The organism is Sphingomonas sp. PP-CE-1G-424 (genome assembly GCF_004341085.1).
In the GTDB taxonomy this organism is placed as follows: Bacteria; Pseudomonadota; Alphaproteobacteria; order Sphingomonadales; family Sphingomonadaceae; genus Sphingomonas.
This window is the reverse complement of record NZ_SLXW01000003.1, coordinates 1-57,671: the sequence shown is the minus strand read 5'-3', so window position 1 is coordinate 57,671 and position 57,671 is coordinate 1. Positions and strand designations below refer to the sequence as shown.

At 61.7% G+C, this 57,671-nt stretch carries 46 protein-coding genes and 1 pseudogene (1 of these 47 running past the window's edge); 27 read left to right on the top strand and 20 right to left on the bottom strand.

Going from position 1 to position 57,671, the window contains the following annotated elements:
* Positions 1 to 1,229, bottom strand: the 5' portion of a protein-coding gene (locus tag C8J43_RS10570) for a TonB-dependent receptor (RefSeq protein ID WP_197983157.1). Its footprint begins 1,951 nt before the window's first position; only the first 1,229 of its 3,180 coding nucleotides appear in the window; its start codon is at positions 1,227 to 1,229; its stop codon lies beyond the left edge, outside the window.
* 259 nt (positions 1,230 to 1,488) lie between these two features.
* Between C8J43_RS10570 and C8J43_RS10565 the strand changes: the two genes are divergently transcribed.
* Positions 1,489 to 2,439: an ROK family protein gene (locus C8J43_RS10565; RefSeq protein WP_197983156.1), complete on the top strand. Its 951-nt coding sequence runs from the start codon at positions 1,489 to 1,491 to the stop codon at positions 2,437 to 2,439.
* Between the two features lie 91 nt (positions 2,440 to 2,530).
* Positions 2,531 to 6,007 carry a LamG-like jellyroll fold domain-containing protein gene (locus C8J43_RS10560; protein ID WP_243645513.1) on the top strand — a complete coding sequence of 1,159 codons (3,477 nt, stop codon included), beginning with the start codon at positions 2,531 to 2,533 and terminating at the stop codon, positions 6,005 to 6,007.
* A gap of 78 nt (positions 6,008 to 6,085) precedes the next feature.
* Here the strand turns inward: C8J43_RS10560 and C8J43_RS10555 are convergent, their stop codons facing one another.
* Positions 6,086 to 7,123 (bottom strand): cupin-like domain-containing protein, encoded by a 1,038-nt coding sequence (locus tag C8J43_RS10555; protein WP_165899604.1) that lies wholly within the window; start codon positions 7,121 to 7,123, stop codon positions 6,086 to 6,088.
* Between the two features lie 118 nt (positions 7,124 to 7,241).
* On the opposite strand from C8J43_RS10555, the gene C8J43_RS10550 reads away from it, so the two are divergent.
* Together C8J43_RS10550 and C8J43_RS10545 are read left to right on the top strand one after the other, a co-directional pair.
* Positions 7,242 to 8,870, top strand: a complete 1,629-nt coding sequence (locus C8J43_RS10550; RefSeq protein WP_207893372.1) for a sialate O-acetylesterase — start codon at positions 7,242 to 7,244, stop codon at positions 8,868 to 8,870.
* A 693-nt stretch (positions 8,871 to 9,563) separates the two neighbouring features.
* Positions 9,564 to 10,766, top strand: a complete 1,203-nt coding sequence (locus tag C8J43_RS10545; protein ID WP_133030876.1) for an SEC-C metal-binding domain-containing protein — start codon at positions 9,564 to 9,566, stop codon at positions 10,764 to 10,766.
* A 166-nt stretch (positions 10,767 to 10,932) separates the two neighbouring features.
* Here the strand turns inward: C8J43_RS10545 and C8J43_RS10540 are convergent, their stop codons facing one another.
* On the bottom strand, positions 10,933 to 12,042 hold the full coding sequence (locus C8J43_RS10540) for a hypothetical protein (protein ID WP_133030875.1): 1,110 nt from the start codon (positions 12,040 to 12,042) through the stop codon (positions 10,933 to 10,935).
* A 430-nt stretch (positions 12,043 to 12,472) separates the two neighbouring features.
* Here C8J43_RS10540 and C8J43_RS10535 point away from each other — a divergent pair, with 430 nt between their 5' ends.
* Both C8J43_RS10535 and C8J43_RS10530 read left to right on the top strand, forming a co-directional pair.
* Positions 12,473 to 12,679, top strand: coding sequence for a TOBE domain-containing protein (locus C8J43_RS10535; protein ID WP_133030874.1), 207 nt, complete (start codon positions 12,473 to 12,475; stop codon positions 12,677 to 12,679).
* Positions 12,680 to 12,754: 75 nt separating this feature from the next.
* Positions 12,755 to 13,099 carry a LysR family transcriptional regulator gene (locus tag C8J43_RS10530; protein WP_243645512.1) on the top strand — a complete coding sequence of 115 codons (345 nt, stop codon included), beginning with the start codon at positions 12,755 to 12,757 and terminating at the stop codon, positions 13,097 to 13,099.
* A gap of 606 nt (positions 13,100 to 13,705) precedes the next feature.
* Here C8J43_RS10530 and C8J43_RS10525 read toward each other — a convergent pair.
* On the bottom strand, positions 13,706 to 14,230 hold the full coding sequence (locus C8J43_RS10525) for a homogentisate 1,2-dioxygenase (RefSeq protein WP_243645511.1): 525 nt from the start codon (positions 14,228 to 14,230) through the stop codon (positions 13,706 to 13,708).
* Positions 14,231 to 14,324: 94 nt separating this feature from the next.
* On the opposite strand from C8J43_RS10525, the gene C8J43_RS10520 reads away from it, so the two are divergent.
* Positions 14,325 to 16,727 carry a TonB-dependent receptor gene (locus C8J43_RS10520; RefSeq protein ID WP_133030873.1) on the top strand — a complete coding sequence of 801 codons (2,403 nt, stop codon included), beginning with the start codon at positions 14,325 to 14,327 and terminating at the stop codon, positions 16,725 to 16,727.
* A 508-nt stretch (positions 16,728 to 17,235) separates the two neighbouring features.
* Here C8J43_RS10520 and C8J43_RS10515 read toward each other — a convergent pair.
* Positions 17,236 to 17,451, bottom strand: a complete 216-nt coding sequence (locus tag C8J43_RS10515) for a hypothetical protein (protein WP_243645510.1) — start codon at positions 17,449 to 17,451, stop codon at positions 17,236 to 17,238.
* 360 nt (positions 17,452 to 17,811) lie between these two features.
* Between C8J43_RS10515 and C8J43_RS10510 the strand changes: the two genes are divergently transcribed.
* The 5 genes from C8J43_RS10510 to C8J43_RS10490 all read left to right on the top strand — a co-directional run bounded on the left by C8J43_RS10510 (position 17,812) and on the right by C8J43_RS10490 (position 20,669).
* Complete coding sequence (locus C8J43_RS10510) at positions 17,812 to 18,078, top strand: hypothetical protein (protein WP_133030871.1); 267 nt, start codon at positions 17,812 to 17,814, stop codon at positions 18,076 to 18,078.
* Positions 18,079 to 18,443: 365 nt separating this feature from the next.
* Complete coding sequence (locus C8J43_RS10505) at positions 18,444 to 19,049, top strand: hypothetical protein (protein WP_133030870.1); 606 nt, start codon at positions 18,444 to 18,446, stop codon at positions 19,047 to 19,049.
* A complete protein-coding gene (locus C8J43_RS10500) occupies positions 19,049 to 19,270 on the top strand; it encodes a helix-turn-helix transcriptional regulator (protein WP_133031398.1) in 222 nt (73 codons plus the stop codon). The genes C8J43_RS10505 and C8J43_RS10500 overlap by 1 nt, the downstream gene beginning before the upstream one ends.
* A gap of 48 nt (positions 19,271 to 19,318) precedes the next feature.
* Positions 19,319 to 20,209, top strand: a complete 891-nt coding sequence (locus tag C8J43_RS10495; RefSeq protein ID WP_165899603.1) for an aspartyl protease family protein — start codon at positions 19,319 to 19,321, stop codon at positions 20,207 to 20,209.
* Between the two features lie 217 nt (positions 20,210 to 20,426).
* Positions 20,427 to 20,669: a DUF3253 domain-containing protein gene (locus C8J43_RS10490; protein WP_133030868.1), complete on the top strand. Its 243-nt coding sequence runs from the start codon at positions 20,427 to 20,429 to the stop codon at positions 20,667 to 20,669.
* A 292-nt stretch (positions 20,670 to 20,961) separates the two neighbouring features.
* Here C8J43_RS10490 and C8J43_RS10485 read toward each other — a convergent pair whose 3' ends face one another.
* Entirely contained in the window at positions 20,962 to 21,576 is a 615-nt protein-coding gene (locus C8J43_RS10485; protein WP_133030867.1) for a TetR/AcrR family transcriptional regulator, read from the bottom strand.
* Between the two features lie 49 nt (positions 21,577 to 21,625).
* Here C8J43_RS10485 and C8J43_RS10480 point away from each other — a divergent pair, with 49 nt between their 5' ends.
* Complete coding sequence (locus C8J43_RS10480; protein WP_133030866.1) at positions 21,626 to 22,471, top strand: oxidoreductase; 846 nt, start codon at positions 21,626 to 21,628, stop codon at positions 22,469 to 22,471.
* A 68-nt stretch (positions 22,472 to 22,539) separates the two neighbouring features.
* Here C8J43_RS10480 and C8J43_RS10475 read toward each other — a convergent pair whose 3' ends face one another.
* Positions 22,540 to 23,466 (bottom strand): LysR family transcriptional regulator, encoded by a 927-nt coding sequence (locus C8J43_RS10475; RefSeq protein WP_243645509.1) that lies wholly within the window; start codon positions 23,464 to 23,466, stop codon positions 22,540 to 22,542.
* Between the two features lie 116 nt (positions 23,467 to 23,582).
* On the opposite strand from C8J43_RS10475, the gene C8J43_RS10470 reads away from it, so the two are divergent.
* Together C8J43_RS10470 and C8J43_RS10465 are read left to right on the top strand one after the other, a co-directional pair.
* Positions 23,583 to 24,290, top strand: coding sequence for an SDR family oxidoreductase (locus C8J43_RS10470; RefSeq protein WP_133030865.1), 708 nt, complete (start codon positions 23,583 to 23,585; stop codon positions 24,288 to 24,290).
* The gene (locus C8J43_RS10465) at positions 24,284 to 25,294 is read left to right on the top strand and encodes an amidohydrolase family protein (RefSeq protein ID WP_133030864.1); all 1,011 of its coding nucleotides are present in this window, start codon (positions 24,284 to 24,286) and stop codon (positions 25,292 to 25,294) included. Before C8J43_RS10470 ends, C8J43_RS10465 begins: the two co-directional genes overlap by 7 nt.
* Positions 25,295 to 25,695: 401 nt before the next feature.
* Here the strand turns inward: C8J43_RS10465 and C8J43_RS10460 are convergent, their stop codons facing one another.
* Positions 25,696 to 26,397 carry a hypothetical protein gene (locus C8J43_RS10460; protein WP_133030863.1) on the bottom strand — a complete coding sequence of 234 codons (702 nt, stop codon included), beginning with the start codon at positions 26,395 to 26,397 and terminating at the stop codon, positions 25,696 to 25,698.
* 111 nt (positions 26,398 to 26,508) lie between these two features.
* Positions 26,509 to 26,892 carry a hypothetical protein gene (locus tag C8J43_RS10455; RefSeq protein WP_133030862.1) on the bottom strand — a complete coding sequence of 128 codons (384 nt, stop codon included), beginning with the start codon at positions 26,890 to 26,892 and terminating at the stop codon, positions 26,509 to 26,511.
* Positions 26,893 to 27,396: 504 nt separating this feature from the next.
* Here C8J43_RS10455 and C8J43_RS10450 point away from each other — a divergent pair.
* Positions 27,397 to 28,206: a helix-turn-helix transcriptional regulator gene (locus C8J43_RS10450; RefSeq protein WP_165899602.1), complete on the top strand. Its 810-nt coding sequence runs from the start codon at positions 27,397 to 27,399 to the stop codon at positions 28,204 to 28,206.
* Between the two features lie 147 nt (positions 28,207 to 28,353).
* Positions 28,354 to 28,980, top strand: a complete 627-nt coding sequence (locus C8J43_RS10445; protein WP_133030860.1) for a cupin domain-containing protein — start codon at positions 28,354 to 28,356, stop codon at positions 28,978 to 28,980.
* 175 nt (positions 28,981 to 29,155) lie between these two features.
* Here the strand turns inward: C8J43_RS10445 and C8J43_RS10440 are convergent.
* The 4 genes and pseudogenes from C8J43_RS10440 to C8J43_RS10425 all read right to left on the bottom strand — a co-directional run.
* Positions 29,156 to 29,337, bottom strand: a pseudogene (locus C8J43_RS10440) (cysteine--tRNA ligase); the annotation flags it as partial.
* A gap of 142 nt (positions 29,338 to 29,479) precedes the next feature.
* Positions 29,480 to 30,466 (bottom strand): hypothetical protein, encoded by a 987-nt coding sequence (locus C8J43_RS10435; RefSeq protein WP_133030859.1) that lies wholly within the window; start codon positions 30,464 to 30,466, stop codon positions 29,480 to 29,482.
* A 793-nt stretch (positions 30,467 to 31,259) separates the two neighbouring features.
* Positions 31,260 to 34,682 carry a hypothetical protein gene (locus C8J43_RS10430; protein ID WP_133030858.1) on the bottom strand — a complete coding sequence of 1,141 codons (3,423 nt, stop codon included), beginning with the start codon at positions 34,680 to 34,682 and terminating at the stop codon, positions 31,260 to 31,262.
* Positions 34,682 to 38,266, bottom strand: coding sequence for a hypothetical protein (locus C8J43_RS10425; RefSeq protein ID WP_133030857.1), 3,585 nt, complete (start codon positions 38,264 to 38,266; stop codon positions 34,682 to 34,684). Before C8J43_RS10425 ends, C8J43_RS10430 begins: the two co-directional genes overlap by 1 nt.
* A gap of 295 nt (positions 38,267 to 38,561) precedes the next feature.
* Here C8J43_RS10425 and C8J43_RS10420 point away from each other — a divergent pair, with 295 nt between their 5' ends.
* A complete protein-coding gene (locus C8J43_RS10420; protein ID WP_133030856.1) occupies positions 38,562 to 39,152 on the top strand; it encodes a hypothetical protein in 591 nt (196 codons plus the stop codon).
* Positions 39,153 to 39,846: 694 nt separating this feature from the next.
* Here C8J43_RS10420 and C8J43_RS10415 read toward each other — a convergent pair.
* Positions 39,847 to 40,935: a hypothetical protein gene (locus C8J43_RS10415; RefSeq protein WP_133030855.1), complete on the bottom strand. Its 1,089-nt coding sequence runs from the start codon at positions 40,933 to 40,935 to the stop codon at positions 39,847 to 39,849.
* Between the two features lie 376 nt (positions 40,936 to 41,311).
* On the opposite strand from C8J43_RS10415, the gene C8J43_RS22315 reads away from it, so the two are divergent.
* Positions 41,312 to 41,710, top strand: coding sequence for a hypothetical protein (locus tag C8J43_RS22315; RefSeq protein WP_243645508.1), 399 nt, complete (start codon positions 41,312 to 41,314; stop codon positions 41,708 to 41,710).
* A gap of 290 nt (positions 41,711 to 42,000) precedes the next feature.
* Positions 42,001 to 45,450 carry a type ISP restriction/modification enzyme gene (locus C8J43_RS10405; RefSeq protein WP_165899600.1) on the top strand — a complete coding sequence of 1,150 codons (3,450 nt, stop codon included), beginning with the start codon at positions 42,001 to 42,003 and terminating at the stop codon, positions 45,448 to 45,450.
* A gap of 72 nt (positions 45,451 to 45,522) precedes the next feature.
* On the opposite strand, the gene C8J43_RS10400 is transcribed toward C8J43_RS10405, so the two are convergent.
* The gene (locus C8J43_RS10400; protein WP_133030853.1) at positions 45,523 to 47,340 is read right to left on the bottom strand and encodes an SIR2 family protein; all 1,818 of its coding nucleotides are present in this window, start codon (positions 47,338 to 47,340) and stop codon (positions 45,523 to 45,525) included.
* 579 nt (positions 47,341 to 47,919) lie between these two features.
* Here C8J43_RS10400 and yhhA point away from each other — a divergent pair.
* The 4 genes from yhhA to C8J43_RS10385 are packed head-to-tail and all read left to right on the top strand — an operon-like array spanning position 47,920 to position 50,511.
* Positions 47,920 to 48,090, top strand: a complete 171-nt coding sequence (gene yhhA, locus C8J43_RS21900; protein WP_165899599.1) for a YhhA family cyclophane-containing RiPP — start codon at positions 47,920 to 47,922, stop codon at positions 48,088 to 48,090.
* Between the two features lie 17 nt (positions 48,091 to 48,107).
* A complete protein-coding gene (yhhB, locus tag C8J43_RS10395) occupies positions 48,108 to 49,232 on the top strand; it encodes a cyclophane-forming radical SAM/SPASM peptide maturase YhhB (protein ID WP_133030852.1) in 1,125 nt (374 codons plus the stop codon).
* Positions 49,229 to 49,810 carry a cyclophane-containing peptide 2OG-Fe(II) oxygenase YhhC gene (gene yhhC / locus C8J43_RS10390; protein WP_133030851.1) on the top strand — a complete coding sequence of 194 codons (582 nt, stop codon included), beginning with the start codon at positions 49,229 to 49,231 and terminating at the stop codon, positions 49,808 to 49,810. Before yhhB ends, yhhC begins: the two co-directional genes overlap by 4 nt.
* Positions 49,811 to 49,851: 41 nt before the next feature.
* The gene (locus C8J43_RS10385; protein WP_133030850.1) at positions 49,852 to 50,511 is read left to right on the top strand and encodes an HEXXH motif-containing putative peptide modification protein; all 660 of its coding nucleotides are present in this window, start codon (positions 49,852 to 49,854) and stop codon (positions 50,509 to 50,511) included.
* Here C8J43_RS10385 and C8J43_RS10380 read toward each other — a convergent pair.
* From C8J43_RS10380 to C8J43_RS10370, 3 genes are read right to left on the bottom strand one after another with little or no spacing between them, the layout of a single operon-like run.
* On the bottom strand, positions 50,479 to 50,853 hold the full coding sequence (locus tag C8J43_RS10380; protein ID WP_207893371.1) for a hypothetical protein: 375 nt from the start codon (positions 50,851 to 50,853) through the stop codon (positions 50,479 to 50,481). The genes C8J43_RS10385 and C8J43_RS10380 overlap by 33 nt on opposite strands.
* 10 nt (positions 50,854 to 50,863) lie before the next feature.
* Positions 50,864 to 51,247 carry a hypothetical protein gene (locus C8J43_RS10375; RefSeq protein WP_133030849.1) on the bottom strand — a complete coding sequence of 128 codons (384 nt, stop codon included), beginning with the start codon at positions 51,245 to 51,247 and terminating at the stop codon, positions 50,864 to 50,866.
* A complete protein-coding gene (locus C8J43_RS10370) occupies positions 51,240 to 51,920 on the bottom strand; it encodes a hypothetical protein (RefSeq protein ID WP_133030848.1) in 681 nt (226 codons plus the stop codon). Before C8J43_RS10370 ends, C8J43_RS10375 begins: the two co-directional genes overlap by 8 nt.
* Before the next feature lie 327 nt (positions 51,921 to 52,247).
* On the opposite strand from C8J43_RS10370, the gene C8J43_RS10365 reads away from it, so the two are divergent.
* From C8J43_RS10365 to C8J43_RS10355, 3 genes are all read left to right on the top strand, one after another.
* Positions 52,248 to 53,426, top strand: a complete 1,179-nt coding sequence (locus C8J43_RS10365; protein WP_133030847.1) for a dsDNA nuclease domain-containing protein — start codon at positions 52,248 to 52,250, stop codon at positions 53,424 to 53,426.
* 137 nt (positions 53,427 to 53,563) lie between these two features.
* Entirely contained in the window at positions 53,564 to 53,983 is a 420-nt protein-coding gene (locus C8J43_RS10360; protein ID WP_207893370.1) for a hypothetical protein, read from the top strand.
* The gene (locus tag C8J43_RS10355) at positions 53,983 to 55,896 is read left to right on the top strand and encodes a hypothetical protein (RefSeq protein WP_133030845.1); all 1,914 of its coding nucleotides are present in this window, start codon (positions 53,983 to 53,985) and stop codon (positions 55,894 to 55,896) included. The genes C8J43_RS10360 and C8J43_RS10355 overlap by 1 nt, the downstream gene beginning before the upstream one ends.
* Positions 55,897 to 56,504: 608 nt before the next feature.
* Here the strand turns inward: C8J43_RS10355 and C8J43_RS22170 are convergent.
* Both C8J43_RS22170 and C8J43_RS22165 read right to left on the bottom strand, forming a co-directional pair.
* Complete coding sequence (locus tag C8J43_RS22170) at positions 56,505 to 56,846, bottom strand: hypothetical protein (RefSeq protein ID WP_207893369.1); 342 nt, start codon at positions 56,844 to 56,846, stop codon at positions 56,505 to 56,507.
* Between the two features lie 86 nt (positions 56,847 to 56,932).
* Complete coding sequence (locus tag C8J43_RS22165; RefSeq protein WP_207893368.1) at positions 56,933 to 57,502, bottom strand: hypothetical protein; 570 nt, start codon at positions 57,500 to 57,502, stop codon at positions 56,933 to 56,935.
* Between the last annotated feature and the right edge of the window lie 169 nt (positions 57,503 to 57,671).

Sequence of the window (57,671 nt, the reverse complement as noted above, 5' to 3'; positions counted from 1 at the left end):
GTATTCAGATCATAATCGCGCGTCACGCCGCCATTGCTAAGCGACACGGTCGAGCCGGTGTTGCGCGATTGGCCCGGCACGAATTCGCCAGCCTGCCAGTTGACGTTCTGCATCTGGATGCCGGCTGTGCGATCATTCTCGTTCTGGCGCGTGAAGAATGCATCGGCATTCAGCGTCAGGGCGTCGCTGATCTCCCACTGCGCCGAGGCATTGATGCCGATCCGCTCGCGCTGGTTGACCTTGTCCCAGGCGGTGAAGCCCTGAGGAACGATGAAAGCATCGTTGGCATCGCCGTCACCATTTACGTCGCGGCCCGTCCCCACGATCGTCCCCTTGGGACGATTTGCGGGTGAGAAGCCGTTGCTGAGGTTGACGTCGCCAGTCGGGTTGGCCGCGGTATTGAACTGCTCGTTGTGCAGCGCGGCCCCGTAGCCTTCCTGGATCCCGTTGTGGGAGTTCGAAAGATGCAGGTTCGAATAAGCGCCCGACACCAGGAACCCGAACTTCTCGCCCCGGAAGCCGAACAGCCCGTTCAGGTTCGGATCGAACTCCTTGGTCTTGTCGCCGTAGGCGCCCTCGGCAGCGGCAGCGACGGTGAAGCCCTTCTTTAGATCGAATGGGCGGCGTGTGCGCAGGTTTACGGTGCCGGTGATGCCGGCGTTGAGCAGATCGGCCGTGCTCGACTTGATGACGTCCGCGCCCGCAAACAGCTGCGACGGGATATCGTTGAAGTTCGGCTGGATCGTCGTGATCGACTGAGCGCCGAGATAGGCCTCACCGTTGAGCAACGTCGTAACCTGCGGCAGGCCACGAATATTGATCGCCGCGCCCTCACCGGCATCACGGCGGATCTGCACGCCGGGGATACGCTGGAGCGAGTCCGAGATCGTCACATCGGGCAGCTTGCCGATGTCTTCGGCCGAGATGGAGTCGGTGACCGACGCGGCATCGCGCTTGAGGTTGACCGCACGCTGCTGCGATCCACGAATGCCGGTGACGACGATGTCCTGCGTTTCAGCAGCCGCGTCGCTCGCGGGCGTTGTCGGGTTCTGAGCTTCGCTCGTCTGGTCGGCAGCAGCAGCCGAGGGCGATGCGGCTTGATCGGTAGGTGCGTTCTGCAACACCCCCTGTGTTGTCGACGTTTGCTGGGCAAGTGCGGTGCCGCTGCTCACCAGCGCCGTAACTGACGCCGCGACCATCAACATATTCTTGGAACGTGCACGCAACATTTCGACCGTCTCCCTCAGCACCCGAAATCGCCAGGAATTGGCGAACGTTTTAGCATGCTAAGATCGAGCCGATCGGCGACTTACCGCCCCACCCTCTCCTGCCTGCCAGTCGCAACTTTCCGTTGTCTCGACATCGCGTGTTTAATCGTCCGGTGGATCCGGTCAATAACAAAATCAATTTGCGTTTATAACGATCGCTGGCATGCTTGGTTGACGATGGCCGAGCAGCGGTCACGCCAGTAAAGAGGGGAGCATTGCCTTGCAAAACAGTATCGCTGCTCGGGCTATCGAGCCGCAGCCAGCATCTGTACCGGCTTTAGGAATCGACTTTGGTGGCACCAAGATCGAAGCCGTCTTGCTAGGTGCAGACGGTGAGACGCTTTGGCAGCAGCGGGTTCCCAATCCCGGCACGTATGATACCGCGGTAGCCGCTATCGCCGAGTTCGTCGTGGCTGCCGACATCGCGGGGGGCACGGCATGTACCGTCGGCATCGGCGCACCCGGATCGCCGTCGCCACGTACCGGCGTGATGCGCAACAGCAACTCTCTTTACCTGAACGGTCGATCGTTCTCCGAAGACCTCACCGCTGTTCTCGGTCGACCGGTACGGCTGGTAAACGACGCGAACTGCCTCGCGCTGTCCGAGGCCACAGATGGCGCAGCGACCGGTGCGCGCAGCGTGTTTGCGCTCGTGATCGGTACGGGCGTCGGTGGAGGCATCGTACTCTCGGGTGCGTGTCTTGACGGCGCCCACGGCATTGCCGGCGAGATTGGGCACTTACCTTTACCCTGGCCGCGCAGCGACGAACTGTCTCCGCCGCCATGCTGGTGCGGCCTGACGGGGTGTATCGAAAGCTGGGTTTCGGGCACGGGTTTCGCGCGTGCCGCCAGGACAGAACATGGTCTGTCGCTCAGCGCCCCCGAGATCGTTGCAGCCGCCCGCGCCGGGAATCCCGCTGCCCGAGCTGCACTGGATGCGTATATCGACCGGCTGGGACGCGTACTGGCCATGGTTGCCAACCTGCTGGACCCCGAGGTCGTCGTATTGGGCGGAGGCATGTCGAACGTCGCCGAGATCTATGAAGAACTTCCGTCCATCGTCCGCCGCTATGCCTTCTCGGACCTATGGGAGGGTCGTATCGTGCCCGCGCGCTGGGGCGACGCGTCAGGCGTGCGCGGCGCCGCACGACTGTGGACTGGGGACGCCTGACCGACCCAAGGCCCGGCAAGACGAACATAAGAACCAACCGGCCGGTAGAATATCGAGCCGGGAACTCAGGAGAGATCTATCCATGCGATCGTTGCCAATAACAGCCGCCTTGCTGCTCGGTGCCGCATTTTCCTCCTCGCTGGCTGCACAAACCGTGGTGCCGACCATGCGGCCGGCGATCGCGAATGCCGGCCCCTACAACGTCGCCATCCTAGCAGGCGGGACCGGGGTCGAGCGTGATCTGACAGGCGCCGAGGCAGCGGTCCGTGCAGACGCTCCCTGGACTCTCTCCGCCTGGGTCCGCCCCAGCACTGCCGGCGCGGATGGTTCGCTGCTGGCCGTCGGTAATCCGCTAAAGGCCTGTCGCTGCCTCGACCTTACCAATGGGCGCGCGTCTGCCGTGGACGGAGCGACACGGGTAACCGGCGGACCGGCGTTGGCCGCCGGCAAGTGGACGCATGTCGCCGCTGTGGCGAACGGACGGACACTGACCCTCTATGTCGATGGTCGCGTCGTCGCGTCCGTCGCGAACCGCCCGAGCGAAGTCGTCGCCCGCCTCGCCGTCGCACCGGTGACGAACGGCGCTAAAGCGCCTCGCCATTTTGGCGGATCGCTGGTTGCGGCGCAACTCAACGGCGCGGCGCTGAGCGCCAGCGAGATCACGGCTGCCATCCGAGCGCGGCCGGATTTCGATCTCGTGCAATTCTGGCAGGTCGGCGTCGGCTGGCCGTTCCAGAAGCAGGCCAATATCGGCCTTACCCAGCAGCAGGATGCCTGGACCTTGCCGAAGGCGCGCGTGAGCGCGACCACGGCGCCGATCGCGCACTTGCCGCTGCCCCCGACGGGACTGGCGCGCGAAAGCGACGGTCGCTGGCTGGTCAATGGCTGGCAGCTCGCCGCAGCCCCCGAGGTCCGCGAAGATGCCGCGACCCTGTCGCGTCCGGGCCCTGCCACGGGCACGTGGCGTGCGGCGACCGTGCCGGGCACCGTCTTGACGACGCTGGTCGACCGCGGCGTCTATCCCGATCCCTATTACGGGCTCAACAACCTCAAGATTCCCGAGAGTCTGGCACGTCAGGACTATTGGTACCGCACCAGCTTTACGGTGCCGGCAGCCGCCGCGGGCAAGCGCCTGACGTTGGTCTTCGGCGGCATCAACTACGCCGCTGACGTCTGGGCAAACGGCCGCAAGCTGGGCGACACCCACGGCGCCTTTATCCGCGGCCAGTTCGATCTCGTACCTGTCGCCGGCGAGAATGTGGTCGCGGTTCGCGTTTCGCCGCCTCCCCATCCCGGCATCCCGCACGAGCAGTCGATCAGCGGCGGCGTCGGCGAGAACGGGGGCCAGCTCGCGATCGACGGCCCCACCTTCGTCGCAACCGAGGGCTGGGACTGGATACCGGGTATTCGAGACCGTAACACGGGGCTGTGGCGGCCCGTGGAACTGCTCGCGCATGGGACTGTGCGGCTGCTCGATCCCAAGATCGTCACCGATCTGCCTCTGCCGCGTACTGACAGCGCTGACGTCTATATCACCGTACCGGTCCAGAACGCTGGTGCGACAGCCGCAAGCGTGACCGTGCGTGCAGCGTTTGGCGGCGTCCGAGTGCAGAAGACGGTCATCGCGCCGCCCGGTGAGACGAAGGTAGTCTTCAACCCTAAGGAGTTCGCGCAGCTTCATGTCGCCAATCCAAAACTTTGGTGGCCGAACGGCTATGGCGAACAGGCTCTCTACCAACTGTCGCTGGAAGCGCTGGCAGACGGCCAGCTCTCGGATACGCGCACCGACAAGTTCGGTATTCGCGAAGTCAGCTATGACCTGTCGCTGTTCGATGCGGCTGGTGCGCTGCGCCGGGTCAACCTCCAGTTCACGGATGGCAGCCTGCGCGGCGAGCGCCTGATCGATGTTCGCCATCAGGCCATCAAGCAGTCCCCCAATGGCTGGGTGGAATCGCTGACACCGCAGGGCGAGCGTTCCCCGGCGGTGACACCGGTCGAGGCGACGATGCCCGAACCGCATTTGGCGATCCGCGTGAACGGCGTGCAGATTGCTGCGCGCGGGGGCAATTGGGGCATGGACGATGCGATGAAGCGCATCGGACGCGCGCGCCTAGCCCCCTATTTCCGTCTCCAGAAGGAGGCGCACATGAACGTCATCCGCAACTGGATGGGCAACAATACCGAAGAGGAGTTCTACGACCTAGCCGATGAAAACGGCATGATGATCCTCAATGACTTCTGGCAATCCACGCAGAATTTCCAGGTCGAGCCGGAAGATCCGGGGCTGTTCCTAAAGAACGCCGACGACGTGGTTCGCCGCTACCGCAACCATCCGTCGATCATCCTGTGGTTCGGCCGCAACGAAGGTGTGCCCTACCCGGCCTTGAACGAGGGCCTCGACGACCTGATCGCGCGTGAAGACGGGACGCGGTGGTTCACAGGCAGCTCCAACGTCGTCAACCTGCAGGGATCGGGACCGTATAACTATCGTCCACCGGTCGGTTATTTTACCGGCCTCGCCACCGGTTTCTCGGTCGAGACGGGAACGCCCTCACTCTCCACCCTAGAGTCCGTACGGGCGACGATGCCCGATAGCGAAACCTGGCCGCTCAGCGATACGCTGGCCTATCATGATTGGCATTTCGCGGGGAACGGCGACACCAAGACGTTCATGACCACGCTCGACACCATGTTCGGGGCGGGGACCAGCTTTGCCGATTTCGAGCGCAAGGCGCAGATGATGAACCTCGAGACGCACAAGGCGATGTACGAAGGGTTCCTGGGCCATTTGTGGACCAAGAACTCCGGTCGACTACTTTGGATGACGCATCCCTCCTGGCCGTCGAACACATGGCAGATCTACAGCTGGGACTATGACACCCAGGCCTCATATTATGGTGCGAAGAAGGCCGCGGAACCGCTTCACGTCCAGCTCAATCTGCCGGGCAATGAACTGGTCGTGCTCAACACGACCCGTGAAGCGCAGCCGGGACTGCGGGTCCGCACACGCGTCGTCGGGCTCGACAACGCCGAACTCTTCACGCGTGAAGACCGGGTCGACGCGGGCGCCAACATGGCGACGCCGCTTGCAGTGGTGCCACTCGATCGCTTGTTCGCGTCAAACCCCATGCTTCTGGTTAAGCTCGAATTGATTGATCGAGCGGGCAAGACGGTTGCCGACAACTTCTACTGGCGCGGAAAGAACGAAGCCGCTTACCGGATGCTCGACACGCTGCAGAGCGTCGCGCTAACCGGCTCCGTCTTGGCCCAGGGGGTCGACGGCGAGGACAGCGTCGTAACTGTGACGCTCGCCAATCGAACCGAAGTCCCAGCGCTGAACGCGAAGCTGACGCTGGTGGATGCACAGGGCAAACGTGTCCTGCCGGCGTTCTACAGCGACAATTACGTTGCTCTCCTACCCGGCGAGGAAAAGCGCATCGACATCCGTTACCCCAAAAGCGCGGGTCAGACGGCGACCGCGCTGACGGTACGCGGATGGAACGTCGCGCAGTCGGATCGCTTCATCACGCTCCCGCCCCAAAACGTCAGTACCGGGAAGACGCAGTAGCAACCTGTCGGCGCAACCTCGGTTGCGCCGACCTCGCCGGCTTGGTCATTCCCCCGGCGTCCTGATTGGTAGCGCGCGTTAGCGGGATTTGCGCGCTGCGGGCATTGCCGGCGGACTTAGCGCCTCGGCGATCTGCGCCGTAAAGTGAGCATTCCGCATTTCGGACGGCGGCGCGAGTACGCCCTGGACATGCGCCGGCAGGTGATTGCCGGCATCGGGAGCCGCGTCGTCGAACACATAATGTTCGAACCAGCGCCGCCATGCCATGCGCTGGGCCGGCGCGAGATCACGGATCGCGAGGACGGCGTGGCTCAGCGCGCCCATCGGCGAAAGCGCATGCGGCTCGGCCCACCAGTAATTCACCATCACATTGAACGCGGCGGTCGCCTTAACGCTGTGCCACCAGATCGGCGGAATGAAGAGCGCATCGCCGGGGTCGAGATCGGCAACGAGCCCGTGGCCCATAGCGTCTGCGAATTTGGGATAGCGTTCGAGGTCTGGGTCCTCGAGATCCACCATGCTGACCGGCGGCCCTGCGATCGTGAAGTGGAACGGGCCGACATAGAGGTTGCCGACCTGTTCGGGTGGAAACAGCGTGAAACGTCGCCGACCCGCCACGACCACCGCGACGTTGCTCGCCTCGTCGAAATGCGTCGCGACGTGCGTGCGATTGCCGACCCAGACCCGCGGCCTGGCACCCGGCAATTCGAACGGCAGGGGATTGTCTGCGATCCAGGCGGACAGGTGATCGTCCGCGGCGGCAGCGCCGGCATAGAGCGCGACCGGCTCCGCCTCTGCCCGAAGCGACAGCAGCTTGTCGAGCAGTGCGCTGAGCGAGCCGAACCGCTTCTGGAAATTGCAGGCCTGCATCGACGCATCGTAAAAGAACCGACCATCGATCTCCGGCGGACCGATCAGTACTTCGGCCGGGCGTCCACGGTCCATCGCCTTCATGTAGTCGACCAGGGTTTCGTCGGACCGGAGCCCGGCCGCTATGGCCGGCCACCGTTTCGCCTGACCGCGCAGTACGATAGGGCGGTCCCGCGTCGCGATCTCATCGGCGAACCGCGCCGCATCGACCGGGCCGGTTTCATCGACCTTGGCGTGAATCGTCATAACCGGCTCTCCTCGCCGCCTTCTAGCGCCGGTTACCTCGAAGCTGAAGACCGTCTGCGGTACCAATGCGCATGCCACGATTGCCGGAGCGCGGCGCGTTGCCATCGCATCAAGGCAGGTGCAACTTCTGGCTGCATACCAACTGGTCACGCGCTTCTTTGATGATATTCTGACGCTAAGATATCGCGACGGTCAGCGCCGCACGTCAGGGACAATGCCGATCATGAAGCTCCTGCTCTACACCGCCCTCCTCGCCGCCACCGCGACATCACCCGCGGCCGCACAGCTCAAGCTGCCGCGTCTATTCAGCGACCACACCGTGCTGCAGCGTGATCGGCCGCTGCACGTCTGGGGTTGGGCGCGTGCGGACGCGAACGTTGCCGTGTCGTTGCATGGCCAACGCGTAGTGGCAGTCGCCGACCGCCTAGGCCGATGGGAAGCGTGGTTGAAGCCTGAAGCGGCAGGCGGTCCCTATGTTCTTGTTGTCGACGGAGGTGCAGCAGAGGGTAAGGTCCAGGTACAGGATGTGATGCTCGGCGACGTTTGGTTCGCATCGGGTCAGTCGAACATGGAGTTCCCGCTCAAGGGCTTCGACGGTGCGCCGCTAAAGAATGCCGCCGCGGAGATCGCTGCCGCGACCGACCCGCACGTCCGGCTCCTCCGTATCGAACACAAGAGCAGTTCCATCCCGCTACGCGACATTGGTGCTACCTGGACCACCACCACGCCCGCGACAACCGCCGACTTCTCGGCCGTCGGCTATTTCTTTGCGCGAGAAATTGCCGCGCGCGAGCACGTGACGGTAGGCGTGATCGACTCGACCTGGGGCGGTACACCTGCGGACAGCTGGGTGTCGACCGAGGCGTTCGCGACCGACGCAACGCTGGCCCCGGCCATCGACGCGCGTGCTCGATTCCAGCAGGACCAGACCGACGCCGACCTCGCCACCATTGCCGAAGCGCGCGAGGATGCTGCCATCGTTGCGTCGGGCGGCAAGCCTCCCCCACACCCTTGGCACCCCCCCGAGGATGCGTACCGGCCGTCATCGCTGTACAACGCAATGGTTGCGCCGTTCACCGGCTACGGCATCAAGGGCGTCATCTGGTACCAGGGCGAGACGAACAGCAATGTCGCGCGGGCGCCATATTATGCCGACCTCTTCCGGGGACTGATCACCGACTGGCGACACAATTTCGCGCAAGGTGCTTTCCCATTCCTCTTTGCACAGATCTCTTCATTTAACTCACCCGAGGAAGAATGGGGTTTGGTACGCGATGCGCAACGTCGTGCGCTTGTGCTGACCGACACAGCCATGGTGGTGACGACCGACGTCGGCGATCCCGGCAACGTCCATCCGGGCGACAAGCAGACAGTCGCCGCCCGACTTGCACTCGCGGCCCGCAGCGTCGCGTATGGCGAGCGCGTCGCGTATCAAAGCCCGCTGTTCCGCCAAGTGAGTGGCGAACCGGGTGGAAAGCGCATCTGGTTCGATCATGCTGAAGGCCTGACGAGCCGGGGCGCAGCAGTCGTGGGCTTCGAAATCGCCGGGCCCGATCGAAGATTTGTTACGGCTACAGCGCGGATCGATGGCGAGAGCGTGGTCGTAACTGGTGCGGTATCGAAGCCCAGCTACGTTCGCTACAATTGGAGCAACGTTGTACCCGGCAGCCTCTACAATGCCGCAGGCTTGCCTATGTCAGCCTTCACCTCTGAAGAGCGCATCCGAGGTCATTTAACTTACCCTTAGAAGAACTCTTCGCCGCCCTGAGCTAACACAACAACGTGAAATTCCCGATGCTGCTTTTTGGCTGAACACCATACCCCGCCTACCCGTACTTTTAATCCAACAATTGTATTAAATCACCAGGAGATAAATTACCACATATCATGTTCCTCGTACCAGAAAAGGTATCGATTCCCAAAATTGCCGATCCTGTTCAAGCAGGTCCGAGCTACCAACTAGCGCGTTGGCTCACGCAATCATCAACGCCGTCTTGGCGGTGTTGCGATTGATCACACCGCGCCACGACACGATCGCGAATTTACGCGAACCACAGGACACAGACCCACAACACGACATTCAGCGGTCGTTGCGCCTTTCCCAACTTCGGACGTCCATTCATGTTCGCCCAACACCCCGACCAGCGATGACGGAAATGGCGAGAGGTGGGACTTTGCTGCCGTTCTCCGCCGTCAATGGGAGTGTCTGTTTACGCCAAAGCTAGACATTCGTGACTGTAGACAAGCGTCAAAGTAGGACCTCGCTAAATTTGGACATACGATTGAAGAACAAACAGGTATTGAGTTTTAAGAGTGTAAGTTCGGCGTCTATCGGAGCCCCTATAAACCTAACATTGTCGAGTTTTAGCAATCGATTTCAGCCGGATATGACAGGGTTCCGCTTTGACGCATTCTTCACCGCCGCGTAAAGGCGACCGCCATGAAAAGCCGAACACCGCTGTTACATTCATCGCTGACTCAGCCCCTCAATCGACTGCCCACGGTCTTCCGTCCGAAGACGATCGGGCGAAACGAACGATGCTCGTGCGGATCGGAGAAAAAGTTCAAGCTCTGCCACGACGGCCGCGAGCATATGCCGCCTTTCAATATCCATCAGGCGGCTGCCCACTACATCAAGGAGCTGCAGCGCCGTTACTGCTCCCATGCCAATGCAGCAGGCCAGCCCTGCGGCGGCCAGATTGTCAGGGCCCATACCGTCCAGAAGAGTGGCGGCCTTGAGGCGATCGCACGTGACAGCCGTGTCTATTCTCTAATAACCACCATGCCCGAGATGGAAAAGAACCAAGGCAGGCTGGTGCCGCGCCTTGTCGGGATCGGCCAGGCATCGGTCTTCCCCGGCTTCTGCGCGGAGCACGACCGCGATCTCTTCCGGCCCATCGAAGGGAAGGACTGCACCATCGGCTTGGCCGAGGCACTGCTTTTCTCCTATCGGGCAGTATGTTTCGAGGCCTATTTGAAGCGGGCGCAGCTGGCCGCGTCGGATATCCTGTTCCGGCTCGACGAAGGGGCGCCCGTTGAGCATCAAGATTTGGCGCAGAACATGGCGCGCAACGTGCAACATAGCGCCCGCCGGGCCGCAGCGGCGACGCATGCACGCAAAGAGGCCTATGGAGCGCTGCTCTCCGCGCAGAACTTCACGGGCTTTTCCTATTCGTGGACACGCTTCGACGAGTTGCTCCCCGTCGCATGCTGCGGCACCTTCCTTCCGGACAATGACCTCGCTGGCACGCTCCTCCAGCGCATCGCCCATGGGTCGCAGGCGTTCGAGCATGTGACGCTCAACATCACCTCCTTTGCCGGGCAGTCGGTCATCGTATTTGGCTGGACCGGCACCGATGACGGCCCAGCCGCACGGTTCGTCCAATCCTTCGATGCGCTGGACGACCAGCTCAAGGCGGCAGCGACCACGCGGCTCGCACTCGAATATCTCGAGAACAGCTACATCTCACCCGACTGGTGGGAGACCCTTCCCGAGTCCTACCGGCGCGGCCTCATCAGCCATGACGCGGCCCGCGGGGTCTATCAGCGGCGGCCGGCAATCTCACGCGCTCTGGGGCGGCCGATCGCTTCTCTCACCGCGTCCGTCATCGCTAAGGGTGGTCAGGCCGCAGACGCGATCTGAGGGTGCAGCCGGCATCTGTCGGCTTTCCGTCGTTCGGCCCCATCGTGACCAGCGCCCCTCCTTCCGCGCCAACTCCCTCCAGGGGCACCCGTGCGCTTGCGCTCCGGTAAGGGCCGGATCCGTTCCGCGCGGAGCGGCACCTCCGGACGCCGCTCTACCTCGCGCCTCAGTCGCTGCTCACGTCGACTGCGTCGGCGAGCGGGGCGAGCGCGGTGTGATAGACCCAGGCGCGCGAAAGCTGGTTCGATAGCGGATCGCGGAAGAAGACAAAACGCCAGCGTCCCTGGGCCTTCTCGATCACAACGGTATCACCGGCCTGCATGTGCAGTACCACCTCGCCCGCCCGCTCGGGCTTGCGGCGCAGGGTGGCGTCACGCACGATCTCGGCGCGCGGCAAGGCGTCTAGGAAATCCTCGCTCGCCTTCGCATCCGCTTCGCTAAGCCGGTCAGTCTCCTGGTGCAGCACCTCATATTTCTGGTTGAGCTCGGTGATGGCGCGCTGCTGCTCGGCCGAGGGGTTCGGGATCAACGCGACGATCGCCAGCACCAAGCCCAGAAAGCCGAATAGCCACGCAGTCCACTGCATGAGTCCCATCGTATTGAGCTCGGCGATCGTCTTGGGGCCAAGCGTCGCCACATAGGCGGTCACCTTTTCGAACAGCTCGCTGAAGAGCGCCGTGCCCTCATCCTCGGTCGCCGCCGCCGCGATCGCTTCGGTGATTCGCTGCGTTTCCAAGACCATCTCGGCAGCAAGCGCGGTGGCGGAAGCCACCACCCCTTCACTGGCGCGCAGCGTCATGACATCGACGAGGCGCATCCGCTCGGCGATGGCACTGAACCCAGACATCTTCGGGAACATGTCCTCGATCATCCGGCGATAGCTGTCGCCGGCGCGGGCGGCGGCCAGCGCGGTCGCCACAGTCGATCGGTTCGCGTCGAACGCTCGCATCGTATCGACTACAGACGACGACAGACGCCGCTGCTGCTCTACAAGGCCCGTGCTGCGCTGGGTGATGCTGCGCGCCGCCTCAGTCACTGACAGAGCCCACGCCGTGCTGGTCAGTTCCTTGTAGCGTTCGCGCTCCTTCCGGTCTCGTTCGAGCGTGTCGAGTATACCGCGATAAGGCTTGTCGAAATCCACCCCGCGAAAAAGCCTGTCGCGAAGGGTCTCTGCCCGCATCGCCTCAGCCACCGCGCCGCCGGCGAAGACATCCTTGAACATATTGGCACGTTCACGCTCCTCGCGAAGGAAGCGATCGACAGCGGTTTCAGGCAAACGGGTTGTTTCTCATAGGCAAGATCCTGTCAGATCGGTGCTGGCCGCGCGACCAACATTTGCAGCACCACCCACAACCAAGATGAGAAATGTCGACGTATCCCAACCTAACGGGCGGGACCGGGCCCTCTACCCTCTGCGCTCAATGAACCGGATGGCGGGTTTCGACACAAGCTGCCTTTGACTGCTTAGCCTGCGAAAGGCCATGTCTGGTCGAGAACGGCCGCCCTTCCATACTGCAGCGGCGACCCACGTTCGGACACTCGCGACCGGTCTCAAGCAACCTAACTTCGGTCGTTCATTCATGTCGAAGCTGGCGGTGATGCCAGCACGCATAACTTTCTCAAAAATGGATCGAAAAATGGGAATAGCCGGATTTGGGTTGTAGTCGTAATGCTACCGGCCAACCCGTCATTCTTGAGGACGCCCCATGAAAATTAGTGCCCGCAATCAGCTCGCAGGCCGCGTCGCCAGCATTCAGCCCGGCGCCGTCAATGGCTCAGTCAAGGTCGATATCGGCAACGGCATGATCATCACTGCGAATATCACCGAGGAGGCGATCTCCGACCTGGCGCTCAGCGAAGGCGATCAAGTGACGGTGCTCATCAAGGCAAGCGACGTTCTGATCGGAAAATGACGCGAGCGTCAATACTAACGCTGGTCCGTTTTTGCGCTCTGCGCGAGGGGTGCAGACTTGGCTATTGATGGACCATTGAAGGTCAATGTTCAAATCCTGAGAGGGACAGAGCCGGCGATAGGGCCGGGCAAGGCACTCGTCCTTGATGCCATCGGTCGTACCGGCTCTATCTCGGCTGCTGGGCGTGATTTGAAGATGAGCTACCGACGTATCTGGCTGCTCGTCGACAGTCTCAACCATGCCTGGACCCAGCCGGTGGTCGAAACCCGCGTCGGGGGAGGAAAGGCAGGCGGTGCGCATCTGACAGCCTTTGGTGAGCAGGTGCTTGCCAGCTACCGCGACATTGAAGCGCGCATGGTCGAGGCTGCCAAGGGAGCAGATTTCGACTGGCTAGTCGACGCGCTCAAGCCGGAAGGTTGAGCGCGCGGCGCGTCGCGGCGTGTTGTCCACCCTTGCGTTGCCCGGGCTGACCGGGACGCCACCGGCACCCATCTACAATTGGCGGGACTAAACGGCCTCGATACCTCAGTTCTCGATAGCATCATGTCGGCGGGACGTTCGCCCATATCGGCCAAGAAGCGGGCATAATCATCGGACCATGCCGGCGAAATTGCGCCGGCTTCATTCTCCATCTTCATGCGCTGCCAGGCGCGATACGTGCCGTCATGGCGGTGTTGCGCACGGTGCCCATGTTGGATGAGGCGGGCAGCGCAGATCTCGCGGTGGAGGCAACCACAGCTCGCCGTGCTTCCTGACCGGACGTTGCCTCCCGCTGCTACAAGCTCATTCCCGCAGTCGCACTGGAACAGCCAATGAGCGTGCCCGCTTCGGCTTTTGTGCGCGAAGCCGATGCCGACGAGGCGACCAAAGCGCATGCCTGTCATATCGATCCTGATTTTCATGACCATGTCCGTTCTGCAACGCTCGACTGTATTCAGACGGATATAATTATCAGCACAGGGCTAAAGTTCAATCTACGCATGATGCGGCGCGATCTGAACCGGCTGGCCACTCCCGGCACCAGCGTCAGTCGGAGGGCACCCGCACGATCATCAGCGAAAGCGTCGGAGCGGTGTTGCCGGCCAGCTGCAAAAGGTAACGGCCCGGCTTCAGATCGAAGTCGACCATCTTGCGGATACCCGTGCAGTCAGGCCCGTGGCTATGTGCAACAGATGTCGCTGGCGATTTGCCACTGAGGACGTCGATCCACGCGGAAGCTCCCAGCGCGACGCGGTAGCGCCCGTAGTCAGGCACGTTGAAAACGAACATCCCGCCGCTGTTGGCCGGCGTGCCGGGCTTACCCGGTCGGACAGCATAGGTAAGGGCCAACGTTGGCAGCAGCGTGGCAGTGACGCTCGTGCCAAGCGGAAGTGTCGTAGCCGCTTTGACCGTCGCCCCGGCGCGAGACGGCCGCTTACGTATCCAACCCTCAAGCCCCGCCGGGAGCGGCACCGCCTTCGCCGGGCAGGCAACGGGCACGTGATCCATCGCCGGCATCGCCTGCGGGCTGGCGGCAAGAAAGAGCAGCGGGATCAGGATTATAGCCGGCAAGGTCTTCTCCTATCGAGATAGGCCTGTATATGGCCGGATATAGATCCGGCATAGCCCGCAATAGCGGGGCGTTGGACGACAAGGGGAACTTCCAATGCGTCACCTGCTTTGCGCTGCCAGCCTCATTGCGCTTACCACTTCTGCCTATGCACAGGATCGCGCGGTCCCGCCGACAGATGCAGCTACTGCGACCAGCGCCAGTGACGATGGAGGTCAATTCGGCCTGCCCGAGATCACGGTAACGGCGCGTCGCCGTGCCGAGGATGCGCAGCGCATTCCCGGTTCGCTGTCGGTCGTTGGTGGCGAACTGCTCGACCGGTCCTACACGGTGAACACGCAGCAACTGTCGCAACTGGTGCCGTCGCTCAATTACAGCTCGGCCAACCCTCGTAACACCGCCTTCACGATCCGGGGTCTCGGCAGCAGTGTCGTCGCGGTCAGCCAAGCCAATGACGGCCTGGAGCCGGGCGTCGGTTTCTATGTCGATCAGGTCTATCACGCGCGGCCGGCAACCGCCGCGTTCGATTTCAGCGATATCGGTCAGGTGGAGATCCTGCGCGGCCCGCAGGGGACGTTGTTCGGCAAGAACAGCACGGCTGGCGCGATCAACATCACGACGCGCGCGCCGACCTTCACACCCGAGGCCACCGAGGAAATCACGATCGGCAGCTTCAATTTCATCCAGGCCAAGGCAGCAGCTTCCGGCCCGATCACCGACACGCTCGCCTTCCGAATATCCGGCGTCTCGACGCGCCGCGACGGAGTGATCGACAATGTCCGCACCGGCCGGGATCAGAACCAGATCGGCAATCAGGCGGTGCGCGGCCAGTTGCTGTTCAAGCCGTCCGAAATGTTCCAGATCAAGCTCAGCGGCGACTTCACCAATTTCCAGAGCAACTGCTGCACCCAGGTCTATTACCGCGTTGCGACGCGTGACGTACCGCGCACGGCAACGCGGCAGTTTGCCGGGCCAACCGGGCTTGCCGCTCAGTTCAACTATACGCCACCCAGCACCAACCCCTATGACCGCGTGACCGACATCGACGCGCAACTCGGGGTCGATACCAACGAGGGGGGTGTCGCTGCGATCGCCGACTGGAATCTTGGCGGCGCGACGCTGACATCCGTCAGCGCATGGCGATTCTGGAACTGGGACGCCGCCAACGATCGCGACTATACCGGCATCCCGATCCAGATCGAGCAGCACATCCCGTCACGGCAGGACCAATATAGTCAGGAGCTGCGTCTCGCCTCGAACGGCGACCATGCGCTCAGCTACGTCGGCGGACTGTATTTCTTCCGCCAGCGCGTGGAGGGGCGGCCGATCTCGATCTACGGCTCGGCAGCCGCACGCTATTTGATCGGCACAACCACCGGCGCAAATGCAACCCCGGTCCCGGCCAACCTGATCGACGGCTATGGCACGGATGGCCGCACCGACTTTCAGTCGAACAGCTATGCCGCGTTCGGCGAGGTCAACTGGCGGCCGGCCGATCGCCTGACCCTTACCGGTGGTCTGCGCTACACCTATGAGCACAAGACCGGGACCTACGACACGTTCGTGTTCGGCGGCCCGGCCACCACCAGCACTGCGCTGATCAACGCCCGGCTCGGTATCCTGCGCGGCCAGACCTACGCCGCAAAGGTCAACGACGGCGCGCTGACCGGTCGCGCCAACATCGCCTGGCAGGCCACGGATAACGTGCTCGGTTATGCAAGCTATGCCCGCGGCGAGAAATCGGGTGGTATCAACATGTCGGGGCTGCCGCTCAACGACCAGAACCTGCCGGCGGTCGGCACGGCCGTCGTGCGGCCCGAAAAGAACACGGCGTATGAGGTTGGTCTGAAGACCCGGCTGTTCGACAACCGGCTGACCTTCAACATCGATGCCTTCTACACCCGCGTCACCGACTTCCAGACGAACGTCAGCGACACCCGCGCCGCGGCGGCGTTGCGCACCTATCTCGCCAACATTCCAAAGGTGACGTCGAAGGGCGTGGAGGCCGACGCGATTGCGGCCATAACCCGCGACCTCTCGCTGCGCGCATCGGTCGCTTACGCCGACGGCAAGTATGACAGCTACCCAACTGGGCCGTGCCCGATCGAGCTGATCGGCAACACAGCAGCGTCCTGCAACCTAAGTGGGACCGGGTTGCCCGGCCTTCCGAAATGGTCCTCGACCGTGGGGAGCGACTACATTGTACCGGTTGAAACTCTGGGTGGAAGCGTGTTCGCACATGCCGATGCCAATTACCGCAGCAAGCAGTTCGGCGATCCTACGGGCTCGCGCTTCACGACGATTGGCAGCTACACGGTCGTCAACGGCAGCGTCGGCTACCGCAGCAGCAAGGGCTGGGAACTGGCCATGTTCGCTCGCAACCTGTTCGACCGCGACTATATCCAGAACGTCACAATCCAAGCCGGCAACTCGGGCCTGATCCTCGCTACGCCAAGCGACCCGCGCACGATCGGAGTGACGTTCCGCGCCCATCAGTAAGACCCATCGTCGGCCGTTCGCGCGCCCTTCCCCGCTCCCCAACTTCAGACACTCATTCATCTCCGCGCTGACCGCTTTTGATGTCTGATCTTCCGTTATGAACGTCGTGATTGGGAAGGAAAGCAGCCATTGGTTGGCAACCCCCTATCACCTACGGTCAGGCGATGACGCTCTACCGTAAAGCATGGCTGTTCACGGGGTGGACGATGCTCGTGTTCATTACTTCGCCGCTTTGGCTGTTTTGGCCGTTCATGACCTTGGGTCTCATTGGAGCCCTGCCGGGAATGGCGTTGTGGCTAGCGCACGGTGCTGCGTTCCTGTGGCTTTTCCGCTGTCCGGAGTGCGGCACATCTCCGTTCACAACGCGGCTTGGCTCCGTCGGAATCAGCCATCCATGGCCTCGCCGTTGCTGCTCGAAATGCGGCAAAAACCTTACGACGAATTAGGTCTGCTTTGGGAAGGAAACCGGAACAGCGGCTTTCGGCGGCGAACTAGAAAAAGCTGCCGTTCAATCGAGATGCGCCAACGCGGCCAACGTATCCGCCCGTGTGGGTCGCCAATCATCTTCGCCAGTGGCAAACCGCCCAGAATCGTCCTCGATAAAAAGGACCGCGTCTCTCACAGCTTCATCTGCATAATCGAAGTCGTCGTTCATGACGATGCAGTCGGCGAGGTAATTCGCTGCGTCAAAGGGCAGTCGCTCGTCGGCTACCGCCTCAAGCAAGCGCCGAGCGCCTTCCTTTGTGACCACAAAGAGCGGTCCATCAGTAACCTGAATAGACCCTCCGCAGTTGCCGATAAGGCTGCTCTAAATCGCACGACCTCCGGCCCGATCTCTGCGGCGAGGCTTTCTGGAGAGAGTGTGCCCGATAAGAATGCGACGATTGAACCATGCTGCATACCGCAAGGCTGCACCCTCCGGCCAACGTCCGCAATCGGGAACTGAACCGAGGCCCGCGCACGTTGGCTTTTGGGCGAAAGCGGAATGGCCGCTTTGGGGAGGAAAGCGGACTGTGTGCTTTCGGTTGCAAGAATACGGTAAGCAGACCTTGGCGCTCATAACTCGCGGGCGTATGTCTTTGGGATGGCCAAGACGCAGCAGACGTTCGTCAATAAGAAAGACGGACCCATTTACGTGTCGGTAGAGCCTTGGCCTGAGTGCTTTGAGTTGGAGCCGGGAGACAGGTTGACGCTCGTCTGGGACGCCGATCCCACGAGAGAGTCCGCGCAGGTGGATTTCATCAATGAACGAGAATTGATCGTCCATCCGGACGGTGCGCTCGATCAGATGCAGTTCTTCATCAACGGCGAGGCCGCTCGGGAAAAGAGCTGGAACTTTAAATATGAGTGACTGCAGCCCGGCGTCGCGCGCCTGAACGACCGCTTTCGGGACGGCAGATCGCCCGGTTCAACGTCCATGAATGGGCGTAAGCGGCCGGGGTATTGATGTCGCGGGATCGGGTACGGCATGCGCCGAAACCCGCGGAAACGTGTGGTTGCGGCGTAGAGGTTATCCGCCGGCCGGGCATGTCCGGAATGGGAAGAAAGCGGAACGTCCGCTATTGGGAAGGCAGCTGGTGTTAGCGGACGTCGGCAGACGCTGCGGCCTATCTCAAAAAGGATGTTGTTTCGAGAAAACCGTCGTTCGACCGCCATTGAAACTAATTATTGTTTTGAGATAATTTGTCCTGCACAGACTGCCTGAGCGGAGGCAGCATGATTCGGCATCAGACGAAGGCGGGCAGTGGCAAAATTCCCGCAGCGAGTGATACGCTTGCTCGCCGGGGACGGTTGTTCTTTTTTATCGCGTGCGCCGTGATGGCGCTGATGGCGGCGACCGCTTCCCTAGAAGTTCTCTTGCTGCTCTTTCGTGTCGGTGATCGCGCCGGCATGATGAACGGCGGCTTTTCCTTTATCGTCGCGCACGACGATCCGACGGAAATACCGACCGGTTTCGTAGCGATTTCACGCTATGCGATCTGGCAATCGACGCTGGCGGCCGGTCTGCTGACGTTGCGCCTGATCCCCGGTTTGGTGGTCCTGTCCAACCTGATCGGCCTTTTCCGTCTTTATGCCCGCCGCCTGATCTTCACGGCCGACAATGAAGTGCTGATACGCCGGATCGGATGGGCGCTCATCGCCTATGCCGTCGTCCCGCTTATCACCCATGCCACCCTCTATTTGGCTGGTATGAGCCCCGTCGCGGTCAAGCTGGAACTTCGCCAGCTCGATGCGGCCGTCCTTGGCATTCTTCTATTCGCATTCGTGAACGTCGTCGCTTTCGGTTCGGAGATCGAGCGCGACCGTGCCGGGTTCTTTTGATTGCGATCGTCATTCGGCTCGACGTGATGCTCGCGAGGCGAAAGATGCGATCGAAGGACTTGGCGCGCGCGATCGGCGCGACGGAGGCCAACCTATCGCTCTTCAAATCCGGCAAGGTCAAAGGACTCCGCTTCGAGACGCTGGAGGCGATATGCCGGCACCTCGACTGCCAGCCCGGCGACCTTCTCGAACACGACCCCGATACCCCGACCGGCACCTGAACTAGCGGCTGTCAGCCCGCACTCTCACCCTCAATAATGGAGAAACCCATGCGTCCGATTTCGGCGATTGCAATCTCATGCGTCCTGCTCAACGCCTATGCCGGATCATCTGTCCCGCTGACCCCGGCCGGGAACGGCCATCTAGTCGTGCCGGCTTTCGTCAACGGCAAGGGGACCGTTCCCTTCATCCTCGACACCGGGGCGGACGGATCACATGTCTATGAGTGGTTCGCCAAGCAGCAGGGTTTGAAACCGGGTGCGTCGATCAGCGTGGAGGGCATGACTGGGGCGGCGATGATGCCGACCTACCGGCTCGATAGCATCACCGTAGACGGTCGCACGATCAGCGGCGTTGCCGTCACCGGTTTGCCAGACCGCAAGGACGCAGAGATCGCTGCCGGGATTACAGGCAACGACCTGATGGACGGTGCGATAGCGATCTTCGATTTTCCATGTCGTGCGGTCACTCTGCTGCCAAGGCCTGTATCGATGCGCCGAATCCTCACGAAAGATGCGGTAATGATCCAGGGAGGGACGGTCGTTGACGGAACGCAGCTGACATTACCCGTCACCGTGAACGGCGCGGCCGGGATTGCCGTGCTCGATACCGGTTCGCGTGGGACGCAAATCAATTCTGCTTTCGCACGCGCAGCTCATCTCGATAGCTCGTCTTTCCGACGCGGAGCGACGCTCTACGGTGCGGCATCGGAAGCGATGGAAACGCAAGAGGGCGAGGTCAAGTTGGTCGCGTTTGCAGGTCGCTACGTTAACGGTCTTACCGTTCGAGTGGCCGATCTGCCGGTGTTCGAGAGCTTCGGGTTTGGCAAGGGCCCAGCGATGATCTTGGGTATCAACGCCATGATAGGACAGCGACTGGTCTACGATCATAAAGCAAAGCGATTCTGGTTCGATCGTTCTCGTTGCAAGGCAACGGCGTAAGCCGTCGCCACTGTGGTCCGCTTGGCGGACGCTTTCCCACAAACGAACCCGACCGTGCGAAAAGTCGCGTCTCCGATTCCGCCGGGCTGCAGATCGGCGTATGCTTGGGCATGGCGTATAATCCACCTGACAATCGCGTAGGATGGAGCTGCCTGAGTAAGGCACCTAATGCCAACAGCAGCTTGACCAGCCAGAGTGCACGGTCGACGCAGTCTAAATGACGGATCCGAAGACAGCCACACTTTCCCTGCTCGAACGTCGCGCACCGGGGGCGACGATATGCCCAAGCGAAGTGGCCCGTTCGATTGCACAAGATTGGCGCAGCGCAATGCCTAAAGTCCACGAAGCTATCGACGAGCTAGTCAGCGACGGGCTGGTACAGCTTAGCTGGAAGGGACGGCCGCTTGCAAAGCGATCCGGACCGTACAGGATCCGCAATCGTGGCAACGATTTAAGCTAGGGCTTAGCTAGCGTGCTTTGCCCATTCCAGTATCAGGCTGCGGCTGCGGCGACCCAGTATCGGACGTTCCCGCTGGCTCCTTCGCTTCCCAACTGCGGTCATTCGTTCATATTTATGAGACGGCTGCATTCAGCGGGTCTGCAACCATCTAACGTCGAGGTGATGCGCGGCTGACAGGCGGCTTTACTAAGGTAAGCAGCAGTTAACTGGAGCGCCCAGCCAACCGGCGAATCCCCCAGCTACGTATTTAAGGATGTTGGGCTGATAGTAAGCCGCAGAGATGTGCCAAGATCTAGACAAACATTATTGATCGTTCAGTAAAAGCCAGTAGCAGGGTGCTTGCGACGGCGCGTGCGTCGGGGCCGAGCGCCTCGTCAGACAGTTCGCCGGCGCTCCAGAACGACAGGGCACCGCGAAACCCTAGGGCGAGTTGCCTCGGCAGGCAGTCTAGCGCGTAGGTCCGGCAATTCTCCGGGATGCCCTCGCCCGCTCCCAGCGCGAGCGTCCACAATGCGGTAGAGCGCGCCCAGGCCTGACCCGCCGAACCGCCGGTCGTGCCGATCCAGCTCATCACGGCGCGGTTCACACCGGGTTCCTCCAGCATCACCGCTACCGCCGTGTCGACAGCGAGCAGCACGCGGGATGCAGCGTCAGTCGGATGCCGCGCCTCGGCGAAGCGCATTGCCATCGTGTCCGTCCGACGTTCGGATAGGGCGTGCATGATCGCCCCCTTGCTTCCGAAATGATTGAACGGCGTGGCGAAGCTGACGCTGGCTTCGGCGGCGAGGTCGCGCATGGAGAAGTCGGCCTTGCCACTCCGCAGCAGCCGTTCCGCCGCGTCGATTACCCGTTGGCGCACGGGCTCACCCCGGATCGCGATGTTCTCCCGTGTCTTGTCCCGTGCCATATCGCTATCTATATCATGATATACAAACCCAGTATAATGGAGTTAGCCCGTGGCAACCATCACCGCCAAGACCTTCCTCATCACCGGCGTGAGTTCCGGCCTCGGCCGCGCGTTTGCCGAGGGTGCGTTGGGCGCCGGCCACCGCGTGATCGGCACCGTGCGGAACGAGGGCGACGCCAATACGTTCGCTGCGCTCTCAGCAGGCTGTGCATATCCCCTGATCCTCGACGTGACCGACTTCGCAGCGATTCCAGCCGCCGTGGCCGAAGCGGAGCGGGACGCCGGTGCGGTCGAAGTGTTGGTGAACAATGCCGGATACGGTCACGAAGGCGTGTTGGAGGAATCGTCGATGGACGATCTTCAGCGTCAATTTGCGGCCAACGTGTATGGGCCGGTGGCGATGATGAAGGCCGTGCTTCCCGGCATGCGCACGCGTCGTAGCGGCCACATCGTCAACGTGACCTCGATGGGTGGCTTTATCACGATGCCGGGGATCAGCTTCTACTGCGGTAGCAAGTTCGCGTTGGAAGGCATCTCCGAGGCGCTTGGCAAGGAGGTGGCGGATTTCGGCATTCGGGTGACGGCCTTGGCACCCGGCCAGTTCCGGACGGATTGGGCAGGACGCTCGATGGATCGCACCCCGCGCAGTATTTCCGACTACGACGCCGTGATGGACCCGATCCGCGCAGCCCGCCAGGCCAAGAGCGGCAATCAACCCGGCGATCCGGCCAAGGCCGCACAGGCTTTGCTCGCGATAGTCGATGCCGAGACCCCACCGGTACGCCTGTTCCTGGGCGAGGACGCGCTGGGCGTGGTCCATCAGAAGCTTGATGCGATGAAAGCCGAGATCGCCGCATGGGATGCGCTCTCCCGTTCAACCAGCTTCGCATCGTGACCGCCTGAGCACCGGTGGGTTAGTCGGAGGCGCTGCTTGAGGATGGAACTTCGGCAGAGCCCTCCGCCTCAGCTGTCCGGCACCATCTTTTGGCAAATCCCGATCACGGTCTCTCGCAGCCACCGGTGAGCGGGATCGGCGTCCATCCGTGGATGCCAGATCGCCGACACGGCAATCTCGGGGGTAGGAACGGGAAGCGGGAACGTGCAAATTCCTTCCGCACCCGGTGCTTTGCGACGAAAACCCAAACCGGGCACGAGCGCGATCAGGTCCGACTGCCTGGCGATCCGCAAGGCGTCGGAGAAGCCCGGCACGACCACCATCGTGTCGCGGCTCAGCCCCAGGTCGGCCAGCGCGGCATCGACCGGGCCGGTGAACGCGCCACGGCGGGACGCGGCGACATGCCGGCAGGCTGCGTAGCGCTCGGGCGTGATCGCGCCCGAAAGCAGCGGATGCCCCGTTCTCGCCGCTCCGACAAACCGGTCGCGGAAGATGAGGCGCGTGCGCATTTCGGGCGCGGAAACGCCGAGTACTCCGATTTCTAGGTCGATCTGCCCCGCGCGTAGCGGCTCGGCGTTCTTATCGGGCTTCGGCGCGAAGCGCAGGCGGACACGAGGCGCCGCCGATGCGATGCCGGCCACCAACGGACCGCAGAACATCTCGACGAAACCTTCGCTCGCGCGGATTGTGAAGACGCGGTCGAGCTCCGCCATGTCGATCTCGCCAGTTGGCGGCTTGAGGACCGTTCGAACGTCGCGCACGAGTGCGTGAACGACATCGCGCAGCTCGATCGCCCGCGGCGTCGGCACCAGGCCACGTCCTGCTCTGACGAGGAGCGGATCGCCAGTAGCGTTGCGAAGCCGCGTCAGGGTCCGGCTCATCGCCGACGCGCTCAGTCCCAGCTTTCGCGCGGCCCCGGTCACGCTCCCCTCGGACAGAAGTGCGTCGAGTGCATCAAGCAGGTTCAAATCGAGGTCGGTCATAGCCGCGACCATGCTCGATCCAGCTGCAACACGATAGGCGCCTGGTGCAATGATACTGTGCATCCGCTGCGTCTGGCGCATTCATCGCGGCCGAGTAGATATTGCCCCGACATACTTCGGAGCATCCCATGACCCAAGACATCTCCAATCCCGGCACAATCCTGCTGATCGGCGCATCGCGCGGCCTGGGCCTCGGTTTGGCCGGTGAGTTCGCGAAGCGCGGATGGCATGTCGTCGCCACCGTGCGCGCGGGCGCCCGAACCGAACTGCACGATCTGGCCAAGGCACATCCCGATCGTATCGAGATCAAGACCGTCGATATCGCTCAACCGCAACAGATCGCCATGCTGCGCGACCGTCTCGCCAGCAGGGTGTTCGACCTGCTGTTCGTCAACGCCGGCACTGCGAACATGGAGGACGAAATCGCCGGCGAGATCGCGACCGAGGAATATGCGCGCGTGCTCGTGACGAATGCGCTCGGTCCCATGCGCGTGATCGACGCCTGCCGGAATCTGGTCGCACCCGACGGGCTGATCGGGGTCATGTCCTCGGGCCAGGGCAGCATCACCAACAACACCAACGGCCTTCACGAGGTCTATCGCAGCAGCAAGGCGGCGCTCAATCAACTCGTACGGAGCTACGCGGCGCGCCATGCAGAGGATCGCCGCGCACTGGTGCTGATGGCACCCGGCTGGATACGAACCCGGCTCGGCGGGCCAAAGGCGCCGTTCGGCGTAGACGATAGCGTGCCTCTGATCGTGGACGTGCTGCTCGGCCGCCAGGGCAAGCCGGGTCTCGCCTTCCTCGATCGCGACGGGAACACGGTCCCATGGTGACCGAGCCAGCAACGAAGCTGATCGGCATCGAGGAACACTTCCTGACGCCAGCGATCGAACACGCATGGCATGCGATCGGGCTGGAAGCGGCCGATCCGAGCGTCGGCTACCATCGAGGCGCGTTCGGACGGCGCCTTGTCGACCTCGCGGACGAAAGACTCGCGCTGATGGACGAAACCGGCCTCGACGTTCAGGTGCTGTCGCTGACCACCCCCGCGCTGCACGATCTCGGCTTGGAAAGCGTGGAGTTGGCACGGCGCACCAATGACGCCTTGGCGGAGGCGGTCGCACAGCACCCGACCAGGTTCCAAGCGATGGCGACCCTGCCGGTGTCCTTGCCTGACGAAGCCGCGATCGAGCTCGAGCGCTGCGTTTCGACGCTAGGCTTCAAGGGCACGATGCTGTGCGGCCGGGTTGGCACGCGCCACCTCGACGACCCGGCATTCGCGCCAGTTCTCGATTGTGCAGCAGCACTGGGCGTGCCCGTGCTGCTGCACCCCCGCACACCACCAGCGCCGGTACGAGACGCCTATTACGCCGGCTTCTCGCCAATCGTGGACGCCGCCTTCGCGACCGTGGGACTAGGCTGGCACTATGACGCCGGCATCCAGTTCCTACGCCTCGTTCTGGCAGGCACGTTCGATCGCTTGCCGAACCTCCAGGTGATCCTCGGCCATTGGGGCGAACTAGTTCTCTTCTACGCGGAACGCCTGGCGGTCATGGACCGCGTCGCGGACCTGTCCAACCCGATCGCGCACTATCTGCGACACAACCTGTACGTGACCGCCAGTGGCATGTTCCTGCCCCACTATCTGGAGCGAGCGATGGCGGTCGTCGGCCCGAACCGGCTGCTGTTCTCGACGGACTATCCCTACCAATACCGGGAGGGCGGCGACGCGCGTCGATTCTTGGAAGGCTGCGGTCTGAGCGAAGCTGACAAGGCGGCGTTCGCGCATGGCAACTGGCTCCGGTTGACCGGCGCTGCAGCCGCATCGCGTTTCTGAGGCCAGTCAGTCCCCAAGACTGTCTATGCGCAGTAGGCGGAAGCCATACCAGCTGCGCCAGCCGTGAGCTGCATTACCAGATACGATGCGTGTTGCATGGCCAATACACCATGCGTAACGCGCGGTGACCTGCCATGGATCGGCGGAGCGATAGACTAAGCCTGCCCGATCTAAGGGTGTCTGACCCACAAACGGACGCTCAAGTCCCTTTCCTGGCTCCCAACTTCGGCCCTTCGTTCATGTCGAGGCGGGGCTCATGCTGGAAAGCATTGCAGCCAGCAAGGCGTTCGAGACGTCAGTTGACGATAGTCTGTGACTGCTCAGATTACGGCGGGACCGATAAGCCAACTATTCGCGACCTTGTTTCATCTCTGCAGGCCGATTTGTTGAGCACGTTGCGTTCAGGCGAGCGGAGGCCAGGGAGGGTAGGAGAGAGGCGCGATCATAGCACCTGACGATCCCGCAGTGACCTGACGATATAGAGTCAGACCGGCTGTACTGTTTGAAAGAGCCTCGGTGACTAGGGTCGTTGCTACAAGTGCGGCGATGCCCCACCACCATGCCGGATGCACCCGGCGTCGCGTACGGAAGTCCGCTATCGCGCCAGCCGCAGGGAAGACCATCATCGCTACGAACGTCGCCTCGTACGCATAGGGTATCAGCAGCGGCAGAGGCATGAGCCGTCCAAGCGCTGGGCCCAGCAGGTTCGCCATTGCGCAATAGTGTAGCCGGGCGTGCCATTCGGTGTGGCGGCGCAACCGTATCGCGGCTGCGGTGAGGCCGGCGAAAGCGATTAGCGAGATCGGATTGAATATAAGAAACTTCAGCGGCGCGAAGAAGAACGGAGCATGCCCTGCGCGGACCATTCGCACCGTGACGATCGTCCCGAGCACGACCATGGCCACGACCCAGACTACTCCAATCCAGCCGAGCTGCCTGTGAAGGCTGCGCGCCTGGCGCGCGACGAATACGTTCTGGGCTACGTACAGGACCACCCAGCCCATAAAGACGATCGCGTGCGCGTGCACGATCGGTGGCGATCCGAAGCTCGAGCGCCCCATCCCCAACTGCAGCGAAAATCCCGCCACGATCGTCGCCGCCATCACTAGCGAACTGTATAGGAAAAAGCCGCTGTTCTTCGGTGAGGTAGCATTATCTGCAGCAAGACTGGCCATCATGTGCCCCCCTCGATCCTATGACGATCGTACTGATCGCTAGCGGGCGCGCTTCTGTACGGAGATGGATACGGTCTTTCCTTCTGAGTCCACCTGCGGCCACACCTCTCCAAGTTTTTTACCCTGGATCAGGTTGCGCTCGCACCGGTAGCCCATCTTGCCATCCGCTGCAGGCGTCGCGATCATGCAGAAGAAGTTCGCGTCCGCGACCCATCTCTGTTTGGCGGTTCCTCCATCGGGAAAGGTCATTGCGACCATGCCGTCGGGATCGAAAGCGGCCGTCACCTTACCCTCGCTGCCGTAGTCGCCAATAAGGAGGTTGCCGATGGCGATCCCCAGTGGATTTCCAGTCGTTGCGGCGAACGACGCACTTGGAACGGCAGCGGAAAGCAGGCAGCAAAGTAGGACAATGCGAGATTTCATGACGGTTATCTCCTGACGGAACGTCGGTTGATGACCTCAACCGACCTCGCGCCATCGTGCGCATCGGCCAAGCGCAACGACACTCCCAAATGGGAGTAGCGCCGCACCCATTTCGCACTGGCCGCAGCCAATCCAATTTTGACATTCTACCCTGTTGCGAGCAGCTTTCGTCACTGCGCTACCGCGGAGGCCCATCGAATGGCGTCACCAGTCATAAAGCTCGTTGGCGATCTCTACGCGTGTCTCGTGACAGACGAGCCGGCGACTGCTGCGCTCGACGTCCTCTGCTCGGCCTTGGGTGCCGCGCATGCCATCGTGATGCGAACGGGACCCGATTTCGGGGAGATGTTCGCCACATCGCATCACCTCGCTTCAGTCTCCGCGGCGCAGTTCGGTGGACTGGACCGGTCGGACGAATATCGACATTTGGTCGCAAGCGTCCCGACCGGGTCCACCTTTCGTATGACAGACATGATGCCGCGGCACGAGATCGTCCGTACCACTATGTACCAGGCCACGTTGCGCCCGCTCGACGGGGGGCTTGCCGTCTACGGACTGCAGCGCGACGCATCGGACATGGTGGTGACGGCGGTCTGCAGATCTGCCGCGGCAGATCCTGACTTCGAGGACGATGCTGTCGCCCTTCTGGCAGCGGCGCTGCCGCACCTGGTCACTATCACGGCGATAGCTGGCCGATTGGCGCAGGACAGGCTTGCGGGGCAGCGAATACGCGATGCGCTCGACATGGTGCCGGACGGCGTGATCGTGCTCGATCCAGATGGCCGCATTCGGCACGTCAACGCCGCGGCGGACGCCTCGCTGACCCGAGGCGACCGTATCCGCCGATCGCGGACCGGGATAGTTGCTGCCAACCGCGCAGACGACCTTCGGCTCCAGCGTGCGATAGGCGCGGTACGAAGTTTTCAGGGTGGCTTCGACGATTGCGAAAGGGCTGCGGCGGCAACGGCACCATTCCAGGTGATGCTTGGTCGCGGCTTCCCCGGCTGGCCACTGGTTGCGAACGTGATGCCTGGCGATCGATTGTCCGGCTCGTCGTTCGGCGGTGGAATCGTGGTTCAGTTGCGCGACCCTGGAACGGTCGCCTGCCTCTCCCCGTCGTCGCTAGTCAGCGAACTGGGACTGACGCATCGCGAGGCGCAACTGGTTCAAGAACTGGCACGAGGTGCGACCCTGACGCGATCGGCGGCAAACATGGACATCTCGACGGGAACTGCTCGTCAGTACCTCAAGACGATTTTTCTCAAGGCTGGCGTCGATGGCCAGACCGACCTGCTGCGCTTGGTCAGCCGCTGACGAACGATACGGTACCGGCGTTGTTGGCCGTCCGTTCATCATCACTTTGGGGGACGTAGCAGCCGTTCATCTCCCTACCCGGTGTCAGCTGCTTATTTGAGGGTTGCATGATATGCGTCAGGACGTTCCTGAAAATGGGAGGCATAGATGCTTTTGTCGATGTTGCTGTTAGCTACGATCGTGCAATCTGACGTGCCTCCGGTCCCCGGTCTGTGCATCGCTCCGGTGCCAGCTGATCGTGAGACGCTGGGTTGCTATCAGACCAGCGAACTCGATCTCGTCGGCGCGCCGGCAAAGCTCTACTGGCATATTCTTGAGTATCCGACCTTGGAGACTGCTAATGCGGAAGCGTCCAGGCACAGACGGGCTGCCGTCGCGGCGGCCCATTCGCGATATTGGTTATATATACTGGGCAGGGCCGCTGAGCCGGCGGAAGGCGGCATTGAAAGAGCCGTCATAGGCCCGTTAAGGTTGCCGATCGGTCACGTGATCGCTCATTTTTCCGAAGCGATCTTTCCGCCAGGAATGAGAACACGTGTCCACTCGCATCCGGGACCCGAAGCGTTCTATATCGTGGAGGGAGAGCAGTGCATGGAAACGCCCTCCGACAAGCGTAAGATCGGCGCCGGTGGCACATACATCGTGCCAAGTGGCGTTCATTTGCAGGCTGCGCCTCGAGGCCGCAGGAACTTGGTTTTAATCATCGCGCCGAAAGGGGTGCCGTTCGTGATTCCTGGCGGCGGACAGTGGACGCCAACGGGCTTTTGCCGCTGAGCGGCATTACATTTGGCCTGATCACATACTGACCCATAATCGGACGCTCACGCCCCTTGCCCCACTTCCCAACTTCGGACGCTGGTTAATCTTCGCGACGAACCGACTGTGAAGGCGGCAATCCGGTCGCGAATGTCGTGATGGGAGAGGAAAGCGGTCCGGCTGCTTTCGAGGATTTCCACGTCAGCACGCGCCACAGCGTGGCGTGAAGACGTAGGCGCGCAAATTGCCGATATGCGCGTGATTGTAGACCGTCGGCCCAAGGAAATAGATGCCAACATTGCCCGGATCGATCGGCACGAAGCGCTCTCTTTGGCGGGAGAGGCTGTTGTAGAGCGTAAGGGGAGCACGGGTCATGCCGCGAGCCTTACCCGGGTGCGGGGCAAAGGGGCGAGAGAGCGCTACTCACGCGAACCGACGCGGCATATCGTTCCGGCGCCGGACCGTGCGAGAGGCGAAGCCGCCGCGCACGATCCCGCAACCGTGCTGCCGTGTCAGTCTAGCTTCTTTTACCCAAGCCTACGCCGGTGATGTGCGCCGTGCCGTCGTCGACCGCTAGGGTGAAGCCATATTCTCTGCCACCCGGACCGAAAAACCCGCCGCTTAGCTTGCCGGTCGCCCCGCTTGCGGTCGTCACGACGCCCTGGAACCGCGTCGTTCCGGGTATCAGCGTGGCCGTGAAATTCACGGTATAGGTCTTATCGCCCACCCCGGTCAGGGTCCCCTTCAGCACGCCGCTCGCGAGGTCGAAGGTGACGGTGGTGATGGTCCGGGCGTCGGTCGAGTCTTCCGGATTGTCGGAGCCGGTCGTTAGAATGCTGAGCGAAACCAATGAGCCGTAGCTGCCCGACGACAGCTCACTCAACGATATCGTCGGTGTACCGCCGACCAGGATCAGACCGGACGTATCCGCAGCAGGCGGTACCGGGTCCAGATTGACCGCGTACACCGCGGTCACCGTATAGGCGAGGGCGAGACTGGACGGAATGCAGCCAAATCCGAAAAGATTGGCGCCTGCGCTATAGGCGATACCTTCGTCACCGGGTTCCGGGATATTGCGCTGCGCCCCTGTGAATGAGGCGATTGTCGCGCCGTTGCGTACCAAACTCACGTTGCGGGTCGCGGCGTCGAGCTGGAAGGACGAGTTCGTTCCTAGATCTACGAGTGCAGCCGACGCGGACGCATACCGATAGGTGCTGGGCGAGGGGAACGTGGGTTTCGCCTGCACCTCGGCGCCAAACAGCAGGTTCACCGCCTGGCTGCGCGTGAAATCGCAAGGGGAGACATAAGAAGCCGGCGTCGGCGTAGGGGTCGGCGCGGGCGTTGGAGCCGGCGTCGGTGCTGGCGTCGGCGTCGGCGTCGGCGTCGGCGTGGCACCGGGGACCGTCGTGATTGGCGGCGTCGTAGCCGAACCGTCGTCGCTACCGCAGCCGGACGTCAGGACGATCAGGCTGCACGCGGCAACCCCAGACAACAGCTTACGCATTACGCTAACCCCCGAACACCGAGACTAATTCACGATTTTTACAAAAATATTATTCGATAATTCATCGCGGCGGTCAACGTGGTCTTTCAAGATACATCGAAATGCGATCAATATTATTCACTGCAATCAGGACGATGCGCGCCACCATCGCCAATAACGTTCGGGACTGGCCGCGTGCCAGCCCCGAAAGAAAAAGGGTAGCAGAACGCGCCCTGCCCTACGGCTTCCGGCCAGACCCACAAGTGGACGTTCACGCCGCGATTGGCGCCGCTTGAAACCGGACGCTCGTTAATGTTTAGATATTGCTTGGATTGGCTGATTCTATACCGGAGCAGATAGCCGATCAGGCAACACGAGCTTCCGCTCGGCGGTTGACCCGATGAAGGCCTCCGCTTCTGTCGCGAATCTCCTGATCTCCGCACGTCTCGTATATTACGCGTTTTGCGACAGCGGAATGACGGCATGTGGGACTTGTCTGCCTTTCGTAGCTAGCTTCGCGAACGCTACTCTTGATAGGAGCGGACGTAGCGCTTTTGCCGGTTGGACGATCGTACATTGGAAACGTTAACGTGAGCAATCCGTAAGCTTTTAGGCAGGGAGCATGGAGAGATGCGGACGTAAGCCGGTTAGCCTTGAAGACAAACCAAGCCGAATATCTGCTATCAAGTTCACCGCGCAACCTGCAGTCTGAAATAATTGACGGGCGAAACGCCGGTACCCTCAGTATCAAAAAATTCGCAAGCCTCACCACTTGGTTTAATTTTGGACAGTTTGGTCAATCAAGCACCTCACGTCACTGCGCCTGCTCTAAGTTCCAAATCTGAAAGCTCGACGACTTCATCTGCACGACAGTTCGATGCTGTCCCGGCCAGATGGGCACCCCCATCCGGCGCGTACGCCACGTCCAGGCCATGTCGTCGGCCGTACCTGACTTGAGCCCACCCGCCACGGGCATCATCAACCGCCCGCCCGGACCAATAGCGAACGCCGGCGTAATCATGCCTACCGGAAACAGGCCGGCGAGATCTTTAGCTCGCAGTGCATCGAACGTGCCGCACGGCACGCACGACGACGTCTCGGTGAGACCGCCATCCTGCGCGTGCCACCGCCGGAGCGACAGCGTGGCAGCCGACTGGCGGGCGACGAGGATATCGGCGGACGAGGGAGCGTAGACTATGACCTGGCCGCACGCAGTGACCAACGGATCGCAGTCATCCAGATAGGTGAGTTTACCTGCGCTATCCGCCGTGGCGAAGCCACTCTCGCGCGCTTCGATCACGGCATCCTTGCGGATTGCGATCACGTCCTCCGGCGCGCGCATCGGCAGGATCGCCACTGATTCGGCCAGATCCCCGTCGACGGCAAGGCGGATGACCGGCACGGAGCGGACAGTCCTTTGCGCATAGGCTACGTCGTAGTCCGCTCGCGTTGCCGCCTTGATGGGGACGGGCAGCTTCAGCGGCGTCGCGATCAGCAGTATGTCGTTCACGTCCGGCGTCAAAGGGCCGATGGGTAGCCGAACCAGCCGCCAGCGGGCAGGCTCGCCTTCGATTTTCGGCGGGGTCAGTGCCCGCGTCTTGATTGTTGACCAGTCAGTCGACCGCAGCTCGACTTGTTCGATTTGCCCAGCGGAGTCACGACGCACGACGGCGACCCTAGTCATTCCCGCCCCAGCGAGCGGAATCGCCTCGATTCTAGGCTCACCATTGGCGGAGTCCGGTCCGCCGGGCAGGTCGGTCATCTCGGACTGTCCGAACGCCAGCGCCTGCACGTTCGTCCCGCCCGCCGGATTGTGGACCAGCCGGTCGCCCGCGACGAAGCTCGATCCCGGACGCCAATCAACTGCGTCGACCGTGGCAACCAGATTGCCCATCATGTCGTAGGCACTCAACGGTGCCGGTGCGGAGGACGCGCCGATCGACCGCACCGCCAGCAGCCATCGGCCGTCGGCACCGCCGTCGAGGAACAGGGGCGCCATAGGCCCTCCTGGAAGCGCCGCCTTCAACGGCAGCCAGCTCTTCTGCGCCGTCTCACCGTCAAGCGCCGCGGTGTCGATCCTGCGTATGCCCCGAACCTCGCGCGCACCCTCGTACATCACGGGATCGACTGCCACGATCTCACTCCCGCCCGCAGGCGTGATGACCGCGCGGTCCGAGAACGCTATCGCCAGTACAGTTGCATTCCCTTTGGTGAACGGGACGACGATGACGTCACTGTGCCCCACCAGCAGAGCCCGGCTGCCATCCGCCGTTGGCACGATGCGGACGTCCGGCCGATAAGGTCCTCTCCAAACCGAGCGCACCGCGTTGGCGGCAGCGGGATCCGCCAAGCGGACGGTCCAGAGCACGCTGCTGGCACCGTCGTGTCGCATCAGAAGCGCCGTCGCGCCATCCGTAGTCAACGCTAGGGTCTGCAGCTCCCCGCTGCCTGCGTCGATCTGGCTCGGCGGACCCTCTGGGCCGACGACTTGGGCTGGGCCGGTTTTCCCGGCATGGACAACCACTGCTACATCGGCGGCAGCCGCCCATATCCGGCTGCCGTCCTCGGCAATCAGCTGCGCCGTGGCGCCATAACGCGTAAGGGCGCCGCTGACCGCATCCATGCCCACGACTTGGCCGGCAGACAGCTGCGCCTTAACGAGCTTTACGCCGCGGGGTACTGCCGTTTCGACCGCCTCACCAGATCGATCGAACATGCGGTATCCCGGCCGGTCCCCGCCCACCGCGATCAGCGCCAGCCCCCGCAGCGCGTTCACGTCCAGTATCTCCCGCGTGGCGGTGGGCAGGAACGCCAGGGATACCGGCATGCGGTGATCCTCGACGATGTCCTGAAGCTGCGTCGTCATCGCCATCATGTGCCGGCCATCCGCAGCGACGTTAAACAGCAGCCCGCGCCTTTCGCGAGGCAGCAAACCCTGTGCCTCGCGTAGGGCCGCCACGGCGCGGTCAAGCGAGGCTTGGTCACCCAGGGTACGCCAGCGATCGGCCTCGTCACGCAGTGCGCCGACCAGACCCTGAACGGCCTCTTCCTCATCGTCGCGGTTGCCCGCCGCACGATCCCGCCACTCGCGCCAGATGGTGGCCGCCTGGCGGTGCAGCGCAGCAGCAAGTTCCACGTCTCCTTGGCTGAGATCGCCACCGCGGCGGCGCAGCTGAATCGCCGACGCATCTCCCAGCGCGAGCGCGTAGCCGACCATCACTTCCCGTGAACGCTCGCCGCTCTGATAGCGGTTGTTGAGCTCGCGCAGCGTCTTGCCGTTCTCGAGCTTTGCTCCGGCGATGTCCCCCGTGGCGAGCTGCGTTCGCACGACTTGCGATTGTATGTCCGGGCTAGTGGGATCCAGCTCCTTCGCCAGTCCCAGGATAGGCAGACGATCGAGCGGAGGCGTTCCACCGGTCAGTTGATAATTGGCCATAACGTGTGTCAGCAGCGCTTTGGCGATCTTCTTGCGCCGCAACGTGGCGGGTACCAGTTGGCTGACGCCCACGTCGTATCTTAGCCATTCGTCGATCACGTTCGGACTGCTGAGCTCGGCAAAGCTGCGGCGGGTGGCGAGATAGCTGCCGAGCTTCTCCATGCGCCGGGACACATCGACCGACACAACCCGGACGACGTATTCCCCCTGGCTGCAATAATCGTTTTTGCTGTGCGGTGAACAGGAGCGTCGTTGCAGCGGCTGGGTTGATCCCGGCGGCCCGTATCGCTGCGCGACGCGGCCGTAGAGCCTGTGCGGCTTGGAGAAGTCAGTCTGCACGTCACCATCGAGCAGCTGCAGCTTGATCGACCAACTCTGGCCGCTGGTTAGCCAGTGCGGCTCGGCATCGTAGCTGTCCTGGCCAATGCGTACAGGTAAGGCTTTGACGGCGATCGGGCCACCCGTTTTATCGCGCATGTCGATCGCCAGCGGCACCTGCGCGTCCGGCAGGCCGCTGCCGGAAGACCGCTTAATATATTCGCACTTGATCCCGCCGAACCACTTCGACCAGCATTCCCGATCTTCGTACATGTGCCGCATGGCATCGACACGATACTCAACCTCCAGAGTTACATGCTCGCCGGGAAGGAAGGTCTTACCGGCCAGGAAAATTGGGCGCATTTCGTCCGACGCGACGTTAACCCGGCCGTCGACCAGCGGGATCTGTTGGGCGTACACCCCCGCCGGAGCGGCGAGCAGGACGGCAGCACCGAGGCCATGTATTGTACGCTTCATGCCCATCAGTTGGCTCCTTGCGTGGAGATGGCGATGTCGCGGCATTCCGCACTCTTCGCACGCGCGAGTTCCGTCTCGGCCTTCCGCCGAATTTCGGCTCCAGTTGCGGTGACCGGCGCGTCGCGGCGTATCTTCAGCCGCAGGTAGTGCCGCAAGTCGGTGTCCGGCACGCAGCTCCGCGTCAACGCGACTCGCTTTTGCTTGGCGCCAACGGCGGATCCGCCCACCCCAGCCGGGGCGTAGACGACCGCGGCCTGCTCGATCCCGATGTCGATCCTACCGCTGCTGGGCAGGTGAATTTGCCGTGAGGTCCCGCCCACTTGCGCCACCACCGTCTGCTGCGTTCCGTTGGACCAGCTCGCCCGATAGCGGAAGGCTTCAGGCGGCAGGAGTTGCGCCGCCGAGGTCTGGAGCTTGGCGCGTTGCAGGAAATCTGCCTCCAGCGGCACCTCGACTGCGCTTGTGTAATGCAGGCCGAACCGGAACACCGCCTGATGCCCATGATCCCAGTTCTCCGCCCCGGGCAGCAGGGTCAGCGTCCATGGAGAGTAGAAGGAGTAGCCCTCGAACTGGTTGAGCTTTGCTGTGTTGCCAAGGTAGCGGCGACGAGCCTGCTCGACGTTGATGTCCACTGGCGCAGCGAACGACGTGTTTTCTTGCGGCAGCAGTACGTCCCGTCGCAGCTTACCCTGGCTGAGCACGTAGCCCAGGCCGGGATGGGCCAGTCTGATCGCGCTAAAGGGTATGAGGCCGCTGGTAGCGCGCCAGCCCAACCGTACCTCAACTACGCGCAGGTTCTCCAAGTCGGGCTCGACTCCGAACTGAAGCGGTGCGGTTGGCGCAATCATCATCGGCAGTTGCAGCGGCGTGCTGATGTCCCGCCGGCCCTGCCAGCGGAGCAGTCGGTTCCAGTCGGCTGCAGATAACAGGCCTTTTAGCGGAACGAGGTCGGTTTGCTTGAACTTGCCAAGGTCGCCCGCGCCGTCCGGACTACACCCCAGCTGCTCGCAATCTTCCAGCGCCAGCTGGTACATCTTCTGCCAGTGTGCCTCCAGCCCGTCGATGTCAGCTCGGCGGCTCTCGCCGGTACGGTCGAGCCAGCTATATAGGTGGATGTCCTTATCTAGCTCTAGGCGGATGTACTGGGGGTTCTGGCGAATCCGCGACTCGATGGTACCGCGGCCGGTCCACAGGCTGATTGACCGCTCTAGCGCGTCGAACTCCGCGCGCATGCGCTCGTTGATGTAGAAAGCTAAGCTACGGCGCGCCGTAATCCTCCTTTCGTTGTCGACGCGGTCATCGGCATTGATCCCAAGCGCGTTCTGGAACATCCCCTGCTGCTCGCGTGCGGAATCCTGCAGGATCTGGCTGATCTTCATGTCCGCGATCAGTACCTCGCGGCGCAACCGCTCCTCGCCTACCAAATCGATGATCTGCAACTCTTCGACGATATTGCGCTGCAGTTGGCCCGCCAGATTTTGCGCGCGTTCGATGGCATCGCTGAAGTTGTTGAACGACGTCACTGCTCCGGCTGCAAGGGAAGCGCCGGGAAAAGCCGCGTTGAGCGCCGCCATCACTGCCGCCTGCGCCATCTGGTCTCTTGGATCTAGCCCCGGCTGGCCTTTGACCGGCGGATAGGTGCGCGCTTCCGTCGTCGCCTGCGCGATCCGCCGCTCGGAGTCCTCGGCGACATACACGGAGCCGACGTGGGCAGCGACGATCCCTTCCAGCGCCGCCCCTTGCTGGGCTGGCGCTAGCCTACCGCTGATCCCGGCCCAGGCGTCCTGCCGTCGCGCTGCCTCGCTCTGCGGCGATGCGTCGTTGAGGAGGCGGTGCACGGCACCCTGGATCGCATCCGTTGGCAAGGCATCAATCACTACCTGCCGTAGCTGCTCGGAACCTTTGTCGCGCATCCGGTCCATCACCGCGACGAGTTGCGTCTGCGGATCCCGTGCTACGGACGGGATCGTTCCTGCCAGCCGGTCTGTGAAGGTGAGCAGGCTCGTCTTCGCGATTACCCCACCCGCGGCGTTGCCGAACTGGATGAGGCCGCCCTGCACGCTGACAGTCGACGGCAGCGCGTCTAGCCCGCTACTCGCTAGACGTGCCGAAAGCTCCTCCTTCGAGCCGACACGCGCTGCGGCGAGCAGCTGGGGCATAACCGACGCGGGCACCTGCGCCACGAGCTCGCCCGACCAGTTCCTGGCCGCTTGGTCGAGCAGCAGGCGCTGGTCCGAAGCGGAAGAGGCAAGTCGGGCCGCCTTGGCGATCAGCTCGCCCTGGTAGCGCGTGGCGTCAAACTGAGGCAGCGTCTCGATACGCCGCTGCACCTCGACGGCGATCGCGCCCTTCAGGAAGTCGTCAACGCGACGGACGTTCCCAGACAGGTAAGCGACGGTTGCGTCGCGGAGCTGTCGGGCAAGCGGCTGATCATTGACCGCGTCGATCATCTCCACCAGCCCCTCAGCCGGGACCGCAGCCTTGACCTTAGCTGTCCAATCGCGCCTAGTGCCCTCGTCAAGCCGGGCATAAACTTGGGAGCCGAGCGCCGTCAGCCCTTGAATGGTCGGGTGCCGCAGCGTCTCGCGTGCGGCCTGCAGCGTAGCCAGAGACTGTTGGCCCTCTTGCACCAGTCTATGCCCCGTCTGGATGGTCTCGGCGACTTCGGCGACGCTCTGGTCGATATCGCCCAGCGCGGATACGACTGACGGATTGGTGGCGATCTGATCAAGGATCACGGCCTGCACCGCCCGCTCCCACTTGCCGTCCTTCATCGCGCTGACGACGGGCGCAGGTATGCCGATCGACTCGATCGCCGCGCTCGTGATCAGGCTGTTGAGCGCCGCCGACGCCGCCCGCGCTTCGCTGACCGCTCCTTCCAACTGATTCTCTAGCACCTGCCGGTCTTGCCGGAGCGCCACAACGCGGCCGTCTAGTCGGTCCTGCTTCTCAACCGCGAACTCCTGCTGCATCGCGATTTTCTCGCTGGCGATGCCTTCGGTTCGAAGGTTCGTCACCTGCTGCGCCACTATTGCGCCCAGCTCTGCCGAAGTCAGATCCCGGTCCACGTTTCGTGCCGCCGCTTCCTGAATGTTAGAATTTACCTTGCTGTACTGTTCCAGCAGGTTCTTCATTCGCTGGAGGTGGATGGTCGGCGAAGATGGCCGTAGAGATCGCACAGCGCCCCAGAAGCTCAGGTCGCGGTCCAGCAGTAGCGTCCGATAGGCAATGTCGGCCTTGAGCAGCTTAAGTGAAATCTGCTCGGGCGGTGACAGCTCTAAATCTGCGCCTGCAAGTTCCGCGGCTGCGCGGTTGTAAGATTGACGAGTAATCACGGTGGGCGCGCTGCTGATGAACAGCTCGTCGCCTTTTAATTTGTACATCAGCGCCAAGTCCAGGGTGACCGTGTCCTGCGACAGGCCCGATGGCGGCTTAACCGCCGCGTCCGCGGGGCTGCCAGGAAGCATGTGAGTGGTTGTGGTAGTTATGGTGACCGTCTGCCCGGCCGCCACACCTGTCCACAGCAGCGCCAGCGCCGTGCAAGGCAAATGCCCAAGGGCACGTCCACGCCGCAAAACTCGCTTGACCATAATCGGATCCCCCCCTGTCCAGTCTACAGGCCACGGGGTGCAACAGACCGGTCTCAGCCCGTCTTTTCCCCATCGTCAACCAGTTTGCGCTAAACAACTGAGGTATCACAGGGAGCCGCATGCACAGCCCCGATCCAGTGGATGATAATCTCTTTTACTTCGACGATTTGCAATAGTGCCCACATGCGATGGATAGCCTTTTTTTTACATTACTGCGATTAACATGCGGAGGACTTGAATATGCCCGCGAATTTTGGTGGAATGCGGGATCGGTCTTTCTAGGGACTCACGGTCGATGATGCGGAAGCTTCTTACCATTTCGGTTCTGGCCTGCGTCGCTACCGGAGCTCCGGCAAAGACGATCAACCTTGCCACGATGTCCGAAACCGGCGGCTACGAGATCTCGTTCTGTGCACGCCCCTCTCCCAACGGCGGCAAGCCCGGACATGCATTCGTCGCCTTCAGTAAGGTCACGACACCGGGTAACCGGCAATTTCTTGGGATCGGGCACACGCTGGCTGCCGGCACCAGCGCGACCGCAGCGACCTGGAGCTATTTCGGCTCCCCCGTACCCGGCGTATTGAAGGAGGAGGTTTACACCGCGATCCGGCAGCAGTGCCTTACGGCCAAGGTTAATAGCGCCGATTACAATGCCGCCTACGCTCTGACCCAGCCACCGCTGCAGAAGATGGGGATCACCACCGTCGGCGGTCCCGTATTCGAAGCATATAAGCTCGGCGATAAGGACTGTATGACGTTTATGATCAGCGTGGCACAGATACTATCTTACAGGGGCCTAGTCGTTCCTGCTCGTGGTTCCGTTGAGTTTCCAATGGATTACATGCAGCGACTTATAGCTAGTAACGGAGCGGATTATCTAAAGTAACGAAGATAGAGATTAGCTAGAGGCAGGGTAATCACAATAGTTTTACTTGCCTAATCGACGTCTAAAACAGCTCGATGCTATCGCCAACGGCGACGGGTAAGCGCCTAGCTGCCGGACGACCGTTACACGATGAAATGGCAGTTATGGCGGAGCAGCTGTTCACTCGTAAGCCGGCGAATGACGGAAATTGGTAGTGTGCTACCGCTGCCATGTCGCGAAACTGCTAAGTTTCGCGACAGATGTGACCTCGCCTACGGCTGACTGAAAAAGCGATTATCGGGCTGTCGCAAATGCCCGTTCCGAAAAGAAGTGGATTCGATATGCATTTGCGACAGCGAGCAGTGATGTCCTGCGGACCCAAAAGGATCCTGCGGACCCAAAAGGCGACATTCGGCGGCGCTTTCGCGATCCCCAACTTCAGACAACTGTTCATCTCGGCAAAGCGCGCCATGGAGCGACCGCCGAAGCGTGCGCAAAGAGGCTGAAAGTGAGACAAAGCCGTCTTTCCCGACCCGCCACTTGAATCACGCTTTTAGCGAAAGCGAACGATCCAGCCTTGCATGGACGCCATCGTAATCGACCACGGCAAGGCTAGGTCCAGCCTAGCAACTACTAGCCGCCGATTATTGATTGCCAACATTTAAAACTACCGACCATTTCACAACAATGTCGCTTGTTTCAGCCCGGCCGAAGATCAATTCTCCTGGTGCACAAATTCAGGCTCGTCCCCGTAGCCCTTGAGCTGGTGCTTGAGCATACTGAAGCCCGACCGATAGCGATTACCCGCTCCCGGATCATTGGAGACGACCACCAGCTTGGTGAGATCTTGGGCCGCTGCCTTCTTGAAGATCATCCTAAGCGCATCGTCGGTCGAATTGGCTCGCGGTGCGTAGACCGGGTCGATGGCAGCACGCAGAAGGTAGGTCGCAAAATCGAGGCTCTGATCCAGCACGTCCGTCGTCGTCGCGCTGGGCACATTCTCCACTCTTTTTACCAGCGGCGGCAGTGGAATCGGCGCGGGTTTTAGATTGTCATAGAAGATATACGCTGCCGCGCAGTCGTTACGTCCCAGCAGTGTGTGCTGCGGCCCGCGCTTGAGATGCGATTGCGAGACATCCGCCATCGGCCGTGCGTAACGCTTCGCCTGGAAGATAAGCGGAATGATGCGGTGGTCATCCGGGCGCTTTCTGGCACCTGGTTGCACGGTTTTCCCGTCAAAGTCGAGAATGAGCCCGAAATCGCCGCCGGTCGTCTGCTCTCCGCCGCCAACCTCAAGGTCGATGTTGCTGATGGAGAGTGTCGCCCCGGCGCGCCTGATTGGCTCAGCAATATAGGCGGACCAGATTTTTCCCTGAGCGCCAAGCGCTTCGAGGAGATGTGTGGTCAAACCGCCCTCTCGCTTCCGGCCGACACACGTCTCGAGCTGGAAACCGGTGGCAGCTTCCAGGGCAGCGAAGAACAACCACCAATCCGCCAGATCCCGGTAAACCGGAGGTTTGGTCAGCATCTGCTTGAGAAGCAGGTCAAAGGAATCCAGCTTTTTGGGATCGTTCATAGAAATGAGGGTCATCAGCATCGTGCCAGCGTCGGACTTCCATGCGCCGGTTCCGCGGATGGCGTCACTCTTGAACGCGTCGGCCTTCAGAGAGGCGTTGGTGAATTCCTTCATCGCACGCACGGTGTGCTCGTCCGCGATCAGGGCGCGGGCATATTCTTCGGCCGCCATCAGTTCGTACACCGTCATCCCGATTGTGCCGAGCATCGTTTGGTCTTCGTCTGCCATGGTCTTCCTAAGCCGGCACCGTCGCCGGCGTTTGTCATCTTGCCTAGTCGCGACCGTAATCGGAATCGCCGGCACGATCATACCTCCAAATAATCACCGTCTGTCTGAGCGCGTTAATTCGCCGATCGGCGGTTTTCCCAAACAGGCGCTGAGGTGGTCAGAGCACGTCGGAGAGCTCACAACTCTGAAGAAAATCACTGAAATTAAGAAATCTCCGGACCGGCCCAAGTCGGGATTCGATAACCCAAGTCAGGATTTGATAAAGCGTTCGCGACGATCGCGAACGTGGAGTGTTTAATAAAAGATGCAGGAGTTCGCGTCCGTTACAACGTCGTCAAGAAAAAGGTTTAGATCGATATTCCGGGCCACAGACGCCATGATCGAGAATCACGTCCTTAGTCATGTGCTCGTTGCCGATGAAGTAAGGCGGGCGCAGGACGATAGCGCTGAAACCCATCTGATCGATCATCAACTCGGCGCCCAATTTCCCCGCGAAATGTGGGACGTTCACGGCACGATCGGCATCGAATCTCAACAGATAGACGAGGCGGTCGACGCCCATCTCATGCGCGACGTTGAGCGGGATGAGCGCTTGGGTGAACTCGTCTCCAATCACGACATTCAGCAGAAACAAGGCCCTGACGCCGGTGAGCGCGTTGCGCAGCGCGTTAATGTCGAGCGGTTCGCCTTATGCGACCTCGACGCTGACCAGGAAAGTGGCCTTTGCAGGATTGCGGGCAAGAACCCGGATCGCGGCTCCGCGCCGGACAGTTGATCGACGACATGGCGGCCGACGCGACCTGAACGCCGCCTCTCACGTCCTCATAGGTCTCGCCCACGTTCCTAACGGTCTGCATCCGAGCGATCCATAGACGGCTCTCGTCAGGAGTCTCCGCCCCGCCATTATCGATGCGAAGTCGTGACGCGTAGGTTCAGCCGGTCCAACGGTGAATGGGTTTGGTGCTGGAAGACTGTCGCCCTATAAGCGGTAAGGGGGACGCTCAGACGAGCCGGATCTCGTTTAACAGGCGCCGCCTGTCGAGTATAAGGGCGAGGCGGGGACGTGTGACTTACAATTCAAATGAGATAACCGAGGAGTTCTTCGAGTCAGTCCGACGTGTCCGCGCGATTGGCGCAGGCACGCCTGAGACCGCCTACTATCCGGCGTTGCACGCGCTCTTTGAGAAGGTCGGTGCTTCACTAAAGCCCAAGGTCACCGCGCTCTCCCAGCTGGCAAACATTGGCGCCGGCAGCCCCGACTTCGGGCTTTTCGCGGCGAAGCAGATCCAGAAGGGCGAACCACGTCCCGGTCAGAAGCCGGAGCGAGGTGTCGTGGAGGTCAAGGCCGTTGCAGATGACACGCTGTTCAAGTCAACGCCTGCCCAGCTGACGAAGTACTTCGACGCCTACGGCCTCGTTCTCGTCACCAACCTGCGCGCCTTCCAGTTAGTTGGCGCCGGTCCCGACGGAAAGCCAACCCGCCTCGAGGCATTCAAGTTAGCGGAAAAAGCGGGGGATTTCTGGGATCTTGTTCAGGATCCGGTTGAGGCCGCGAAAGTCATCGGGCCAGCGTTTATTGAGTACTTGCGTCGTGCGATGACCCAGAATGTCGCTCTGATCCATCCCAAGGACGTCGCGTGGTTCCTCGCCTCCTATGCACGCGATGCCTTGGCAAGGGTCGAGGCCGCCGGGGATCTGCCTGCCCTGAAGACCGTGCGATCTGCGCTAGAGGAGGCGCTAGGCATCACGTTCGAGGGCGCAAAGGGCGACCATTTCTTCCGATCGACCCTCGTCCAGACGCTCTTCTACGGCCTCTTCTCCGCATGGGGCATCTGGGCCCGGACCACGCCGCGTAACCCAACGCGTTTCGACTGGCACTCCGCTGCATGGACCCTTCACGTCCCCTTCGTCGCTGCTCTGTTCACGCAGCTCACCTCGCCAAAGAACATCAAGAAGCTCGATCTAGTTGAGATCCTCGACTGGACCGGCGAGACGCTTAACCGTATCAATGCGGCTGAATTCCTCAGGCGGTTCGAGGAGGGGCAGGCAGTCCAATATTTCTACGAGCCCTTCCTACAGGCGTTCGATCCCAAGCTGCGGAAGCAGTTCGGCGTGTGGTACACGCCTCCAGAGGTCATTGACTACATGGTAGCGAGAGTCGACCTCGCCCTGAAGAATGAGCTCGAGATTCCCGACGGGCTTGCGGACGAACGCGTCTACGTGCTCGATCCATGCTGCGGCACCGGTGGCTACTTCAACGCAGTGCTTCGTCGGATCCGCGACAACCTTGAGCCCCATGGGCTTGGCAGTGCGCTGGCGGATCGCCTCCGCTTAGCCGCGTGCAACCGCGTCTTCGGCTTCGAGATCATGCCGGCCCCATTCGTTGTCGCTCACATGCAGGCGAGCATGACACTCGCCAACCTTGGCGCGCCTCTGACCGGGGATGCAAGGCCATCGATCTACCTGACCAACGCCCTCACGGGGTGGGAGCCCCACACTAACAAGCCGCTACCATTCCCCGAGCTTGAGGAGGAGCGCGCTTCGGCCGATGCTGTTAAGCAGAAGCGGCCCATTCTGGTGGTGTTAGGAAATCCACCGTACGACGGCTTCGCCGGGATCTCGGGAAACCTTGAGGAGCGTGCGCTCTCGAACGAGTACCGCAAGGTCAGTAAGGTGGCGCCATCGCAGGGCCAGGGCCTAAACGAGCTCTACGTCCGCTTCTTCCGCATGGCCGAGCGTCGGATCGCGGAGAGAACGGGTGAAGGCGTGATCGCTTTCATCTCGAACTACAGCTGGCTGGACAGCTCCAGCTGCTCCGGCATGCGAGAGCGCTACCTCGAGGCATTCGACATCATTAACGTCGACTGCCTCAACGGCGACAAGTACAAGACCGGTAAGAGGACACCGGAGGGCCTTCCCGACCCTTCCCTTTTCTCGACCACGGCCAACCCGGCGGGAATTCAGGTCGGCACGGCAATCGTGACAATGGTGCGCAAGCGGGAGCATAAATCCACAAGCGTCATCGGCTTCCGCAACCTGTGGGGCGCCGGCAAGCGGGCGGCGCTCGCGGCAACGGCGGAAGCCGACCCCGACGCAATTTACGAGAAGGTCGAGCCGACGCTGCCTATGCGTCTTCAATTCATGCCCTTCAACGTCGACGCCGCGTACTTCGATTGGCCGCTCCTGCCTAGCCTGCTCCCAGTCGGGTTCCCCGGAGTGAAGACAAGCCGTGACGAGTTCCTCATCGACGTTGATTGCGAAGCGTTGAAGAAGAGGATCGAGCGCTATCTGGATCCGAAGGTCTCCGATGCTGCTCTGGCCAAGGCGTATCCGGCACTCGCCAACGCAACAGAACGCTACGATCCGGTGGCAACGCGGAAGGCGATCGTGGAACGAGTCCACAATCAAGGGCGGATCATTCGCTACGCCTACCGCCCCTTTGATGTGCGCTGGATGTATTGGGACGCCGACACGAAGCTCGTAGACGAGAAGCGGCCCGAGTTCATGGTCAACACTTCTTTCGAGAACCGTTTCCTCACCGCAGGCATCCGCAACCGCATGGGAATCTTCTACAAGCCTCAGTCGACAAGCGTGCTTGGCGATCACCATCTGGTGGAAAGCAACGTCTCAATATTCCCGGCGAAGGTCCGGCAGGACAGTCAGAACGTGGAGCCGAACGTCGCCAAGTCCGTCAAGGCGCTCTTGACGGAACGCGCCTTAACGAGTGACCAGCTGTTCGATCATGTTCTCGCGACCCTGAACGCACCGATATACGAGACAGAGTACATGGATGCACTGCGGGTCGACTGGCCCCGCGTGCCGTTCCCGCAGACGCAGGACGTGTTCGCGAGATCAGCAGCACTAGGCGCTAAGCTGGGTGCCCTGCTTGATGCAGAGGTCGACATCGACGGTGTAACCAAGGGGCCGCTCGCAGCAGGGCTGTCAACCATCGCCCTACCCTTCGGAGAGAGCTTCGAGGTCACGGCAGGCTGGGGTTCTATCCAGCGCAAGGAGAACGGAACTCGGCTCGTCATGCCCGGCATCGGCCTACTAACCGAACGAGAATGGAGTGAAGCCGAGCTCAAGGCACTAGCTCAGATTGGGGACAGACACGAGCTTGACCTGCCGCTCCTTCTTGACATCCTCGGGACCAGAGCAGTCGACATCCAGGTCAATGCCGCGGCAGGATGGCGCGGGGTCCCAAGCCGCGTGTGGATGTATACTGCGGGGGGCTACCAGGCGCTCAAGAAGTGGCTTTCCTATCGCGAGAAGGAGGTTCTCGGCCGCCCGCTTCGCGGCGAGGAGATGTTGCACTTCGCCCAAACTGCGCGACGTATTACGGAGATCCTGGCCATGGGACCGGCGCTGGACGAAGCTCACCAATCTGCGCGGGACGATGCGCTCCTTTGGCCGAAAAGCGAAGACGGCCGCCAGCCCGCCATCCTCATCGACGACGGCGAAGATGATGAGCAGGAAAATTCAGCAGACAGTGAGAACGACATAGTTGGCGTATAAGGCCGCACCAGGGCAAGAGCCCCGCGCCTAACTTTGTCCTCGAACGGTCTCATCGAAGCACCGAGGATCAAATCACGCTTCGCAATGCAACCGGTTGCGGATTCGCCCAGCACTATGCTCGTCATCGAGCGCCTCGTAGATGTTCAGCGCGGTCTCGTAGAACTGCGCCTCTTCGATACGGGACCCGTGCGCCTCGTCGTTGAACTTCGCCCGCATTGACCGGATCGCCTCCGCTAGGTTCTCAAGCGCACCAGCATGCTGTTCGCCGGGCGTGTTCATCCCGGTCCACTGGACTACCTCGCGAAAGAGTGTTTGGGCCTCTCTTAATCGGCTTGCGGCCTGAACGCCTTCCCCCTCATACTCAGCCAAGGCGATGAGTGCGCCAGCGAGGCCCTCCTTGCATTCCTTGGCCTTGTTTGCGTCCTTGGAGGAAAGACCGGGAAGCGCAGCGGCATAGAACTGTCGCGCCTCCTCCAAGCGCGCCTTCCGCTTTTTCTTCGTCTCACCGACAGCATCGTCGTCTCCGCGCCGCTCCTGCTCGGCTTGCGATTGAACGGCTTCAGCGAGATAGAAGGTCATCTGCGACCATTCGCGCTGCTGTGCATGGGCGTCCAAACCGTCCCTCACCCGCTTCGCAATGTCCTCGATCAGCGAAAAAACCTCGGTGAGTTTAGTCGCGTCCTCCGCGAGTGCATCGGACTGCTCCCGCAGCGCCTCGATGTACGTGATGACGTCAGCCGTCCGTTCGACCCCGGTTCGCTCCACCAGGACACGCAGTTCGTCGATGGCCGTCGTCAACGCTTCGTGGTCGGAGAGTCTGCGCTTGTAATGGTTGAAGAGGCTGTCGGCGTGGATTGCGAGAAGGTCGTCGTCCATCGAGAAGTCGTCGTGGGCCTCGATGGCCTCTGCGGCCTTTCGGAACTGCAACGCGGATCGGAATTCCGTCGCGTCGTCCGTTGGCGTTCTGTCGAGCCTACCATGTTCCGCAGCATGCGCGACCCGCGCCTTAAAGGCCTCCTGCAGCCTTCTCACGTCAGGGCCCGCACTCGCATCGATGCTGATGTCCGCCTGACGCTCCAGAACCCCAAGGGGATCGCTGAGCCAATCAGGGGCACCGATCCCGGCTTCGCCCACCACCTGGTTGAAGAAGTCGTCCGCCTTCTGGCCGAGGATGAAGAACTTGTTCTCGCCGGTTGCGAGCAGCGCCTTGGCCCGCTCAGACAGCAGGTCGAGGTCGTCCTCGTAGGCGATCCAGTAGACGACCATGCGGGGCAGCGCTTTCGCGGCATACTGCAGTAGGGTCATGACGCCCTCCTCCCCGCCGGCGTAGCCCACGATTACAAGGACGCTGGCCTCCTTGAGCAGGCTCATCATCATGACCTGCAGACCGCGATCGTCCTCCGTCTCTCGCAGAGCCGCATAGCTGTTCCTAAGCTCGTAGGTGTGCATCGATCCATGCAGATGCACGACCTGCGGCCGCGACGGCGTGGGCGAGATGCGGTTGAGCGATTCCAAGCCGTCCGCGACGACCGGCACAATGCCGGTGCGTATCACGCCCTGCAGGGCAAGCTGATCGAAGTTGGTAGTTAGGATCGTATGAACGAAGCGTTTCTCCACGAGGGCGCCGAGGCAGGCGTGCGCCCAGTTGAGCGTGTATTCCTTGTCCTCGACAAGCCGGCTGATGAGCTCGCGCTGCTCGTTCGGGTGCTTCATGTGTTCGGTGAAGATGTAGCTGTAGAGCCTGCCCCACGGCACCATGCCATCGACAGGCCCGTATCGCTCGGGCACCCGATTGGCGGCTATCAGCGCGAGGAGTGCTTCATGTGCCCCACGTCCTTCGCGTTCGACGCCGTAGTCGTCGGCGATGCGAACGATCGCCTGCTCCGCCACGCCGGCCGCCAGCGGAATGCCGGCGCTGGCCGAGCAACCAGCACCAATCAGAAAGACGGCGCGACCCCTGTGTCGTTCGGCACCACTGCCGCTTCCACCATCGTCGGCTCCCCGAGGGTGCCCACGGGCCCTTTGAAGATCCTGGACGAGTTCGCTGATCTCCCGCGGTCTGGGTCCGGTCTGCGGTCGCGTTGGCAAGGCTTTCTCCACTCTGTCAGCCAATGGAGGCTACCGTGAGGATACGCACGGGTCTATAGCGTGATTTAGATCAGCAGACGGTCGAATTGCTTAGAGACATCTTAGCGAACCATTCGGTATTCCGTTAGTTTCCCGCCCACAACACGGTTTGAATGCTTCGCCCTATCATGCGATTGAGTACCATTTTCTATGTATAGTTCCCATCATGGGGGATAGTGAATTATGCTACATCATAAGTTCTATACAATCTAATCTCCGATTAGGCGTGTGAAACGGTGGTCGGCCAAACAGATTGAGCGGCAACGCACGAGATCGTCTGGATGCGGGCTTGGGTTTGAAACGACGAACGGCTATGGTGGAAGCTCAACAAGGGAGACTCTCATGGACGACGCCGCTTGGACGCTCGCCGACCGCACCACCTACCCATCGAACGACGCTCTCGAAGTCGAGTTCACGAGCCCGGCGATCGCGCGGCTGATCGAGGAAGTCCGGGTCGAAGAGTCGGGCGTTCCCCGCAGTTACAACCGCACGTTTAACCGCCACAACCGGTAACCGGAACGTCCAGGCCGGTGCACATCGATACGGTCCTCATCAAGGTCGCGAGCCGCTGCAACCTGGATTGCGGCTACTGCTACGTCTATCACATGGGGGACGACGGGTGGCGGTATCAGCCGAAGCGGCTGAGTCCGGAGGTACAGGCCAGAGTATGCGCCGACCTTGGGGATCTTCTGCGTTCGCAGGGCCGTCCGTTCTCCGTCGTCCTGCATGGCGGCGAGCCGCTGCTCATGGGGACCGAAAGGCTGACGGCGCTGTTCGCGGAACTGCGGGCGGAACTGGGCGACGCCTGCGGTATCAGCGTGCAGACCAACGGAGTATTGCTCGATACCGATATGCTGGATGCCTGCGCGGATCATGGCGTGACGATCTCCGTGAGCATCGATGGTCCGGCGGACGTCCACGACCGCTTCCGGGTCGACCTCACCGGCAAGCCGACCCATGCCAAGGTACTGGCCGGCATAGAACGGCTCAAAGCGCATCGCTGGGGCAACCACCTGTTCTCAGGCGTCCTGGCGGTCGTGGATCCCGCATCCGATCCTTCGGTCGTCTACGACTGGTTCCGTGATCTTGGAACGCCCAGCGTCGACTTCCTGTACCGCGACGGCAACTACGACGATCTGCCCTACGGCAAGGCGACCTACGGGTCGGTCGAGTACGGACGCTGGATCTGCGGAATACTCGACCGATACGTCTCGGATCCGAACCCCTTCCGCATCCGCATGCTCGACGACATGATGAAGCTCCTTCTCGGGGGCAGCGGAGTAAAGGAGGGCGTCGGCCTGACCGACTACGGCATCCTCGTGATCGATACGGACGGATCGATAAAGAAGAACGATACGCTCAAGAGCAGTTCGCCGCGTGACGCCTTTTCGTCGGTCCTGTCTGTAGGAGGCGGCGCCATCGCGAAGTTCGCCAGCAGCGAGGAGTTTCTGGAATACCATCATGCCCAGAGGCCGAGTTCGGCTATCTGCCAAGCGTGCCCAATCCTAAAGGTGTGTGGGGGCGGGATGCTGACCCACCGCTTCAGTGCGAACCGAAGCTACGATAATCCGACCGTGTTCTGCGAGGATCAGTGGCTACTCGTGGCGCGCATGCGCGCCCACCTGTCCGGTCATCTCGATCGAGCGGCTGCGTGACCGGGACCATCCTCTGCAACGCGCGGCAGGATCCGTTTCCGCACGCGACCGCGACGGTGCCGCTTCCATCCGAGCTGTGCGAAGCACTGCTGGGCTGGTTCGAAGGCGACGCTCCCTGGATGCTGAGGATCGCCAGCTTCTACGAACAGTGGGAGATGCACCTAGATGCCGCCGACCTGCCGTCGCACCTCCGATCTGTCGTCTCCGACGAGGTCGCGACAAACCTCGCCAATGGCCTGCTTAAGCCCATCGGCGCGAACTGTCCCATCCTGACGGAGGTGACGGCGCACAAGCTGCTTACCGGCCAGACCATCCGGATTCACAATGATCACCTCGAGGATGGGGAGACGCATAGGATCCTAGTGCAACTCAATCGTGGATGGTCGGATCAGCAGGGGGGATTACTCATGCTTTTCGGCAGTGCCGCCGCGAGCGACGTGCGACGCATAGTGCGGCCGCTGCACGGTTCATCCTTCGCGTTCGAGATCAGTCCCCGGTCGTTCCACGCCGTCTCCACGATCGCGTCGGGTGAACGGTATACGCTGGTGTATTCCTTTCGGGACGCCGAACGGACGTGACGGACCCGGGAGTGGTACCGTGGCGGCTGCTAGGTAGAAGCTTGGACGACCAATCACCTGCGTCATCGACATGGCTGAGGGACAGGATCGTCGATGCGTCACAGGACGTAGCATCCCACGTCGAGCGTCAAAAGCTCACGACCCTTGCCGCCACCGCGATCAACGAGGACATGTGCCTACGTTCCCAGGAACTGATCGAACAATGTGGCGACCTCGCCGATCTCATTCGAAGCGTGACGCATGAGATCCACTTGCTCGAGGCGCCCCCGGGCTACGACGTCAGCCACAGCGAACCATGCTGGCCGCACCGCACCCTCGTATCCGTGCCCGACCGCCACGATGAGGTCGGAGCGCTCCGCTTCGCCGAAGGCGTGATCCACGAGGCCATGCACTTGGCGCTTACCTTGCTCGAGAACGATCGGCTACTGGTTCGAAGCCAAGCGGACATGATGACATCTCCTTGGCGCGAAGAACCGCGCCCCATCGGCGGCGTCCTACATGGGCTGTTTGTCTTCTCATGCCTATTTGCCGCATTTCGCAGGATGGCCGGCGCGATTGATACCGCGGCAACCCATCACGTCAGCAGTCGACTCCGCGACATCGCTGGAGAGGTCGGCTCAATCAATCTGACGGCGCTATCTTCAGGTCTGACACCCTTCGGATGCACATTAGCGCGACAATGGTCTGAAGCGTGCCGATAAGCGGGTTCCAGCATCCGCAGCAATCACCTTCCGAAACCTGACCACGCACAATCCAGCGTAATAGCGGAAATCCGTCTGATCCCGTTCGCCGTAGCTGACGTGCTTGAGGAAGCGCCCGACCTCCCTGGCTGCGCGTATGGGGATCGGGAGCTTTCCATCCAGCTGCGTGGAGTTCCAGTTCAGCTTCGTCAGCGCCATCATCCCGGCGGCGATGTCGGGCGGTGGCGTTTCACATTCGTAGGGCCTGAGCTGCAGCGGCGACGGCACGCGCATCCCCGGATAGGTGCCGTAATATGGGACGCTGCCGCGCGTGTAGAGCAGGCCGTTCTGGCCGACCTGCACGAAGCTGCCCTTAAGCGGCGGGTATGGTCGTGGGCGCGGCGGCGATCGCAGCCGTGAAGGATTTGCGGCGCGTCGTCGGAGCCGCGCGGCTGGCAACCGTCGCCGACGTAAGGCTTGCGACCTGCGGCTGGAGGAGGACCATCCGCACGATCGCATAGCCGAGCCCGAGCGTCTGGGTCGAGACCGCGACCGCCGACGCGCCGACCGGCAGTGGCCCACAAGCCTCCGGGTGGAACAGCACCCACGCCGCGGTGCCCGTGATCGCAAGCGTGATGCCGAGTCCCAGATAGCCGAGTGAGAGCCGCAACCTGAACCACGCTTCGCTATGCCGGCATGACCGGTCGAACGCCTCGCGCTCCTGGCGCAGTTGCTCGCGGGCCCGGCCGTCAGCCATGATCGCTCGGTGCTTGTGCCGCCATGGCGCGTTTCCCGACCTCGATCTCGATCATCGCATCCATCACGCCGGGCAGCGGACCCTGTTCGAGCGCTTCGATCTGGACCAGCGCGCCGTTGACGATCTCGCCGAACGGGAAGATCAGCGCCGGCTCGGCGTGAACACCTGCGCGGGCGAGTGCATCCCGCTTATCCGGATCGATCGGTCGTTCCTCAATGAGAAACTCCTTGGTTCGGCGGCTGAACATCGCTTCGAAAGGCTCAGTGAAATTGGACACGCGCATGTTACGGGAATCACCGACCGTGGCGCCATAGTGGAGCGATAGCGTAGAATACCCGGCCGAGATGATTTCGACCTTGATCTCCTCATGGGTCGCTTCGCGCTTCTTGATCGAGAGGTGCAGTTCCCATTCCACACCGCGTTCGCCCAGAAGCAACCGCTCGGCTTCGCTAGCAAGATCGCGCCCGATCGACAGATCGAGCCCGAAATCGGCAATCCGCCGCGTCAGCGCAAGCTTCACGATATCGATCGCGGAATAGAGCCGTCGCCGTCCGCTGCCGGGATGCTGTTCGCCGAGCGCCACAACCTTTCGGTTGATCCAGGTTTGCAGCAGATCCTTGCGCAGTCGCGTGATAGCGAGGACGTCCACCTGTTGGTATCTCTGCTTGGTCAAGTCGCACGCCACAATGTAAAGTAGCATTGCAACTTTAACTGTTCACGGTAAAGATGGCATTGCTACTTTGTAGCCGAAGGCGTGCAGCTTGGCGACTGCCGCAACACCGGATCGCCACTCTATACCGACGATCAGCCTACTGCTGATCGTTCAGCCCCGCGCTGCCTACTGCGCGGGGGGACATCGGTAGCCGACCGCGCGGACTCCACTCGCCGATCCGCAGTGACCAATGCCGCCGTACACTTGTCAGATGTATCGCCTCGCGTTTAAGGTTTTACGAGATGTGACAGCGGGGGGCTGTGACGGCCAAGCCGAAAGTGCAGAGATCTGTCGTCAGAGACTGAAACCCTTGAGAACGACGAAGAGGCCTGGCCATCGATCGATGACGCTCACCCTTCCGAAGAAGGCGGCCCGATCGCGCGTAAGGGCTTCAACTACCAGGACGAGATCGCCGTCGGCTTCGTTCTGGAGATGCTGGCCAACCCCCAGCTGGCAAAGATCCATTTCGAGACCCATGACGATCTAGTGCTTGTCTGGGCCATTGGCGCGCCGCCCCTGATCGCCGAGTTTGTGCAGGTCAAAGGTGCCGAAGCGGACAAACTCTGGTCCGTCGCGGACCTCTGCCTGCGCAAGAAGCAGGCTGTCGGATCGTCAATCTTTGAGAAGTCTCTGGATCGCGACCAGCACGAAGAGACCGCGCGCTTCCGAATCGTCACCCTACGTCCGGTGGTTTCCGATTTGACGCCGCTAACTTACGCTCGGGGAAACGACGCGCGCGCCTTAGACTGCGGCGAGATGGTCGCTCTCAAAGCGGACCTTGATGGAAGGATGCCCGGCGTCGTGTCTCAGCGGGGCAATGGGACCGGGTACTGGCTGGACAACTGTCAGTGGGACGCTCGCCACGACGAGGCGGCCGTCAAGACGCACAACAGGATGCGGCTTTTCGAGATCATGCAAGCCGCCGGAAAACCACTTCTACTAGAGCATATGGACATCCTACTTGATGAGCTGCGCAAGCTTGTGAAGACGGCCGGCGACGCAAAGTGGAAGCCGGATAAGGCGAAGAAAATTCTCATCCGCAAGGCCTTCTTGGCCATGTGGGACGCGTGCCTGGCCAAGCTGAAGGACGACGCCGCTCAGCCTTCGGGCGGCAAGCTAGTCGAGAAGATGAGTGACGCCTATCTCACAGGGACGGTGGTGGCCATGGCAGTCGATATGCGGCTTGATTACGCCCGCTCCGTACGGACTTCGCGCTACATGCAGCCGGATGAAGCCGGTCAGCTTCAGGGACGCGTCAAATCCGAGGTACAGACCCTCAGCGCCAGACGCGCCGCCGGAACCCTCGATCTCGACGGGCCCGCGTTCCACGCCCTCTGCGTCGATCGAATGGATGCGATCAACGCTTCCCTGCCGGCGGACCAGGGCGACCGATCCGCCTTCCTTAAGGGCTGCATGTACGACATCGCTGACCGGTGTCTCCTGCGCTTCGATCGGACTGGGCTGTGAAGTCTCTGTCGCGGCTTGGAACTCGTCCTGCCAGCCTCCCGCTGGCAGCCGACGACATCCTCGAATTCCACGCCGCGCGACTGCTGCTGCTTATGCATGTCTGCGGGACGGCGGGCCGGATCGATGGTCTGACCAAGATGGCCAAGCTCGACTTCTTCACCCGCTACCCGGACTTCTTCGATGCCGCGCGGGCGGCGATTGAACCCGATACGCAGTCCGCGCCCGTCGACCGTTCGGACGCTGTGGAGTCCACGATGGTGCGGCATCACTACGGTCCTTGGGACAAGCGCTACTATCAGGTCCTCGGCCATCTTGAGGCGCGACGATTGATCACTGTGTCGAAGGTCAAGAAGTCCTACCAGATCGCGCTGTCGATCGAGGGCGCGGAAAAGGCCAAGGCTCTCGCCAAACGCCCGTCCTTCGCCACGCTCATCGAGCGCCAGAAGGCCGTGAAGAAGACCTTCGGCGGCAAGTCGGGGACCGTACTTAAAACCCTCATCTACCAGCTTTTCGACGAAGAGGTTGGCAAACGCACCCTCGGACAGGTCATCACTTAATGAGCGCGTCTTTCCTCTCAATCCGAAGCCTGGAACGTCGGCTGGCGACCGGCAACGTTGAGCCGCTCACTTTCCAACCCGGCGTAAATGTTTTCGTCGGACGACCTAATACCGGTAAGACAAAGTGGCTGCAGACGCTCGACTTCCTGCTCGGCGACACTGGAGCCAACCCCTACGAGCAGAGCGACGAGGAGGGGCTCGCCGAGAAATATGATGCGGCCGCTGCGACGCTCTGCATCGCCGACGAGACGTTCCGGATCGAGCGCCGCTGGCGGGAGGCCGGCGCCAAGGGGAAGGTCTTCGTCGGCGACGAAGGCATGCTCGCGGGAGATTTCCAGCACTGGCTCATGGAGAAGCTGGGCATCCCGCTGGTGAACTTTCCCAAGGGCAACCCGATGTCCGGCCAGACTTGGCCGGAGCTCAGCTTCCGCACCCTGTTGCGGCACATCTTCCGCCAGCAGCGCTTCTGGAGCGGCCTTGTTGATCAACAGGCCGACACCGAGCAGCACGCCAGCCTGTTGCTTTTCCTCGGCCTGGCCGAGCGCATTTACAGTGAGGACTATGGCAAGCTCGTAGATTTGAAGCTCAAGTCGATGCGGTTGAGGGCACGCCGTGAGCAATATAGCGAGACCCTTAACGATCTAGCCGTCGGTCTCCTCGACTCCGAGGACGCCCCCCTCGGCGTGAACGAGACCACCGTCACCGCCGCCTTGAAACGGCTTCGGGACACTGTCGAGCGCCTGCACACCCGAAGGGTCGAAGTCCTGACGGCGGCCAGCAACACCAGTCTTCCCGCATCCGACCGCTCGCGTGTTACCGAGCTTGGCCATGCGCGGGCCGCGGCGCTCGAGGAAGTAACGGCGGCGCGCCGGAAGCGGCAGGGGGCCGAGGACAGGCTGGCTGAGGTCCGGCGATACCGCGCGGACCTCGGGGCCGAAATCGAACGAATGGGTCGGGTCGCCGACGCCAGCGAGCTGCTCGCCGATCTGAAGGTGACCCACTGCCCAGCCTGCGACCAAGGGATTATCCCCTATCGGAAGCCTGACCACTGCTTCGTCTGCCACCAACATCTGCCTGAGGAGCCGGAGATCGCCGGGCTCGGCGAGGTCCGGCTCCAATTCGAGCAGGATCGGCTGAACGCCGAATTGCTCGAAGCCGAGGAGCTCATCTCCGTTCTTGCGCGCGACGTTGACAAACAGACAGAGGCCTCGCGGGCCGCCGATGAGAAGCTGCGAACAATCGAGGTCGAGCTTGCGCCCGCCCGTCGCGCCGTGGCTGCCGTCGCCCAAGCCGATGTGAGCGCGATTGATGTGGCTCTGGGCAAGGCGGCTGAGCGGCAACGCCAGATGGACCGGGTGGCCGCGGCGCTTGAGTTGGGCAAGAGCCTGACCGGACAGGTCCAGGCTCTCGAAGACGAGATCAATCCGCTTCAGGAGAAGGTTGACGAGGCCAACCGATCCATCGACTTCAACGCCGCCGCTCAAAAGCTCGAAGACGGGATGAACGCCTACCTCGCCGCCCTCAATGTGCAGCGCCCGGAGACTTGGAAGCATAGCCCGGTTGAGGTCGATATCTCCAAATCCACCACCAGCTTCCGGGTCGGGCGCAAGCGCTGGCAGGGCGCCCTCGGCGGCACGGACTCCCTCTACTTCCTCATGGCCTACCAGTACGGGCTGCTCTCGCTTAGCCCCGTCCCCGGCATGCACTACCCGGGACTGTCGATCATCGACGTTCCGGGCGAGTTCTCGGGCGAAGAGGTAAAGGACAGCGAGAATTTCATCGTGCAGCCCTTTATCGACCTCCTTGCCGAGGATGGGTTCAAGGGCGCTCAATTGATCATCACGGGTGCCTCTTTCGACGGCCTCAAGGGCGTCCACGTTCAGAAGCAGACCCACGTTCACGTGGCGCGATAAGAGGTCCAACGGGCAAATGGCAGGCTTATAACTTCTTTACGTAAGCTGGGGGCTTCAGAGCTGATGGCCGCCGACGCTTCGAGTCCCGTGCTTGAGATTAGCGCCTATCCGTTCCGGAACCCGCTGGCGCACGGTGTCGTGTTTTCGAGATGGTTTGCGTAATCGCTATTGGCGCAGAGACGACCTCCCCCGTCGCATCCAAGATGTCCCTTCTAGGCCATGGCGAAACCAGCCTCAATGACCACCTGTGGAGCGCGTAGCTGCCGGCAGCCACGGATGTACGAAGGGCCGCTTAGGCCAGTGATCGGCCAATTGGACCCCTGCCCCGTCAATGAACGAACGGCTGTTTACAACAATCGCTGCCCGAAAGCGGCCGGGCCGCTATCCACCAAAATTTCGCCGAAATGCAGATGGTCTGCATTCACCAGACCGGTAACATCGAAGCCCAAACGCGACCAGAGCCGCCCGGACGACCACAACGGATCAGAGGAAAACGCTCGTACGAGCGCGGATGAGCGCCGCGAGGCCGCTCATCCGGGGTCGCCCCCGCGAGGGGGGCTCGCGGACTGGTGAACGGCCCGCGCCCTGATGGAGAGACCGGTTCCCGGTCAGCTCCGGTCGTCGTCTTCAAACTGGACCGGCTGCGGCTTGCGCCGAGCGTTGGGCTTGGCGCGCCGCACGTTGACTGACGCTGCGCTGATCATGTTCTTGATGTGAGCGGCATAGTGCTTCTGGATCATCTCGACGCTGGTGCGGCAGTTACGGGCGACGGCATACACATCGGCCCCCTCCATCAGCCGGAGACAGACATAGGTATGGCGGAGCGAATAGGCGGTACGCGCCTTGCCATCGCGATCGAGCTTGAGACCGACCTTGTCGAGAATGCCGTTGAAGAGCTTCACATGATTGTCGGGGAAGACCTTGTCGGTTGGCTTAGGCAGTTCAGGCACCGGCGTCTCCGGCGCTTGCGTGACCCCCTCCACTTCTCGACGCCTGCGCTGCCGGCGGGTTTCACCCCGAACCGGCTCCGGACGTCCTAGCAGACGCTCATAGGGGCGAACTGCGTTCGGCATGCTCTTGCAGAAGCCGACGCCACGCTTGCCCGTACTTCGATCTCGAGAATGCGCTGTCCGGTTTCATTGTCGATGACGATCTCGACATAGCGGTGCTCGAGATTGGATGCCTCGTCCGGGCGCAGGCCGGTGTTGGCCATGAACAGCACATAGTCATGCACCTGCTCGGCATTCCAGCGATAGTGCTCGTGGAAAGGCTCCTTCGCATAGGCACCGGTAGCCTTGTAGAGCTGCCTGTACTCGGCAGGGCTGAACCAGGGCCGATGCTCGACCTTGTTGGAGGCGCGGTACGGGCTGGATATGTCCGGTACGTGCGAAAGCCAGCCGTGGCGGACCGCGGTATGCAGCACCTGCCGCAGCGTCACGATCTCATTGTGGATGGTCTTCCAGGCGGGCGCCTTGTCGATCACCGGCCGATTGCTGAGCGAGTGAGGGTTGGCCACGCCGCGTGAGGACATACGATGCACGCGATATTCCTGCACCGCGCCCGCGGTAATCTCCGAGAGGCCCATGTCGCCAAAGAACGGGACCAAGTGAATCCGCAAGCGGATCGCGTGTCCCTAGGTCCAGCGCACGCTGCGTTGACCCTCGGTGATCACTTCATAAAAGCATCTCCTGTCCGGGCTCATCCGCTGTATTTTCTGCGGGGCAAAACTATACGATCAGCGGGAAGGACTATTACCGCTGCGCCGGCCAGAAGGA

What these genes read in the sequence shown, in the direction of transcription:
- C8J43_RS10425 (WP_133030857.1), bottom strand. Translation starts at nt 38,266, where the DNA reads ATGGTCAAGCGAGTTTTGCGGCGTGGACGTGCCCTTGGGCATTTGCCT.
- C8J43_RS10445 (WP_133030860.1), top strand. Translation starts at nt 28,354, where the DNA reads ATGCTTTTGTCGATGTTGCTGTTAGCTACGATCGTGCAATCTGACGTG.
- C8J43_RS10555 (WP_165899604.1), bottom strand. Translation starts at nt 7,123, where the DNA reads ATGACGATTCACGCCAAGGTCGATGAAACCGGCCCGGTCGATGCGGCG.
- C8J43_RS10375 (WP_133030849.1), bottom strand. Translation starts at nt 51,247, where the DNA reads ATGGCTGACGGCCGGGCCCGCGAGCAACTGCGCCAGGAGCGCGAGGCG.
- C8J43_RS10545 (WP_133030876.1), top strand. Translation starts at nt 9,564, where the DNA reads ATGAAAAGCCGAACACCGCTGTTACATTCATCGCTGACTCAGCCCCTC.
- C8J43_RS10495 (WP_165899603.1), top strand. Translation starts at nt 19,319, where the DNA reads ATGCGTCCGATTTCGGCGATTGCAATCTCATGCGTCCTGCTCAACGCC.
- C8J43_RS10430 (WP_133030858.1), bottom strand. Translation starts at nt 34,682, where the DNA reads ATGGGCATGAAGCGTACAATACATGGCCTCGGTGCTGCCGTCCTGCTC.
- C8J43_RS10355 (WP_133030845.1), top strand. Translation starts at nt 53,983, where the DNA reads ATGAGCGCGTCTTTCCTCTCAATCCGAAGCCTGGAACGTCGGCTGGCG.
- C8J43_RS10535 (WP_133030874.1), top strand. Translation starts at nt 12,473, where the DNA reads ATGAAAATTAGTGCCCGCAATCAGCTCGCAGGCCGCGTCGCCAGCATT.
- C8J43_RS10510 (WP_133030871.1), top strand. Translation starts at nt 17,812, where the DNA reads ATGGCCAAGACGCAGCAGACGTTCGTCAATAAGAAAGACGGACCCATT.
- yhhA (WP_165899599.1), top strand. Translation starts at nt 47,920, where the DNA reads ATGGACGACGCCGCTTGGACGCTCGCCGACCGCACCACCTACCCATCG.
- C8J43_RS10505 (WP_133030870.1), top strand. Translation starts at nt 18,444, where the DNA reads ATGATTCGGCATCAGACGAAGGCGGGCAGTGGCAAAATTCCCGCAGCG.
- C8J43_RS10435 (WP_133030859.1), bottom strand. Translation starts at nt 30,466, where the DNA reads ATGCGTAAGCTGTTGTCTGGGGTTGCCGCGTGCAGCCTGATCGTCCTG.
- C8J43_RS10415 (WP_133030855.1), bottom strand. Translation starts at nt 40,935, where the DNA reads ATGGCAGACGAAGACCAAACGATGCTCGGCACAATCGGGATGACGGTG.
- C8J43_RS10520 (WP_133030873.1), top strand. Translation starts at nt 14,325, where the DNA reads ATGCGTCACCTGCTTTGCGCTGCCAGCCTCATTGCGCTTACCACTTCT.
- C8J43_RS10475 (WP_243645509.1), bottom strand. Translation starts at nt 23,466, where the DNA reads ATGGTCGCGGCTATGACCGACCTCGATTTGAACCTGCTTGATGCACTC.
- C8J43_RS10490 (WP_133030868.1), top strand. Translation starts at nt 20,427, where the DNA reads ATGACGGATCCGAAGACAGCCACACTTTCCCTGCTCGAACGTCGCGCA.
- C8J43_RS10420 (WP_133030856.1), top strand. Translation starts at nt 38,562, where the DNA reads ATGATGCGGAAGCTTCTTACCATTTCGGTTCTGGCCTGCGTCGCTACC.
- C8J43_RS22315 (WP_243645508.1), top strand. Translation starts at nt 41,312, where the DNA reads ATGATCGAGAATCACGTCCTTAGTCATGTGCTCGTTGCCGATGAAGTA.
- C8J43_RS10450 (WP_165899602.1), top strand. Translation starts at nt 27,397, where the DNA reads ATGTACCAGGCCACGTTGCGCCCGCTCGACGGGGGGCTTGCCGTCTAC.
- C8J43_RS10465 (WP_133030864.1), top strand. Translation starts at nt 24,284, where the DNA reads ATGGTGACCGAGCCAGCAACGAAGCTGATCGGCATCGAGGAACACTTC.
- C8J43_RS10485 (WP_133030867.1), bottom strand. Translation starts at nt 21,576, where the DNA reads ATGGCACGGGACAAGACACGGGAGAACATCGCGATCCGGGGTGAGCCC.
- C8J43_RS10470 (WP_133030865.1), top strand. Translation starts at nt 23,583, where the DNA reads ATGACCCAAGACATCTCCAATCCCGGCACAATCCTGCTGATCGGCGCA.
- C8J43_RS10455 (WP_133030862.1), bottom strand. Translation starts at nt 26,892, where the DNA reads ATGAAATCTCGCATTGTCCTACTTTGCTGCCTGCTTTCCGCTGCCGTT.
- C8J43_RS10460 (WP_133030863.1), bottom strand. Translation starts at nt 26,397, where the DNA reads ATGGCGGCGACGATCGTGGCGGGATTTTCGCTGCAGTTGGGGATGGGG.
- C8J43_RS10360 (WP_207893370.1), top strand. Translation starts at nt 53,564, where the DNA reads ATGGCCAAGCTCGACTTCTTCACCCGCTACCCGGACTTCTTCGATGCC.